We start from the raw sequence: 50,554 nt of genomic DNA on the forward strand, positions 1-50,554 counted from the left end.
CCGCTCATATCGAGCATGCCACCGACGTATTGATCGCATGCCACCACTTCGCGGATACGGCGTTGATCGAGCAGTTCGAGTTGCGTATGACCGAAACGCTCCCAAAGGCGCTTCTGCGATTCCAGATGGCCCATCTGCTTGGCCGTCAACGCGGCGAACACACCGCCGTCCTTCAGGTCGCACTGGATGTTGTACTTGGCCACCCGCTCGCGAATGATCCGGCCCCCTTCGAATGCCATGTGACCTAGCAATTGCGCTTGCTTGGGGCCAACGCTGCGTTCGATCACGTCGATATCACGGCTATAACTGTTAACGATCTGCCCGCCATTACGACCGGAGGCACCGAAACCGACCTTGGCTGCTTCCAGCACGGTGACGCGAAACCCGTTTTCCAGCAGGAACAGCGCCGAGGACAGTCCGGTATACCCGGCGCCGATCACACAGACGTCCGTCTCCACATCATCCTGCAAGGCAGGGCGGGGTGGTACGGCATTGGCCGACGCAGCGTAATAAGACTCTGGGTGAGGGGTGTTCGCCATCCTGCAGCCTCTGTTTAATATATTTTACGAGTGCGTCGATCCTACCCGAGTTGAAAAACCTCCGCCAGCCACCGGAAAATCTTCCTCGCAGGGCGGAAATTAAATATTTTGCATATTCATAGGCTTAGGTGAAAAAAAGGTGTTGACACCCCTCCGGAATTCCGTAGAATGCCGCCTCACAGCAGGCACGTAGCTCAGTTGGTTAGAGCACCACCTTGACATGGTGGGGGTCGTTGGTTCGAGTCCAATCGCGCCTACCAAACAAAATCCGCTCTGCTGGGCGGTCTGGAAGGGCTCACCGAAAGGTGGGCCCTTTTTTGTTGTCTGTCGTTTGGGCAAACTTTGTGAATACTTCGGGCAAGCGAAGATCGCTACCTTCACGAATTCAACTCAACAGCTCAATTGAATCTGGTCGGTTGCCACCCTCAGGCGGCTGTCCTGCTGCTTGTTGATGCGATGGTCGGCCATCACCGCTTGAGTCGGGCTGAGCCCCCTCACGACTTCAACCGTAAACTTCTCCAAGCCCAAGGCAGCGTCCTTCGTCGCTGCCTACCAGGGCTCTTTGCCTTCGCGCATACTTCACTCGATCAATGGTCAGCTGTGTTCTCGGCCGTTAGCGGTCACGCCACTCCGGTTTGTAGTTCTTGACTTGGTAAGGCGCTGGAGGGCGACTGCGATTTTCTTTTCAACAAGGTAATAGAATATCGATGCCATTAAAATGCTGAGTAGTGTAGTCAAGATGACGAATAGCCATGTCTTACCAAAGGATTCAGCCCCGATGAATTCCAGTATTTTAGTGCAGGATACTTGTGTCAGCCGGTGAGTCAGATATAGAGAGTAGGATATTTCACCAATCCAGATAATCCAGCGGGGTGGATTGAATTTCAGAGTTTTGCTGGCTATTGCCACGGTGAGAAACGCTACAGTAATAGGCAGCCCCCACCCAAGCATCCCATGAAAATCAGGAATGCCTGAATAAGCCCATGCCAAAGCAACGAGAACAGTTAAAGCTGAAAGAGCTTGAGCATATGTTTTGTTTTTTATTACGAACTCAGACAGATAAAGCTTTCCGGTGATAACGCCAGCGACAAATAATAATATAATTGGGTTTGCTATTCGGTTAAGGTATATAAGCGAGAGTTGATAGTCGTGCTTGGCACTGAGGCTGATCATGCCTGTTGCTGTTAGTAGTATGGCAACTATTGTAATGAAGATCCAACTGTAGAAAACCGGCCATCTGTAGTTTTTTGCAAGTAGCGATATTCCTAGAATGGCGTAGAAATACATTTCAAAATTTAATGTCCAGCCCAGTCCGTAAGCTAAACCAAAGTAGGGTGGTGTAGACGGGTTCACTGGCAGAAATGACAAGCTTTTTATAAGAGTAATCTGGCCTGTCGGGTCATTGAGAAACCCGCTGGGTCTAAGCAAGAAGACGGCGGCAATCGTCAGAATTGCATAAATTGGTCAAACCCTGAAAAAACGTTTAATCAAGAACGTAGAGGTCGTGATCAGTGATCCGTCATCACTGTCGAGTTGTGAGGGTCATGATGAAGCCGCTGATCAGAAAAATATATCAACGCCCATGGCGCCCGGCAGCAGTATTGATCTTGCGAGCGCGTCGTATTCTGTGCCCTGCAAAAAATAGTAAGAGTGAGCAAAAACAACCAAAAGTGCCGCTACCCCTCGTAATGACTGGAGCCAATCCAGGCGCTTGGTTTCTTTGAGTTTAGTCATCCGCAAGTCTGCTTGATCTCAGGGTGTCAGCTGGAATGCTGTTCGGATTTTGCGACCCGGCACTATACAGCTCTGAGGGATAAAATGATCGGCAGCGCAAGCTAAATTTGCACGCGGCGCAGCTACAGGATGGCGCTGATGCATTGCGGCGAGATTGAGTCAACTGGATGAAATGCAAGCACATGGTCGTACTGAGCAGGTTCTAGCTGGTCCACTACTTATGCTAGAGGCGGTCATCCGGACATGCTCCCTCATCAGGCATGGTTAACAACTGGCCCGCCCTGCGCGGGCTGTTTCAGCCTCGGGAAAACCACTCTTTCCATAACGTTTGCGCCGTGCGTCTGGGTGGGAGGCGTGTGCGGGATTCCTGTCTATACTGAATCGGTGCCTAATGTCAAGAGTAGGCAATGCTTCACAATTTGCAATGAGATTTTAGACTCGGTCAGGTTGTAAAAAAGGAGTTTACTTTGATCCATCGAAAACTATTAAAGCAAATTGCCCTTCGAGTACCTGTATTAGGTCGAGTCGTTGTGGAGCGCGACAGGTTGCGCACTGAAGTACTGTCTTTTTCCGAGGGGTGCAAAGGGCGAGACAACCAACCTGACGCGTTGAAGTCAGAGGCTGTTGATTACTGCCATTGTTGCAGAGAGAAAACGTATTTTAAAATTGAAGGGGATTGGTTGCGGGATCAGTATCTTTGCGTCAATTGCGGTTCGATTCCGCGTCAGCGTCATATGCAATACATCATGGATCAATATTTTCAGGGGTGGGAGCGAAAAAGTATTCATGAATCCTCACCTTCGAATACTCTGATTTCGCGTTACTGCGATGATTATTCAACTTCGCAATACTTCAATGGCGTGGCGCCGGGCAGCCTTGTTGAAGGTGTGCGCTGCGAAAATCTGGAAGCGCTGACATTCGAAGATAAATCTTTTGATTTGTTCATTACTCAAGATGTTTTTGAGCATATCTTCAATCCTGATCTGGCTGCCCGGGAAATCATGAGAGTTTTAAAGCCTGGTGGCGCTCACATCTTTACGGCACCCAAACACAAGAATCTTTCTGCCAGTTACCGAAGGGCCAGGCTGACTGGCTCAGAGATAGAGCATATCCATGAGCCGGCCTACCATGGAAACCCCATTGGGGATGGCAGAGTATTGGTAACTTGGGACTATGGAGATGATTTCGAGTGCCTGGTCAATCACTGGTCTGATGCCACCACGACGACTTATATCACCAGAGACAGAGCGCTGGGTCTGGATGGGGAGTACCTGGAAGTGTTTGTGACCAGAAAGCCCTTGAGCTGATACGCGATGCGTGGCAAGAGCAAGCCGAGTTCTGCGTTGGCGGTTTCAAGAGCCGGCTTTTCGTAACGCACCCGTCGCGAGACGGAAGCGAGTGGAAGCTGGCCATTTTGTGACGCCTCATAATGTGAAAGGGCGGTCTGCAAGGGTTCATCGAAAGGTGGGCCCTTTTTTGTTGGCTGCACTTTGCAAAACTTTTGCAAGCGCCTATTCGCCAAGAATGCTTTATCCGTCTGTCAGTGATTTGTCTTCCTTTTGCAGGCGTGACCGCGCCGTGCAATCGGCTATTAAATAATCCTTCAGTAGTGCCGATATGCCAGTATCTAAAATCTAACGGGATTGCAGCGCATGGAAATCAGCACTACACGCAGTGAATATCAAAAGCCGAAAAATCTGGCCGGACTGGGGCGGCGCTGGGGTGGGCAAATCATTGATTCTTTCTTTACCTTTTTCTTGTACTTCGCCGTAGGTCGGACCGCGGAGTTGATCGGCTTGCCATCGGACGTGGCCGCAATCCTGGCGTTGGTTGCTGGCTTGGGGTACTACCTGTTTTCCGATGCGCTGCCCAATGGTCAAAGCTTGGGCAAAAAGCTGCTGGGGATGTCGGTGATTGACGAGCGTAGCTACCTCAATTGCAATCTGTACCAATCGTTCATGCGCAATATCACCACTCCGTTTTTGAATGTCCTTGACTGGATCTTTATTTTCTTTGGTTCGCGCAAGCGTCTTGGTGACATGCTCGCTTCAACGATCGTGGTCCGATCCAGGTAATTCATGAGGCAGCCGAGGCGCTTTCGCAGGTTCGTCAGGGTAGGCCGACCATAAAAATATTGTGGATATATAAAGGGTTACGAGTTTTTTTAACTGACCGGTTATCCAAAAAGCCTTGTTACGAGTTGTGAACTTAAGTAACATCCGTCCCGCGTTCACCACCACGGTTTATGCATTTTTAAATCCCAAGCTTCCATCAGCTGCTTGGGATTTTTTTTGCCTGCGATTTGGCTTTGTTGCTTCATTTTCCTCTCGATGCCTGGTAATTGCCTGGCGATTCCTCGCAGGCAATTCCCTACGTTTTCGACTACTACTGACTGGCCGATTTTCAACTCTTTCTGATGGGGTGTATCGATGCTGGTTCACTGGTTTCTTGCGGCTATTCATCTACTGGCTTATGCCTTGGGCTTTTGGGCGATTCTGACGCGTGGAACGGCATTCAGTCGCCTCGCTGCTGGCGCAGGTGAGGCCAGGCGCGTTTTGCTTGCCGATAATATTTGGGGTGTCTCTGCGTTGATTCTGCTGGTGACAGGCGGAATGCGGGCTTTTGGCGGCTTTGAAAAAGGCACCGACTATTATCTTCATCAACCGCTGTTTCATCTGAAGATGACGCTGTTCGTGCTGATCCTGATTGTAGAGCTCGCCCCGATGATCACGTTGATAAAGTGGCGGATCGCGTCCGCACGCGGCGCAGCGATCGACACCGGGCGTGCACAGCTGTACGCGCGAATCAGTCATGTCGAGGCGTTTTTGCTGCTACTGATGATGGTGGCGGCCACAGGCATGGCGCGTGGCGTGACATTTGGTTAGAGGGCGAATTCTCTGCGCTCTATCGGAAACGTCCGACAGCCAGCCAGGGGGATGGCAGGTAGTATCCGGCAGCAAGAGGGGAGGTGTGAAGGGGAGGAGGTGTGTCAGGCGCCGTGCCCAGCGGAGTGGGGAGCGGATGGCAAAACGGCGCGTGAATCTCTAGCCAGTCATTCCACAAGGTAAACGGACTGGCTACTGACTGCGAGGCGGTTCAGGGAGTTTGTGGCTTGTCCGGGGCGGTCAGGCCAGCCTGAATGCGCTGGTAAATCTCTTCACGGTGCACTGCAACGTTTTTCGGAGCGTTGATGCCAATGCGGACCTGTTGGCCGCTTACGCCCAGAATGGTGATAGTGATGTCATCACCGATGTTTATGCTTTCACCGACTTTGCGGGTGAGTATCAGCATGGTCTTCTCCTTGATTGCTTTGTAGGGCACCTGATTCAGACAGTGCAGAGGTCGGTGGTACGTATAGATTAGTGCGAAGTCTCACGGTTTGGGTGCCTCTTTCTGACGCGCAGAAGCGGCATTAATTCCCAGGGCGTAACTATACAGAGGCTGCAACCATCAATCTCGTTGTTTTGTGCCCATTTTGCGGGCCTCGCGAAGTATTTATGAATGATAAGATCGCGGCTTTGAGAATTTCGAGGGAAGCGTTGTGCGCAAATTGGTTTGGGTAATCGCAGCACTGGTATTGACCGGGTGCGGTGAAGGCAAGAATGTAAACGCAGCAAAACCACAATCGGCTGTAGTGTCGGCGCCGGCGGCGGCCGCCCCCCAATGGGATCTCGAAGTGCGCGGCGAAACCCCGCAGGCTATCAGCGACCTGAGTGGCTGGTTGATCGAGCACGCTTTCGTACCTACGGTGATCAAGGACAGCAGTGGTAAAGCGCGAATTCTGATTGGTCCTTTCAACTCGCAAGCCGAAGCTGAAGCCCGAAAAGTACAAGTGGATGCCGCTCTGGTGAAAGCCAAGAAGCAGAATATTGAATCGGTGGTGATCGAGCACCCGCTCACGCCGTAAACGCCGCGTTTCAGCGGAGCAACCTAAAGGACCTCGGATGTGGCTCGTCTAATACGAGTCAGTCACGATTTTCCGAAGGAGCTCCGCATGGCCTCCGCCAATCCTTACCAGTTGTTCGACGTCATACTGCATCGCAAGACCTTACTTAGCCCGCACATGATGCGGATCACGCTGGCCAGTCCTGCTGTTAAAGAAATGGCTACCTGGGCGCCGGATCAAAGGGTGAAACTGTTTTTTCCTGCGGCTGATGGTTCTCCTGCCAGGCTTGCTCAGGGCGAGGGTTGGTACGCCCGCTTCAAGGCAATGATTGCCGATCGACGTCCGGCAATGCGCACCTACACCATTCGCCATTTGCGTGCCGAACAAGGCGAAGTGGATATTGATTTCGTCCTGCACGGTGAAACCGGGCCTGCTTCGCGTTGGGCGCTTCGGGCGCAGCCCGGTGATTCGATGCAGATTCTCGCCCCGGATCGCCGCTTTTCAGCACAGGACGCCGGAGGGTTCGAATGGAAGCCGCCGCAGACCCTTAAGCAGGTTCTGCTGGTCGCCGACGGCACGGCGCTACCGGCGGCCATGGGCATTCTCGATGAATTGGCCGCTATGGCCGAGCCACCCCTGACGCAGGCGTTTTTCGAAGTCGACAGTGTCGAGGATATGCTGGCAGTTCCCGATTGGGCCGGGCTGATGGTGCAGTGGCTGATCCGGGACCAGGCCAGCGCCGGTACGTTGATGGTGGCGGCGGTTCAGAAAGCCGTTGCACCCATTCATGCCTCATCCATCGGCCAGGCTGTCGAGTTGGCCGAGGTCGATATCGATAAAGAGATTCTTTGGGAAATAGCCGAGACAGCCAATGAGAGTTTCTATGGCTGGATCGCTGGAGAAAGCGCTGCGGTGATGAGTCTGCGCAGGTACCTGATCAAAGAATGCGGGATCGCACGCGAGTCGCTCAACCTGATGGGGTACTGGCGCTACAACAAGGCGGGCAGCTAGCCACAAAAAAGGCCTCGGACATGACGTTCGAGGCCTTTTCTTTTAAGTGGTCGATCAGCCGCAGGCTTTCATGTTCACCGGGCCGACAAATTCATTGCCGCGTCCCATCACGCACGCCACGCTTTGATTACGCTGACGCTCCCAGTCCTGCACCGGGTAAGTCTTGTTCCACGCCTCGTACAATTGCCGATCCTGTTTCGACAGGCGCAAGCCGTATTGCTTGCTCATGTAGAAGTAAGTGCGGGCGATCATGCCGCGAATCGACGGGCGAGGCATGACCTTCTTCGCCTTGAAGTCGACCTGGGTCAGACACGAACCGTACTGCCCGGATTGCACCGGCAGCCATCCGTAGCTGAAGTTGCTGCGGTCTCCATTGACCTCGCCAATACTCGGCACCAGGTTATGCAGATCGGCTTCGGCTTTCTGATAGCTTGGGTCGTAACGCGTGCAGTTCTTGCGTCCACCTTCCTGCCAGCACTGACGCTGATGGCCGAACTGCCAGGCAGGCACGATGTGTTCCCATTCAATGCGTGACGCACGCTTGGCATTCTTGCGCGGTACGTAACCGCAAGCCTTCAGGTCAACCTTGTTGCCGGTGTACTTGCATCCGCAATAAAACTCCGTGGACTGCGGTGCATATAGCTTCCAGGCGGCCTTCTTGGCTTCGGAAAATGTGCGGGGTGCGCCAGCCTGGGCACCCATGGCGATGAACAAAAGCAACAAAGCAAAACAGCGGACACTCATTGAATCAATCTTCCTTCGGTACAACCCAAAAAATCTGCACACCACCATCGTCGCGATAGGCGAGGGTGACGTTGTCGTTCTCGTCGATTTCCTCGAGCAGACGTTCCCACTCGTCCATCGGCTCGTCCGGCAGACGGAAGATCAGTGCCGCTTTGGCTTTTTGTGCAGTGGGGGAATTGATGATTTTCTGAACGCGCATGCCCATGCGTTCGTAAGCGTCAGGAGCATCAGGGGAGGTGGCCACGAGGTTATCCTTATTAAGCTGTACGTGCATACAGTATTTAACTGTAAGCATTTTCGCAACTGCTTAAAATTAAAGAAAATCCTCTGACAGCGCTTTTCCGATTTTGGTGTAGGCCGTGTCGAATTTTTTGTAGGAAAAATGCGAGAGCTTTGTGAGCGATGCACCACCCAACCGACAGGCGAGTGGCGCAGGGTGCCCAATCAAGAATTGATTGGGCGAAGGTCCATCAATATTCCCAGAACATCCGTTGCAGCTCTTTGCTGTCGTTGGTTTTGGTCAATGCGACCATCGCCAGGATGCGGGCTTTTTGCGGGTTCAGGTCGTGAGCCACAACCCAATCGTACTTGTCGTCCGGCTGTTCGGCGTTACGCAGAACGAAGCCGCCAGCGTTGACGTGGGACGAACGAATGATTTGCACGCCATCCTTGCGCAGCGCTTGCAGTGCTGGAACCACGCGGGAGGATACCGAGCCGTTACCAGTACCGGCATGGATGATGGCCTTGGCTCCGGACTGTGCGAGAGCCTTGTAGGCAGTATCGCTGACGTTGCCGTAGGAATAAGCGATTTCTACGTCAGGAAGGCTTTTGATGTTTTTGATGTCGAATTCCGAATCCATGGTGTGGCGCTTGGCTGGCAAGCGGAACCAGTAGGACTTGCCTTCAACCACCATGCCCAGTGGACCCCAGGCGCTTTTGAACGCTTCGGTCTTGATGTTGATCATCTTGCTGACGTCGCGACCGGATTGGATTTCATCATTCATGGTCACCAGTACGCCTTTGCCATGCGCTTCTTTGCTGCTGGCCACGGCCACGGCGTTGTACAGGTTGAGCATGCCGTCGGCGGACATGGCAGTGCCCGGACGCATCGAGCCGACGACGATGATTGGCTTGTCGGTTTTTTCCACCAGATTGAGGAAGTAAGCGGTTTCCTCCAGGGTGTCGGTGCCGTGGGTGATGACGATGCCGTCGACGTCTTTGCTATCGGCCAGTTCGGCTACACGACGACCCAATTGCAGCAGGTTTTCGTTGGTGATGCTTTCCGAGGCAATCTGCATGACTTGTTCGCCACGCACGTTCGCCAGTTTGCTCAGTTCGGGAATGCCGGCGATCAATTGTTCTACGCCGACCTTGGCTGCCTGATAGGTCGCGCTGTTGGCGGCGCTCGCGCCAGCACCGGCGATTGTGCCGCCCGTGGCAAGTACCACGACGTTCGCGAGTTTGGTCTGGGTTTCGACTTCCTTCGCTTGAAGGGCGGTGGGCAGGAGCAGGAGAAGGGCCAAAGCGCCCGGGACCAAAGTGTTGAAAGCAGATTTCATTATTTTTCTCTCTAGTAGTGAGACGGTGCTGATGCAGGTTCATCTAGATGCACCCCAAGCCGATCTGGATGCTCGGAGTGCGATGAAGGGAGCAGGATCTGTACCATCCGTACTTTGCGTCAGAGAAATGTTTAACTCGATGATTTACATCAAGATTTTATGAGTTGGCAAATTGCGGAGTGAATCGTTTATCCGGGTTTCCGAACAATGGACGCTTTCGCGTTCGGCTCTCCGAAAAGGACTACTGCTTTTGTCGAGTGATTCGAGTGGCCTGTTTCGGCTTTTGTGCTAAAGAAACCTTCACGGGGGCCGATGGTTGTTCAAGGAAACAGAATCTAGGGAGTTCACATGTCACTGACGGTCGGTTTATCAAATCCTGGCGCAGTCACCATCGGCGGCAAAACCGCAGCGACTATCAATGCATTGAGCGAGGCGGGAGCGGAGGCTTCCACCGAGGCGCTGGGCACTGAGAAAGAATCGAACAATCAGGTCAGGACCGGTGGTGCCGCTGCGCCAGAAGACAGCAAGGCTGAAAGCGGCGACAACCTGAGCGTCACGGTCAAGATGTTGCTCAAGCGCATGCAGGAACTGCAGAAGCAACTGCAGGAGCAGCAACAACAACTGGCGGCCGCACAAGCCAAGACCTATCCGACGCCTGAGGCCAAATCGCAAGCGGTGATGTCCATTCAGGGGCAAATCGCGCAAACCAGCGCTGCGATGGCAGAAGTGGCTGGTGCACTGGTCAAGGAAATGACGAAGAGTTCCACTAGCGGTAACCTGGTCAGCACCACGGCATAAGCAGCGAAAGGGCGAGTCCGACGATTCGCCCTACAACAAATGACGATTTCTGATTGTTGACAAATGTCGGCGGGATTCGCATAGTTCGGTCTACGCAAACGTTTGCGCGGCTCTCCCGGCACTGTATGGCCCGGAAGCAAGCGAGATAGCTTACGCCAGCGCAAGCGTTGCTCACAATAATCATAAGATCGGAGTGAACCCATGAAGCTGCCATTCGCTGGACGTCTTCTTGCTGTCGCTATGCTGGCTGCCACAGCCGCCGCACTACCTGTCTCCTCGGCATTCGCCGAATCCGCCGAAAAACCCAAAGTCGCGCTGGTCATGAAGTCTCTCGCCAACGAATTCTTCCTGACCATGGAAGACGGCGCCAAGGCCTACCAGAAAGAACACTCCGCCGATTTCGACCTGATCTCCAATGGCATCAAGGATGAAACCGATACTGCTGGCCAGACCCGTATCGTCGAGCAGATGATTCTGGCCAAGGTCAATGCACTGGTAATCGCGCCTTCCGATTCCAAGGCCATGGTGCCGGTGATCAAGAAAGCCGTCGATGCCGGCATCACCGTGATCAACATCGATAACCAGCTCGATCCGGCCATCGTCAAAAGCAAAAACATCAGCGTGCCCTTCGTAGGCCCGGACAACCGTAAAGGTGCGCGTCTGGTCGGTGAATACCTGGCCAAGCAGCTCAAGGCCGGTGACGAAGTCGGCATCATTGAAGGCGTGTCCACCACGACCAATGCCCAGCAACGTACCGCTGGCTTCAAAGATGCGATGGACGCTGCGCAGATCAAGATCGTTTCCCTGCAATCCGGCGACTGGGAAATCGACAAAGGCAACAAGGTTGCCGCTTCGATTCTCAGTGAGTATCCGGATGTCAAAGCGCTGCTGGCCGGCAACGACAGCATGGCCGTCGGTGCCGTTTCCGCAGTCCGTGCCGCTGGCAAGGCCGGTCAGGTTCAGGTCGTCGGTTACGACAACATCAATGCCATCAAGCCAATGTTGAAGGACGGTCGCGTGTTGGCCACGGCTGACCAGTTCGCTGCGAAGCAAGCGGTGTTCGGCATCGAAACCGCGCTGAAAATCATCAAGGGCGAAAAAGTCGACAGCGGCGCCAACGGCGTGATCGAAACACCGGTCGAGCTGGTCACCAAGTAAGTCTTCTGGCGACACAACGGCGCTCGTCCGTCCGGGCGAGCGCATGGAGAGTTTTTATGTCAGTTTCCGCCCCGAACGCTGTCCTCTCGGTCAGCGGTATCGGTAAGACCTATGCGCAACCGGTGCTCACTGGCATCGATCTGACGCTGATGCGCGGTGAAGTACTGGCGCTGACCGGCGAGAATGGTGCCGGCAAAAGTACCCTGTCGAAAATCATCGGCGGACTGGTCACCCCGACCACCGGCCAGATGCAATTCCAGGGCAAGGACTATCGACCGGGCAGTCGCACCCAGGCTGAAGACCTCGGCGTGCGTATGGTCATGCAAGAACTCAATCTGTTGCCGACCCTGTCGGTGGCGGAGAATCTGTTTCTCGACAACCTGCCTAGCAACGGTGGCTGGATCAGCCGCAAGCAGTTGCGCAAGGCTGCGATCGAAGCCATGGCGCAAGTCGGTCTCGACGCAATTGATCCGGATACGCTGGTCGGCGAGTTGGGTATCGGGCATCAGCAGATGGTCGAAATCGCCCGTAACCTGATTGGCGATTGTCATGTGCTGATTCTCGATGAGCCGACCGCGATGCTGACCGCGCGTGAAGTCGAAATGCTCTTTGAGCAGATTACCCGTTTGCAGGCGCGAGGCGTCTCGATCATCTACATTTCCCACCGCCTCGAAGAGTTGGCCCGCGTCGCACAGCGGATTGCCGTGCTGCGTGATGGCCATCTGGTGTGCGTCGAGCCGATGGCCAATTACAACAGCGAGCAGCTGGTGACGCTGATGGTTGGTCGTGAACTGGGCGAACATATCGACATGGGCCCGCGCAAGATCGGTGCCCCGGCGCTGACTGTCACGGGTTTGACTCGCTCCGACAAAGTGCGCGATGTCTCGTTCGAAGTGCGTGCCGGCGAGATCTTCGGGATTTCCGGGTTGATCGGGGCAGGGCGCACGGAGCTGTTGCGACTGATCTTCGGCGCAGACGTTGCCGACAGCGGCAGCATTGCACTTGGCTCGCCAGCCAAAGTCGTCAGTGTGCGCTCGCCAGTCGATGCCGTGCGCAACGGTATCGCGTTGATCACCGAGGACCGCAAGGGGGAAGGCCTGCTGCTCAGTCAGTCGATCAGCGCCAACATCGCCCTCGGCAACATGCCGGAGATTTCCAGTGGCGGTGTCGTCAACAACGGCGACGAGATCGCTCTGGCGCAGCGTCAGATCGACGCCATGCGCATCCGCAGTTCGAGTCCGACACAATTGGTTTCGGAGTTGTCCGGCGGCAACCAGCAGAAAGTCGTGATCGGCCGCTGGCTGGAGCGCGACTGTTCGGTGCTGCTGTTCGACGAGCCGACCCGTGGCATCGACGTCGGCGCCAAGTTCGATATTTATGCCTTGCTCGGCGAACTGACGCGCCAGGGCAAAGCGCTGGTGGTGGTGTCCAGTGACCTGCGTGAGCTGATGCTGATCTGCGACCGGATTGGCGTGTTGTCGGCAGGGCGCTTGATCGACACCTTCGAGCGCGACAGCTGGACTCAGGATGATTTGCTTGCCGCCGCGTTCGCCGGCTACCAAAAACGTGATGCGTTGCTCAACGAAGCGGCGCCTAGGGATCTCCCATGAAAACTGCATCTCCTGCCGGCAAACGTAGTGGCAACTTCTATGGTCTGGGCACTTATCTGGGCCTGGCCGGTGCGTTGCTGGCGATGATTGCGCTGTTCTCGGTCTTGAGCAGCCACTTTCTGTCGTATAACACCTTCAGTACGTTGGCCAACCAGATCCCTGATCTGATGGTGCTGGCGGTCGGCATGACCTTCGTGTTGATCATCGGCGGCATCGACCTGTCGGTGGGCTCGGTACTGGCACTGGCCGCTTCGACAGTCAGCGTCGCCATTCTCGGTTGGGGCTGGGGCGTGTTGCCGTCAGCGTTGCTCGGCATGGCCGTGGCGGCACTGGCCGGCACCGTTACCGGTTCGATCACCGTGGCCTGGCGGATTCCATCGTTCATCGTCTCTCTGGGTGTGCTGGAAATGGCTCGGGGTTTGGCATATCAGATGACCGGTTCGCGCACCGCATACATCGGAGACTCGTTCGCCTGGTTGTCGAATCCGGTCGCGTTCGGTATCTCGCCGTCGTTCATTATTGCGTTGCTGGTGATTATCATCGCCCAGGCTGTGTTGACCCGGACCGTGTTCGGTCGCTACCTGATCGGCATCGGCACCAACGAAGAGGCGGTGCGTCTGGCGGGGATCAATCCGAAACCCTACAAGATTCTGGTGTTCAGCCTGATGGGCCTGCTGGCCGGTATCGCCGCGCTGTTTCAGATTTCCCGTCTGGAAGCCGCTGACCCGAATGCCGGTTCCGGTCTGGAGTTGCAAGTAATCGCTGCGGTGGTGATCGGCGGCACCAGCCTTATGGGCGGACGCGGTTCGGTGATCAGCACGTTTTTTGGCGTATTGATTATCTCGGTACTGGCGGCGGGTCTGGCGCAGATCGGCGCGACCGAGCCGACCAAACGTATCATCACGGGCGCGGTCATCGTGATCGCGGTGGTGCTCGACACTTATCGCAGTCAGCGCGCCAGTCGCCGGGGCTAAGACATGGCAACGATCAAGGACGTGGCAGCCCTCGCGGGAATTTCCTACACGACGGTGTCGCATGTGGTGAACAACACCCGGCCGGTCAGTCAGGAAGTGCGGCTGAAAGTCGAGGCAGCGATCAAGAGCCTCGACTATGTGCCAAGTGCAGTGGCGCGCTCGCTGAAGGCCAAGACGACTGCGACCATCGGCTTGCTGGTGCCGAACAGTCTCAACCCGTACTTCGCGGAATTGGCGCGGGGCATCGAGGATTACTGCGAGCGTAACGGCTACTGCGTGATCCTCTGCAACTCCGACGATAACCCTGACAAGCAGCGCAGCTATTTACGCGTATTGCTGGAGAAGCGCATCGACGGTTTGATCGTCGCCTCCGCTGGCGGTGACAGCGGTCTGGCGCAAGGACTGGCTGGCGTAAAAACGCCGATGGTCATCGTCGACCGTAGTCTGGATGGTGTCGATGCCGACCTGGTGCGCATCGACCACGAATACGGCGCGTACCTCGCCACCCGACACTTGCTGGAATTGGGTCACCGCGACATCGCCACCATTGGCGGTCCGGCCAGTACCAGTGTTGCGCAGATGCGTCTGGCCGGATATTGCCGGGCGCTGAAAGAGGCGGGTGTTGAAGTCCGCCAGAAGCGCATGCTGGAAAGTGATTTCACCAGTACTGGCGGGTACAACGCGGCGGCGACGCTGCTTGAAAGCAATCCGCCGAGCGCGATTTTTGCCGGTAACGACATGATCGGCATCGGCGTGCTGCGCGCTGCAGCGGAGCGCAATGTTCGCGTGCCGAGCGAGCTGTCGGTGATCGGCTTCGACGATATCCAGATGAGTCGTTACGTGTATCCGGCACTCACTACGGTGGGGCAGTCGATCCTGCAACTGGGTGAGATGGCCGCCGAAGTGCTGTTGCGAAGGATTGCTACGCCGACTCTGGGTACCGATCAGCGGATCGTGACCCCGAGTATTGTCTTGCGCGAATCGACCGCACCGTTGTCCGGCGTGTTCACCGAATACCGCTGAAACCGAATTGACGAGTAATGATGTATGCCAGCAAATGTAGTGGTAATAGGCAGCCTGAACATGGATCTGGTGACTCGCGCGCCGCGACTTCCCGTCGGCGGTGAAACGCTGATCGGTCATTCCTTTGCCACGGTTTCCGGTGGCAAGGGCGCCAATCAGGCAGTGGCCGCAGCGCGTTTGGGCGCGCAGGTGGCGATGGTCGGTTGCGTTGGCAATGACGACTATGGCGTGCAGTTGCGTGACGCTCTGCTGGCTGAGCAGATCGATTGTCAGGCCGTGAGTACGGTCGAGGATTCCAGTGGTGTGGCGTTGATTGTGGTCGATGACAACAGTCAGAACGCAATTGTCATTGTCGCCGGTGCCAACGGTGCCATGACACCCGCAGTGATCGACCGGTTTGATGCAGTGTTGCAAGCCGCCGACGTGATCATCTGCCAGCTCGAAATTCCGGATGCCACGGTGGGACATGCGCTCAAGCGTGCGCGTGCGCTTGGCAAAATCGTCATCCTCAATCCGGCCCCGGCCAGTCGCCCACTGCCGGCAGACTGGTTTTCCGCAATCGATTACCTGATTCCCAACGAGAGCGAAGCGACCGTGTTGAGCGGATCGCCAGTGGACTCGCTGAAAAGCGCAGAAAGTGCCGCCAGCCTACTGATCGCCATGGGGGCGGGCAAAGTCATCATTACCCTCGGTGCACAAGGTTCGCTGTTCGCCAATGGCCAGAGCTTTGAGCATTTCCCGGCGCCGAAAGTGAAGGCTGTCGACACCACCGCCGCCGGAGACACTTTTGTCGGTGGCTTCGCGGCGGCGCTGGCCAATGGCAAATCCGAGGTCGAGGCGATTCGCTACGGACAGATTGCCGCCGCGCTGTCGGTAACTCGCGCCGGTGCGCAACCGTCCATTCCTACTCAATCCGACGTACAGGCCTTTAAACCCGCATGAAAAAGACTCCCCTGCTTAACGTCGCACTGTCGCGGCTGATCGCGTCTCTGGGCCATGGCGACATGGTGGTCATTGGTGATGCTGGGCTGCCAGTGCCGCCAGGTGTCGAGTTGATTGATCTGGCGCTGACCCACGGCGTCCCCGATTTCGTCAGCACCCTGAAAGTCGTGCTCAGCGAGATGCAGGTGGAAAGCCATGCGCTGGCCAAAGAAATCTTCGACAAGCAACCGACCGCACTGACTGCGCTGGACGGGTTGAATGAAGAGGGCGCTTTGGGGCGTCGCGATCTGCTCAGTCATGAGCAATTCAAGGTGCTCAGCCGGCAGGCACGGGCGATTGTTCGTACAGGCGAATGCCAGCCGTACTGCAACATCGTGCTGGTCGCTGGAGTCACCTTTTAACTTTTGATTTCACAAGCACAAGGAATGCGCCATGCAACGCTATGCTCAGAAACTGCATCAACTCATCCGGGGTTTACTGCTTTTGTCCGTAATCACTGCGACCGGCGCTCAGGCGGCGGAAAAAATCGACCTGATCATCGATACCGATCCAGGAGCCGACGATGTGGTCGCCTTGCTGTTCGCACTGGCCTCGCCGGACGAACTGAATATTCGCGCGCTGACCACCGTGGCTGGCAACGTGCGCCTCGACAAGACGTCGCGTAATGCACGGCTGGCTCGCGAGTGGGCAGGGCGCGAAGATGTGCCCGTTTACGCCGGCGCGCCGAAGCCGCTGATGCGTACGCCAATCTACGCCGAGAACATCCATGGCAAGGAAGGCCTGTCGGGTGTCACGGTGCACGAACCGAAAAAGGGACTGGCTGAAGGCAATGCGGTCAACTATCTGATCGATACGTTGAAAAAAGCCAAGCCGCACAGCATCACGATCGCCATGCTCGGCCCGCAGACCAACCTGGCGCTGGCGCTGATCCAGGAGCCTGAAATCGTTCAGGGCATCAAGGAAGTGGTGATCATGGGCGGGGCGCACTTCAATGGCGGCAACATCACTCCGGTGGCCGAATTCAACCTGTTTGCAGACCCGCAAGCGGCTGAGGTCGTGCTGAAAAGCGGCGTGAAACTGACTTACCTGCCGCTGGACGTGACGCACAAGATCCTCACCAGTGACGCACGCCTCAAGCAGATCGCTGCGCTGAACAACAATGCCAGCAAGATTGTCGGTGATATCCTCAATGAGTACATCAAAGGCGACATGGAGCACTACGGTATTCCGGGTGGTCCTGTGCATGACGCTACCGTAGTGGCTTATCTGCTCAAGCCGGAACTGTTCACCGGTCGCTCGGTGAATGTCGTGGTGGATAGTCGTGAGGGGCCGACGTTCGGTCAGACCATCGTCGATTGGTACGATGGCCTGAAAGCGCCAAAAAACGCCTTCTGGGTGGAAAATGGCGACGCGCAAGGCTTCTTTGACTTGCTGACCGAGCGCCTGAAGCGCCTGAAGTAAATCATTTGCCCGCAGGTGCCAGCCTGCGGGTTTTTACACCCTTTCAGTGTGTTCGTCGTGTTCGGTCGGGTAGCGCTCGAAAATCTGCTTGATGAATTGCTTGGCCGCTTCAGTGCCCAGCTCCTTTACCAATAGATCGATACCAATCAGCGCAAGCTCCTCGGTGGTTCCCGGGCTGTAAGAGCTGTGTCCGTCTGCCCATTTGGCATTAATGGCGGCGTCGATGCTGATGGTGGTCATGGGAGCGCTCGAAAAGTCGGAAAGTCTGAGTTTCGAGTTAACCATTTTGTCGGGCGTTTGGCACTGCGACTTAGGCATGAGCGGAGCGCTATGCGACACTTGGTCTTTTAAGGCTTTTCAAGGATCGTGCTGTGCAGATCGATTTGAACACCCCTGACGGCCTCACGCTCGACGCTGTGCGCCAGTTGCTTGCCTCGGCCAGTGATGACGAGCACACGCAGTTGCGCGTGACCAAGGGCGGTATTGCTTACATTTCCTCCGGCGTTACCGGTGGGCAGGAAATTGACGGCTTGCTGTTTCGCCTGGAAACCTGGGCCAAGGGGTCGGGCTACGTGGGCAATGTCGCGGCCAGTGACGAGGTGTGGGTGATGCAGATTTTCAATGCGCTGAAGGATAACTGGCCGAATCCACCGTTTGACTACATCGACGTCTACTGAGCGCCGTTAATATTCAGTCACGATTGATTGATGAAGTGACGCATGCCGCTCAGGCACACTCGGCGTTTTTCCAATCGTGGGGCAGGGTGATGGCCTTGGCCGTGAAACCAAACGCCGGAATGGCGGTCGCACGATCTCAGCTTAACCATTTTGAAAACAAGGAGGCTTCATGCCTTTGAAGTTCGCGACACTGGGTGCACTTATGGCCGCTGCCATGTTGGCAGGCTGCAGTACGACCTCCAGCGAGTCGGCAAAGGATCCTGTGGCACCAGAAGCCGGTAGCCGCTGTGAAGCCACGGCGGCGGAATTCGCCATTGGCAAGAAAGCTTCGCCCGCATTGCTGGAGCAGGCGCGTGCCAAAGCCGGCGCGCAAAATGCCCGTTTCCTCAAGCCCGATGACATGATCACTCTGGAATACCGCTCTGATCGCCTGAATCTGAACACTGACAACAATCTGGTGATCACTCGCGTCAACTGCGGCTGATCAGACAACCCTTTTGTTGCAGGCATAAAAAACCCCGTCACATGGACGGGGTTTTTTTAGTGCGCCGAGAAATTACTCTGGGCGAACCTGTGCAGCTTGCATACCCTTTTGGCCTTTCTCAGCCACGAAGGAAACGGTCTGGCCTTCTTTCAGGCTTTTGAAACCGTCGGATTCGATAGCTTTGAAGTGTACGAACAGGTCGTCACCGCCACCTTGAGGAGTGATGAAGCCGAAGCCTTTTTCATCGTTGAACCATTTAACGGTGCCGGTTTGGCGATTAGACATGGTGTATCTCCAAGAAACATATATTTTCAGTAGTACTGTGCTGCTCAGGCCAACTGGGCACACGGGGATATCATAGTCGAAATGTTCGCTTTGGTAGCCCCCCGGACGTGCTGTTTGCCAATCAGTCGTGTTTTCTTTACTGCCTGTTTCTGCTGAAAGCCCCGGTTTACAAGGCTTTGAGCGGAACGTAAAGACGATAAAAAAACCTGTAAAACCTGCATAAATCCTCCGAAAAGGCTCAAATTCAGCCCTTTTCAGAGGCGCTGAGCCGACTCAAAAGACCTTTTTGATCACTTTTTAGCCGGGGTATTTGCCTTGCATTTGGCAATTTGGCCCAACGCTTTCTGTTGCAATTCAGGGGAGGCCTTGTTGTCCATCAGTGCCTGAATGTCAGCGGCAGGATAGGACTTGATGGCATCAGCGCCACAAGCGCAGTGCGATTTGGCCGCCGCGGCACCAATTTGCGGAGTAGCCGCTTGGGTGCACTGCGCCATGTACTTCTCACGCTCGCCCTTCGGCCAGTCGGCGTGGGCGCTGAGCGGCAGCAGCATAACGATAGGGGCGACGACGGCGAACAGGGTATTCAGACGCATGCGAGGATGCTCCTTATGGGTCAATGTCTTGTTATCTGAGGGCTGAAGAGCCCATCAAGTTCAGCACTCTGGCATAAAAACAGACGATTTGCCTTGTGATCAAACAGAGGCGTAAGTGACCGCTCATCTGTGCTAGGATGCCGGGCTCAAGCGTTCTCAGGCTCCGGATGACGTTCAGTCCCGACAGCGGTCAACGTGCGAATATTTCGATTTGAATCCCAGTCACTCTGGTTCGGTTTTCCGGTTGGCCGCAAGGCTCCTGCCGCTGTAAGGCAGGCGTTCGTCATTGAATGGCCTGGATCGGATCTTGTACTGGCTCATCCCAACCCACGTGACCTTTGGTAGGGGTCACCACTAGGAGAGGAGGCGCCATGCCAACTATTACTCTTCCCGACGGCAGTCAACGTTCATTCGATCACCCGGTTTCCGTAGCCGAGGTCGCCGCATCTATTGGTGCCGGTCTGGCCAAAGCCACTCTGGCCGGCAAGGTCAATGGCCAACTGGTCGACGCCAGCGACATCATCAGCAGCGACGCGACCCTGCAAATCATCACGCCAAAGGATGAAGAGGGGCTGGAGATCATTCGCCACTCTTGCGCTCACCTGGTGGGTCATGCGGTCAAACAGCTGTACCCGACCGCGAAAATGGTGATCGGGCCGGTCATCGACGAAGGCTTCTATTACGACATCGCCTTCGAACGTCCTTTCACTCCGGACGACATGGCTGCCATTGAACAGCGCATGCAGCAGCTGATCGAGAAAGATTACGACGTCATCAAGAAAGTCACTCCGCGCGCCGAAGTGATCGAAGTGTTCAAGGCCCGTGGCGAAGACTACAAGCTGCGCTTGGTCGAGGACATGCCGAACGAACAGGCCATGGGTCTGTACTATCACGAAGAATACGTCGACATGTGCCGTGGCCCGCACGTGCCGAACACGCGCTTCCTGAAATCCTTCAAGCTGACCAAGCTGTCCGGTGCCTACTGGCGCGGTGACGCCAAGAACGAGCAATTGCAGCGCGTTTACGGCACTGCCTGGGCGGACAAGAAGCAGCTGGCGGCGTACATCCAGCGTATTGAAGAAGCTGAAAAGCGCGATCACCGCAAGATCGGCAAGCGTCTGGGCCTGTTCCACACCCAGGAAGAATCCCCGGGCATGGTGTTTTGGCACCCGAACGGCTGGACTCTGTACCAGGTACTCGAGCAGTACATGCGCAAGATCCAGCGCGACAACGGCTATCTTGAGATCAAGACCCCTCAAGTCGTTGACCGCAGCCTGTGGGAGAAATCCGGGCACTGGGCCAACTACGCCGACAACATGTTCACCACGCAGTCGGAAAACCGCGACTACGCCATCAAGCCGATGAACTGCCCTTGCCACGTGCAGGTGTTCAATCAGGGCCTGAAGAGCTACCGCGAGTTGCCGATGCGTCTGGCGGAATTTGGTGCCTGCCACCGTAACGAGCCGTCAGGTGCGCTGCACGGCATCATGCGCGTACGTGCGTTCACTCAGGACGACGCCCACATCTTCTGCACCGAAGAGCAGATGCAGGCCGAATCCGCTGCGTTCATCAAGCTGACCATGGACGTTTATCGTGACTTCGGCTTCACCGATGTCGAGATGAAGCTGTCCACTCGTCCGGAAAAACGCGTCGGTTCCGACGAGCTATGGGATCGCGCTGAGGCTGCACTGGCTGCAGCCCTCGATTCTGCGGGCCTGCCGTACGATCTGCAGCCGGGTGAGGGGGCGTTCTACGGTCCGAAGATCGAGTTCTCGCTGAAAGACTGCCTTGGTCGGGTCTGGCAATGTGGTACTCTGCAGCTCGATTTTAACCTGCCTGTCCGTTTGGGCGCTGAATACGTCTCTGAAGACAACAGCCGCAAACACCCGGTGATGTTGCACCGTGCGATCCTCGGTTCCTTCGAGCGATTCGTCGGGATTCTGATCGAGCACTACGAAGGTGCGTTCCCTGCATGGCTCGCGCCAACGCAGGCGGTGATCATGAATATCACTGATAAACAGGCAGATTTTGTTGCAGAAGTTGAAAAAACTCTCAACGAAAGCGGATTTCGTGCCAAGTCCGACTTGAGAAATGAAAAGATCGGCTTTAAAATCCGCGAGCATACTTTGCTCAAGGTTCCCTATCTCTTGGTAATCGGAGATAAGGAAGTCGAGATGCAGACTGTCGCTGTGCGTACTCGTGAAGGTGCTGACCTGGGCTCGATGCCCGTCGCCCAGTTCGCTGAGTTTCTCGCGCAAGCGGTTTCCCGGCGTGGTCGCCCAGATTCGGAGTAATTATTATTAAGCGTGAAATGAGACAAGATAAACGAGCTGCACCGAAAGCCCCGATCAACGAGAATATCTCGGCACGCGAGGTTCGGTTAATTGGGGCTGAAGGTGAACAGCTTGGGATTGTGTCAATTGAAGACGCGCTTCTTAAGGCTGAAGAGGCCAAACTGGATTTGGTGGAAATTTCCGCCGATGCAGTACCCCCTGTTTGCAAACTGATGGACTACGGCAAATCGATCTTCGAGAAGAAGAAACAGGTTGCCGCAGCCAAGAAAAACCAGAAGCAGATTCAGGTTAAAGAAATCAAGTTTCGTCCAGGGACGGAGGAAGGGGATTACCAGGTAAAACTGCGCAACCTGGTACGTTTCCTGAGTGATGGGGACAGGGCCAAGGTATCCTTGCGATTCCGCGGCCGTGAGATGGCCCACCAGGAGCTGGGGATGGAACTCCTCAAGCGGGTTGAAGCTGACCTGCTCGAGTACGGTTCGGTCGAACAGCATCCTAAGATGGAAGGACGCCAGCTGATCATGGTCATCGCCCCGAAAAAGAAGAAGTAATCAACAGGGCACGGCAGGCCTTCTGATTATGTTTATCAACTGAATGCGGAGTATCCGAACATGCCAAAAATGAAAACCAAAAGTGGTGCTGCTAAGCGGTTTCTGAAAACTGCTAACGGTATCAAGCACAAGCACGCTTTCAAGAGCCACATCCTGACTAAAATGTCGACCAAGCGTAAGCGTCAACTGCGCGGTAGCAGCTTGCTGCATCCGTCTGACGTGGCAAAAGTCGAGCGCATGCTGCGCCTTCGTTAATTTTAGTCAAGAATAGAGGAAGTAACTCATGGCTCGTGTAAAGCGTGGCGTCATTGCCCGTAAGCGTCACAAAAAAATTCTGAAACTTGCTAAAGGCTACTACGGCGCACGCTCCCGCGTATTCCGTGTTGCCAAGCAAGCGGTAATCAAGGCAGGCCAATACGCCTACCGTGACCGTCGTCAGAAAAAACGTCAGTTCCGCGCTCTGTGGATCGCTCGTATCAATGCTGGTGCTCGTGTTAACGGTCTGTCCTACAGCCGTTTCATCGCTGGCCTGAAAAAAGCGTCCATCGAGATCGACCGTAAGGTTCTGGCTGATCTGGCAGTGAACGAAAAAGCGGTGTTTGCTGCGATTGTCGAGAAAGCTAAAGCCACCTTGGCTTAAGTACCCCCGACAATCACCCGGTCTCACTTCCGTGGGGCCAGGTGGTAAACGTCTTAAATAGGGGAAGAGCCTTCAAGCTCTTCCCCTATTTTGTATCTGGAGTCTGTACATGGAAAACCTGGATGCGCTGGTCTCTCAAGCACTAGAGGCTGTGCAAAGCGCTGAAGATATCAATGCCCTGGAGCAAATCCGGGTTCAATACCTTGGCAAAAAGGGTGAATTGACTCAGGTGATGAAGACCCTGGGGAATTTGCCGGCAGAAGAGCGTCCGCAAGTCGGTGCGCTGATCAACGTTGCCAAGGAGCGTGTTACAGGCGTTCTCAATGCGCGCATGGCTCTGTTTGAAGAAGCCGAACTGGCTGCCAAACTGTCTGCCGAATCCATTGACGTGACATTGCCGGGCCGTGGCCAGACCTCCGGTGGTCTGCATCCGGTGACCCGGACTCTGGAACGTGTCGAGCAGTTCTTCACCCGCATCGGCTACGGCATTGCCGAAGGCCCTGAGGTCGAAGACGACTATCACAACTTTGAAGCGCTCAACATCCCAGGCCATCACCCGGCCCGGTCGATGCATGACACCTTCTATTTCAACGCCAACATGCTGCTGCGCACCCATACCTCGCCGGTACAGGTCCGCACCATGGAATCGAAACAGCCGCCGATCCGCATCGTCTGCCCAGGCCGTGTGTACCGCAGCGACTCCGATATCACCCACTCGCCGATGTTCCACCAGGTCGAAGGCCTGCTGGTTGATCGCGACATCAATTTTGCCGATCTCAAAGGCACCATCGAAGAATTCCTGCGTGTGTTCTTCGAGAAAGAGCTAGCCGTACGTTTCCGTCCTTCGTACTTCCCGTTCACCGAGCCATCCGCTGAAGTCGACATGGAATGCGTGATGTGCAGCGGTAAAGGCTGCCGCGTCTGCAAGCAGACTGGCTGGCTGGAAGTGATGGGCTGCGGCATGGTTCACCCGAACGTGCTGCGCATGTCCGGCATCGATCCGGAAGAGTTCTCCGGTTTTGCTTTCGGCATGGGCGTCGAGCGTCTGGCCATGCTCCGTTACGGCGTGAACGACTTGCGTCTGTTCTTCGACAACGACTTGCGGTTCCTCGCGCAATTTCGCTAGTCGTAACGAATTCTTAGGAGAGCAGGATGAAATTCAGTGAACAATGGCTGCGTGGCTGGGTTAGCCCGCAGGTAAATCGCGACGAGCTGGTTGCTCGTCTGTCGATGGCTGGCCTGGAGGTCGATAGCGTGACCCCGGCCGCCGGTGTATTCAGCGGCGTGGTAGTGGGCGAGGTGCTGAGCACCGAGCAGCACCCTGATGCCGACAAGTTGCGCGTTTGCCAGGTCAGCAATGGCGCGGAAACCTTGCAGGTCGTGTGCGGTGCACCAAACGTGCGTCCGGGCCTGAAGATTCCGTTCGCCATGATCGGTGCTGAACTGCCGGGCGATTTCAAAATCAAGAAAGCCAAACTGCGCGGCGTTGAGTCCAACGGCATGCTCTGCTCGCAATCCGAGCTGCAGGTCGGTGAAGGCAATGACGGTCTGATGGAACTGCCGGCCGATGCGCCGGTGGGTGAAGATTTCCGCGTGTATCTGGATCTGGAAGACGCCAGCATCGAGGTCGACCTTACCCCGAACCGCGGCGACTGCCTGTCCTTGGCCGGTCTGGCCCGTGAAGTCGGCGCGCTGTACGACGCGCCGGTCACTCGTCCGGTGGTCATGAGCATTCCTGCCGTGCACGACGAAGTGCGTTCGGTAGAAGTGCTGGCACCAGCGGCATGCCCGCGTTATCTGGGCCGCGTTATCCGTAACGTCGATCTGTCCAAGCCAACGCCGCTGTGGATGGTTGAGCGTCTGCGCCGCGCCGACGTGCGCAGCATCGACGCTGCCGTCGACATCACCAACTATGTGATGCTCGAACTGGGTCAGCCGCTGCATGCCTTCGATCTCGCAGAAATCAATGGCGGCATCCGTGTGCGCATGGCGGAAGAGGGCGAGAAGCTGGTACTGCTCGACGGTCAGGAAGTCAGCCTGCGTAGCGATACGCTGGTGATTGCCGACCACACTCGCGCGCTGGCGATTGCCGGTGTCATGGGTGGCGAGCACAGCGGTGTCTCCGCGACCACTCGCGACGTATTCCTGGAATCCGCATTCTTCGACCAGATCGCTGTCGCTGGCAAGGCTCGTTCCTACGGCCTGCACACCGATGCATCGCACCGCTACGAGCGTGGCGTTGACTGGCAACTGGCCCGTGAAGCCATGGAGCGCGCCACTGGCCTGCTGCTGGAAATCACTGGCGGTGAAGCCGGCCCGATCATCGAGACCGTCAGCGAGCAGCACCTGCCGTCGATCGCACCGATCACCCTGCGCTCCCAGCGCATCACTCAGATGCTCGGTATGGAAATGGATTCCGCGCAGGTCGAGCGTTTGCTCGGCGGCCTGGGTCTCGGTATTTCCGCCGACGGTGAAGGCCAGTGGCGCGTAGAAGTGCCAAGCCATCGCTTCGACATCAGCCTGGAAGTCGATCTGATCGAAGAACTGGCGCGTCTGTACGGCTACAACCGTCTGCCGGTTCGTTACCCGCAAGCGCGCCTGGCGCCACAAGCCAAAGCTGAAGCGCGTAGCGATCTGCCGGAGCTGCGTCGCCTGCTGGTAGCGCGCGGTTATCAGGAAGCAATCACTTACAGCTTCATCGATCCGCGTCAGTTCGAACTGTTCAACCCGGGCGTCGAGCCGCTGTTGCTGGCCAATCCTATTTCCAATGACATGGCTGCCATGCGTTCGTCGCTGTGGCCTGGCTTGGTCAAAGCGTTGCAGCACAACCTCAACCGCCAGCAAGATCGCGTGCGTCTGTTCGAAAGCGGTCTGCGCTTCGTCGGTCAGCTCGAAGGCCTGAAGCAAGAGCCGATGCTGTCTGGTGTGGTTTGCGGTAGTCGTCTGCCGGAAGGCTGGGCACAAGGTCGCGACACCGTCGATTTCTTCGACGTCAAGGCTGACGTGGAAGCGGTGCTGGGCTTTGCCGGTGCACTGGATTCGTTCACTTTCGCTCCGGGCAAACACCCGGCGCTGCACCCGGGTCAAACCGCGCGCATCGAGCGCGAAGGGCGTGAAGTCGGTTTCATCGGCGCCATCCACCCGGAATTGTCGAAAGCCTTGGGTCTGGATCGTCCAGTTTTCGTTTTCGAGCTGGTTCTGGCTGAAGTGGCACTCGGTAAAATGCCGAAATTCCACGAGTTGTCGCGCTTTCCTGAAGTGCGTCGTGACCTTGCACTGATTGCGCACAAAGACGTCGCGTCCGCAGCCGTACTGGACGTAATCCGTGAAAATGCAGGCGAATGGCTCACAGATCTCAGGCTGTTTGACGTGTATCAGGGTAAAGGCATTGATCCTGATAGAAAAAGCCTTGCAGTTGGCTTGACCTGGCAGCATCCATCGCGCACTCTTAATGACGATGAGGTGAATTCGACGACGCAAAATATCCTCACCTCGCTCGAACAAAGGTTGAACGCCACGTTAAGGAAGTGACGTATGGGGGCTTTGACGAAAGCTGAGATGGCGGAACGTCTGTATGAAGAGCTGGGCCTGAACAAGCGGGAAGCCAAGGAATTGGTCGAACTGTTTTTCGAGGAAATCAGGCACGCTCTTGAAGACAACGAGCAGGTCAAATTGTCCGGTTTCGGCAATTTCGACCTTCGGGACAAACGCCAGCGGCCTGGCCGCAACCCGAAAACGGGGGAAGAAATCCCGATCACGGCTCGCCGTGTGGTCACCTTTCGTCCAGGGCAGAAGTTGAAGGCCCGAGTTGAGGCTTATGCTGGAACCAAGTCATAACGACGAACTACCCGTCATCCCGGGCAAACGCTACTTCACCATCGGTGAAGTCAGCGAGCTGTGTGCCGTAAAGCCACACGTGCTGCGCTACTGGGAGCAGGAGTTTCCTCAGCTCAACCCCGTCAAACGCCGCGGAAACCGCCGGTATTATCAGCGCCAGGACGTGCTGATGATCCGGCAGATCCGCGCGCTCCTCTACGATCAGGGTTTCACCATCGGCGGTGCGCGCCTGCGCTTGTCCGGCGATGAAGCCAAAGACGACACGACTCAGTACAAGCAGATGATTCGGCAGATGATTGCCGAATTGGAAGATGTGCTGGTGGTTCTCAAGAAATAAAAAGCAGCGTTTGAATACTTCCAGTTTTCAAACGCTTGCGCTATATTCTTGAGCGTTCTTCGAGGTGAAGAACGGTTGCAAAATCAGTCGGGGCGTAGCGCAGTCCGGTAGCGCACTAGCATGGGGTGCTAGGGGTCGAGTGTTCGAATCACTCCGTCCCGACCATAATTTTCAATGACTTAGCCCAATCTGAAAAGGTTGGGCTTTTTCATGCGTAGGGACTTTTGCGGGGGTTCATCCCGTTTTTCTCCTCAAGATGGTCAGGGCCGGTCCTCGCGAATCGGTTGCCGACACTTTGTTTGCCGCTTCAATCAAATGCTCAAGCTCTGCGGTAGAATAGTGGCTCGTAATGCTGCCGTTCTTGTGCCCAAGTAATGCCTTTCGATCTTCCTCTGTCACGTTCGCTGCACGAAGCCTTCTGCCAAAGGTGTGCTTCAGATCGTGAACTCTGATCGACCGGAACCCAGGGTGTGCAGGCGACTTGTGTTCCTTCTCCCATTTCGCCGCCGCCCTAATCCTTGCGCTTTTCCATGCCGTGTCGTTCATGCGGTGCATTGCGGTTGGTCCGTACTCGTCCGGCTGTCCGTAAGGGAACACGTACTTTGTGTGAAGACCACGCTGGCCGTCGATAATCGACATCGCAACCCGATTCAGCACCACCAACCTCTCATCCCTGTTTTTAACTCCCGCCTTTTCGTGCCTCCCGCCAAATTCTGATGGGATCAGGAACACGCTCGCTCCCAATTCCGGTACCCGTATCTCCCAATCCCACTGAAGTTTGCAGACTTCCTGTTCCCGGCTTCCCGAGTTCACTTTGTAGAGTGCCATCCTCAGCAGGTGATCCGGGATCTCAGCGAACAACATCGACTGCTCTTCCCATGACAACGGGTAGGGCTTCCGGCTCGACCTCTTTTCCTCCAGCATTGAGATCATCGGCACGCTATCAAGCCACGGCCGTTTCTCTGCATCGCGCCACTTCCTGTGGCACAGGTTCAAGATCCGGACGACTCGCTGCAGAGCGATGTTCACCGTCCTGTTCGATACGCCTGGCTTTACTTTCCCATTCGCTGTTTTGGTTGGCTTCTGGCGATCTCGCTTGAAGGCGGCCAGAGTGCCGTCATCTATATGCGTGATTGGCAGGTCGCCAATGTACGGGTCGAGCTGTTCGATGTGTGACGCAGACAGGGCAATCGAGGCTTGATCCTTGAACTCCACCAGAAATCTGGTGGTAGCCTCCCGCCAGGTTCGCACCTCGCGCACTCCGTAAACCTTTTCCTGCCTCAGCTTTTCCAGGCGGTGGATCAGGTACTGCTCCGCTTCCTGCCTTTCGCTTGATCCAGTGCTTTCCTGAAGTCGCTGACCTCTGACGACTTTGTCGATGTGCCAAATTCCGTTCCTCTCGTAGAGGCCGGAGATTGTTTTTCGCGCCATTTACTTGCTCCTTGGCGCCCACTGCGGGGCTGATTGTTGTCCTGATTGGCCGCTTTTTCAATTGCCATTGACTCGATGTAGGCGTCAGCCCACTGGTCAAGCTCGATCCGGTCGAACCCGACGCCCTGTTTCCCGATCGGGAATTCGCGGACGTTCGGCCGGACTGTTTTGTTGAATTCGTCCCGGCACATGCCGAGATAGCCGTATGCCTCGCCGGCGCGAATGAAGCGCGGGAGGATGGGCGCGACCTGGGCCGCGCTGCGATTTGACATAGGGATGCTCCATGCCGCGCGTGGCGGCAGAAGGTGGTTATTCGGTGCGGAAGACTTCGGCGCGGACGGCGCGCCATTCCTGTTTTGTGGTGACCGGCTCTCGGCCAAACCATTGCTCTGCTTCTTTCGCCAGATCCTCGCGCGCCTGGCTCCATCCGCCACCGAGGCGAAGCGCCAGAACGCGCACCTGATCGCCGAGCGATTTGCACCGCCCGATCTTGGTTTCTGCGCAAATAAACATGCATGCACCTCGCCCGCCGTACACCGGCAGGCTGTTGAGTTGGGGGAGGGGTTACTGCTGGATGAGTTCGGCGGGGACGCTCACTGTGGCACCGCGCTTGGCGAAGACAACGGCGCGGAACACTGCGATGGTTCGGGTCTCGCCGGTGAACCGGTTGAACGGGTCGTTCGTCATGTCGGCCAGCCAAGGGTGCCGGTGGCCAATATCGACCCAGACGCCGTACTTCGTGATCAGTTGCTCGGCGTCGGGCAGGGCGAAGAGGTCCAGCTGTCCGGTGACTGGCTGCTGATCACCCTCGATCGCGTTGATTGCCCAGTCCAGCGCCGGTCCGGTCAGTTCCTCGGTGCGGACGCTGACCATGCGACTCATGGTTTCCAGCGCCTGCCTACACGAAACACCATCATCAGGTTGTGATGCAGGGGCACTTTGAGCACGTGGTCGAAAAACTCGCCTTTTCCAGAGATGAAACCGGTAGCGACCTTGCACTTCGCGATCCCAACCTCTCGCCAACATTCTTCGCCGCCGTTCTCGTCCCAGTAGGCCCGTTCGCGTTTCGGAATCTCATCGTAGGTTTTATAAAGGGCATCGGAATCGGGGATATCACAGATCCGGCGCCATGCTGGGTTGCGCTTGCACCAGTCGGCGGCATGCTGAGAGGCCTGCTCAGGAGAATAAAACTCTTTGGTGTTTTGTTCGTTCATCGCCACGGCCCCTTGCAGATGAGGTAGGCCATGTAGATCGGGGCGAAGATCATGGCGTCACCTTCAGGCCGGCGGCTTCGATTGTGGATTTCACGTCAGCCAGATACTTTGCAGCGTTGAAGCAGCCGCCATCCACATCGTCGAAATACTCTTGGTACTTTTCGTCGTACCGGTTCGGGAACTCAATCACCAGCGCCTCGCGAGAAGCCTGCCAAGCCACCCATGCGGTCTGTGTCCAAATCATCGAGTATCGGTCGTGGTGCTCGTCTTTCATAAGCCCGAGAAGCGAGCCGACTCCGCGCACCTCAGCCTCCTCGGCGGCCCACCCCTCAAACTCTTCACGCATTTGTTCGCTCATCCGATCACCGCCTTTATGGTCAGTACCAATGGAAGCCAGAAGAAGAGGGTGCAGCCGGCCATGCATTTGAGGATCATGCGGCGGCCCTCGCGGTGGTGACCTCATCGATGAGCGATTGCGGGAGCCGCGCTGCAAACTCACCCTCCGACCACGACAGCGGCTGAGACTGGCGGATCATCTCGTTCAGCAGTTCGAACGCCGCAAGCAGCTGACCATCGTTGATCTCGCCGTCCTCAGGCAGGTCGTCGCAGAAATGGTCTTCCGGGTCGATTTCGCGGGGATAGTTCGGCTCACAGATGCAGAGCTGCACGTCAGCCAGTTCGATATCGCTGTCGATCAGGTAGTCGCGCAGGTCATCCTCATCGAAGAAGTAGCGGTCGCCATCGAAGATAACCAGAGGCTCGCCGGCCCAGTCCTTGACGGGCATCGCCGCGAATTTTGCTTGGCGCCGGACATGTCGGCACTCATTGCAGGAACTGTTCACCTCGTAGATGGGGTGTTTGGGGTTCACCTCGCAACGACGATGGGTTGCGCCGCAGTAGCGGGCAAGGTTCTCGTCGTCTCCGAAAAATCGACCACCAGAGGAAACCCAGCCGGTTACCGTTTGCAGGCTGGCCGCTTCCGGAGCGTCGTACATGATGATTGGCTTTTGTGCAGACATGACTTCGTCCTTGCCGCTATAGCGGCTGACTTTGAAGGGGGAGTGAGTTAGGGCTTGGCGTGAATTTCGAGGAGATGCTCGACTTGGTTCGACATCTGGCCGCCGTCCTGCGCGGCTTCGACAAGTTCGAGCGCCCAGTCTTCCAACCAGATGCGCGGCACGCCGATAATCTGGGTGCCTGGCGCATCGGGGCAGTCCAGCGGCCACGCCGTGAGAACCTTGTCCCCGTTGTACGTCAGCAGTGCTTCACCGGTTTCTTTGTCGGTCCATTTCCCATCGGCGTCCAGCATGGCGAACGTCAGTGCGACATCGCGCTCGCCATCCCAGTTGTCGATGTGGCGTACGGCGTAGAGACCCGGCCTGTAGGTTGGTGGACTGTTGTCCTTGCCGATCGCCCTGGCCGCGATATCCCTGATCACCTCAACCGAGACGACCTGCATACTGCATTTGTTTTCTGCGAAGGCGTGGGCACGGTCGTAAACTCGCGTCAGCGCGACTCTTTGCTCGGAGAGCAGCTGATCCGCTGCGTTCAGGCGCTGTTGCAGGGCGTCACGCTCATCCTGCACGCGCTTGAAGTCCGGCCACATCACAAGCTCGTCGTCTTTCGGCTCCAACGCCGAGGAGCATCCGAACAGATAACCGTCTCCATTCACCCAATACCGGCTTACTTCGCTCATCCTGCAATCTCCATCGATACCAGATCATGGGCATTCACAACCCGCATGCCGAGGTGTTCGGCGATCATCACTTCAAGCCTGGCGCCCTGCGACAAATCCCAGCCCGGCAGCAGTGCAATCATTCCGCACAGGCCGAGCCTTGTCAGGTCATAGGCCATGTAGTCGGCCCAGACCGCACCCTCGACGGTGCCGTGGTCTGCCGGATTCTCGACTTCGTAGCCGGCTGTGCGCAGTCGTTCGGCCATGGCATTGAAGGCGGGGTAGTTGAAGTCCTCGATACCCGTCATCGGCCCGGCCAGGTACAAGCGGTTGGCGCGGTCGGCGGCGAGCGTCACTCCAGCCGATGCTCGCGCCGGCGACAGTTCGTGCCAGGTGTGCACCTCGAATTCGCCGGGGCGCAGGCCAAGGTGACTGCCATCAGGCATTACTGCTGCCACGGCGCCATGGCTGTTGGTCCACACATGGTAGATATCGTCCTGATTCGCCACCGGCACCGCACCTTTGATGTAAGCAAGCCCAATGCCGGGCATGGGGTCGGCGGTGACACTCTTCACCATCCGCACAGTGCACGGCACGCGATCGCCAAACGGGTAGCTTTTGCTGCGCTTGTGCAGGGCGGGACAGTCGATACGGTTTTCTGTGGGCATGGGGCGTCCTATGCCGGGGCATGCCCGGGCGGTGGAGAGTGGGTTATGCAGTTTGTTCGCGCTGTTCTACGGAAAATTCCGTTTCATCGTTGAGTTCGTTGGCTCCGATACCGCCGAAGGACTCAAGAAATGAAGCGTCTCACTGACTGGGTAAAACTGATCACCGCAATAATTCGGCTGATCGAAGCGATCATCCGTACGGGCTGGGTGTGATCTGCTTGAGGATACGCTGGCCGATCCATCGAACGACGGTGACCGCTTTACTGTTCCCGATCGCCTTATAGCGGGGACCGTCCGGGCATTCGCTGGCAGGCTTACCGCGCCACGGGATCAGCGTGTAGTCGTCAAGCATGCCCTGGAGGCGTTCGCACTCCCGGGGAATCAGGCGCCTAACCGAACGTGAACCCGAAACAACGTTCGGGCCCAGGGCTGAGTCAGTGTTGTCGACTTGCTTGCCGTAATTGCTTGTAAGCGTCTGGGCGACCTCTCGACATGCAACGATTGGCTGGCCGCGCCCGGTTCCGTCCTCGCTGCCGTCGAAGCCGTCGGCCTTCAGCGTGTGCGTGATATCGCCAGTTATGCACACTGCGACCTGGCCGCCTGCATTAGCATGGCTTCCGGAGTGATTCATTGCGCGCAGCGTAGGGGCGATCTCTCCGGCGTCCGCACCGTGATCTTTGCATGAGAAGGCGAGCACGGCGTTTTCCTGTCCGTTGTTCCGGCCGAGGGCGAACGCTGTTGAGTCGCTCACGCCCGGATCCTGCGTGCCATGCACTACCAGCAAACCAGATTCGGCATCTTGCTGTGTGGCGCTGCCGGCCGCCTTGCCGTTGGCATTGAGTGTGCCGGCCACGATAAATGCCTCGGAATCGGCGCGGTGGCTGCACTGTGCCTGTGCGCGCAGAGCTGGCGCAGTGAGCGGGATATCGTCGAGCGAGTAGCCTCCGGACTTACGTGCACCGCCGGCGAGGGTTGGCGCGACAAAGAACGTCTCGCTTTCCATGTCGAGCCGGGTGTCCTTCGCGGTGAGCGTTGCCGATCTTTCGACCGATCCGCCCAGGCTGTGCCCACCGAACGCCGGTACGCCGCAGAACACACCAACCGCTGGCCCTTCTTCGCCTTCGCAGTTCGGGCATCCGTATTGTCCTAATGACTCGTCGAAGGTATATCCACATCCGCACTGGAGCGCAGGGCCGAAAGGAGCTGATCCGGTAACGTCTTGCCCCTCGCCTCGGCGCGGCGCAGTATCCCGGCGCACGCCTTCTCGCTCAAAAAGTACCTCGGTGGGATCGAATCCGTCTCGAGCACTTGCGACAACGAACACACGGCGGCGTCGTTGGGCCAGGCCGAAATATTGGGCGTCCAGGATCCGCCACGCGATTGTTCTTTTGGGTCCATACACACAACCAGCGTCCGGCCATTTTTTCCCTGAAGGCTGCAGTTCGCAGTCTTCCCCAGCAAGCGCGCCAAGAAAGCATCCGAAGGCGTTGCCTTTGTCACTGAGGACACCGGGGACGTTTTCCCAGACGATGACGCAGGGCGGTTTTCGCTGGCCTGCTCGAACATAGTCAACTGCATCTGCAAGCTCCACGTATTTGATGGTGAGGGCGCCGCGCGGGTCGGTGAGTCCTTCGCGCATCCCGGCCACGCTGAAGGCTTGGCACGGTGTTCCGCCGACGAGGACGTCCGGTGCGACGATCTTGCCGGCCAGCACCTGAGCGCCGAGTTTGGTCATGTCGCCGAGGTTCGGCGTGTTCGGGTAGTGATGGGCAAGCACCGCGCTGGGGAAGGGTTCGATCTCGGCGAACCAGGTGGCGCGCATGCCGAGCGGCTTCCACGCAAGCGTTGCCGCCTCGATGCCAGAGCAGACCGAGCCGTATTCTATTTCCATAGGGGATCCTCGCCGGCTGGCGTGATTCGTAGAAGTGGGGTATTTGTGTTCGGCCCGGCATGGAGCCGGAACGAGGAGTTGAAGATGAGTGAAGTTGCTGGTCAGATAGCGAGACGCACAGGTTACGCAATTTTTTGGCCGCTTCTGATCGGTCTCCCTGTGGCACTTTTCGCAGGCGGGATAGATATCCCAACTTTCATTGCCGTGGCCACTCTTTGGTTGCTCGTTGCAATTTTCTTGATAATCGGCCCCGAAAGTATTTCCGAAATCTCTTTTTGGAAAGCCTCGATAAAGACCGATGCGAAGGCTGCCAAGCAGGCTCGGAATGAGGCAGAGGCCATTCGAGATGAGCTTCGCCAAGTGGCTCGATTAAATATCGAGAACGTTTTTCTTTTGAACAGTTTAATGGCGGGCGTCTACAGCTCGTACGGCAAATCAAAATTACCGATAGCCTTCGATCGTGTTGTCGAAAATCTTGAGGAAATGACTCCGCTTATTTCATCCGACCCGCTGGTGGTGGAAGCATGGCAGGAACAGATGAGAGAGATTATGAGAGCGGGATAGCCTGTGCGCGATCCTAACCGTCCGTATCGATGCGAAGCGCTTCACGAGCGAAAGCCAATTTCAACTTCCGCGACACGTTTTCGGGTATCTCGTATTTGTGTCGCGGAGGTGGCTCAAGTAGTGGAAGGGCGCCGCCGGGGCCAAGGCCGTGCAGGTGGTGAATCATCAGCGTGATTGCCTCGCCCTGTTCCTCGATGCCGCTCCATGCCATCAGCTCAGCAAGTGCTTGGCGCGTACCGGGCAGGCAGTGCAGCCTGATTTCCTCTTCGCCGCGCTCCTTCCTCTTCGCCGCGGCTTTCGCTGAGCGATCTGCATTGCTCTTGGCCATGGCCTACCTCTTCAATTCCGCTGGCCGGCAAGTCCAGCAGGTCTGTCGTTTGCGTTGTTGGGGTCTGGAACGTCTCACGCTGCGACCTTCACCTGATGCCAGGCGCCGGCGGCGTAGAACAGCTTCGCGGCATGGGCTTCATCCATCGATATCTCGTCGGGAATGGCGATCCAGCCCGACGCAAACAGATGGTTCGGGTTCGCGCTGTTGCGCAGCTCCAGGTAGTAATGCTCGATGGCGTCGGTCAGGCGCTCGACCTTGTAGATGCCCTCGGGCGAGATCTCCACCGACTTGATGTACTCGGCGCCGCGCTCGTCTCGACACATGGCGGCGATGTAGATCGTCCAGCGGTAGGAGAAGTCGAAGATCGCGTTGGCGATCGCCAGACTGCGGATCTGCCGGCAGCTCTTCCAGTTCGCCATGATCTGGCTGCCGCTGGGGTCGATGTTCACCACCGCGACGTGGCTGGTGCGCAGTAGCGCCCGGCAACTGCGTTCAGCCCGGGCGAAACCGTTGTTGGGTTTGCGTTTCGACTTCATATCGAATCCGCCATTTTGTGCAGAGCCCTTCGGTCATCGGCCGATATCGGCTTCGGGCGCCGCTTGAGGACCGTTTCAGGGTCTATTTTGTTAGAGCGCGGAGGTGGCAGCGGATTGCGCGGCGGGCTTTTCAGTTGGTCGATCCGCCCGCCGGCAGCCAGGTACTGCGCGATTCGGTCAGCGATCGACTCGGCATCCGGTCGGTGCTGCTCGACGAGGTTGAGGTGGTTGCTGATCATGCTGCGATCCCCAGTACCTGGTTCATGCGATCCTCGAGTATCTCGTAGAAGGTTTTCACCCGCTCCGAGAGCTTGCGGATCATTGCTTCGTCTCGGTAGGCGCGCTTTATAAACAGCGGCATGCCGGGCCAGTAGCAGACGAAATCGATCCACTCGCGTTCTGAGACCCAAAGTCCGCCTTGGCACTGTGCGACGTGTTCCTTCGGTATCTCTCCGGACAAAATCACTTCCACCTGAAACTTCGGCAGTTTGGTTTTGATTTCCGTCAGACCTTTAGGCCCGACAAGCGAGTCGGGCGAGTAGCCGGCTCCGTGATTTAGGATGATCGCCACCTGCTTGGTTTCGACTTCCTCACGCTGTTCATAGAGCTTCCGGGCGACACCTTCCAGTTCATGGCCTCGCTCGGTGTGTCGATTCCCTTGGAAAGGGTCGGCAGCCTCGCCGGTAATGCGCTCGCCGATTAGCGTGTTCATGTAGGTGAAGGCCCCGGTGCCGAAGCCGGCTTCACCTTTGCCGTTGACCAGCAGGCATTCCAGCTCAGAGCATGTGACGATGCCCAAGCGCAGAGCCAGCCATTCCTGCGAACCCTGCTCAACCTCAGTGATTATCTGCATCTGTATTCTCCTGAGCGGCGGCGTTTTGCGCTGCTGATTTGGTGAGCATTCCCAGCACCTGATCAAATACCGCTTTCTCAACGGAGGCCGGGGCGCCGTGGATCTTCTTGAAAGCCTCCTTGGCCTTGTCGCTGCACTTTTCCAGCAGTGTGGCCAGCTGTGTGGCTTGGGCCGAAGTCACACGGGGCGTGATTTGGGCTGCCGGCCCGTTGCCGTCGTCATCCTCGCCAGTTGTCGTAATGTTCAGCAGCAGCCCGGCGGTATAGCGTTTGCCGTAGCTGACGCTGGAAGCCACGGCCTGAACACCGTTCTTGTTGCCGGTGGCATCTACTGGCAAGACAATCGAGGTGGATTCGCGATGCCCAGCTCGATGACTGAGCACGCCTTCCACTTCGATGCCGCGCTCATTGCGAGGAGTGCGGAAGGTGATGGCGAACCCATGCTTTGCCATCACCGGCTTGATCATCTCGTTAACGTCCTCCCAAAGTGCGTACGTGCTTTGGATGCGTCCGTTTTTATCCTTGATCCCGCCGCGCTCACCAATTACCGGCATTTCTTCCTGCATTTGTGCAAGCGCTTCGTCGTAGATCTGTTTCGCGCTCTGCGCCTGCATTCGTTCATGCATTTCCATCAAGCGCTCAAGCTTGTTGATATCGCAGGCCGGATCGGCGGCTGCGCGGCTGATGACCGCCATGATGTTGTTGTCCGTCGAGATCGGCACGACGGCTTGCCGGCGCTGCTCCGGCATGATGATTTCGGTAGACATGGCGACCTCAGTAGTTGATTGAAATGGCGGGGATCTTGCGCTGGGCGATCAGCGTGATTGCCTGCTTGGCGCATTCCTCGGTCATGCCGCCGGCGATGAAGGCTTCCAGAGCGGCGCGGTTGATCTGCTTCTTGTGTTCCAGGTCGGCCTCGCGCGCTTCCTGTTGGCGGAGGATTTCGGCAGCCGCTGCATCTGCACGGCGGCGCTCATCGGAACGCGCTTGCTCTGCTGCCTGTTCGGCACGTTTCGCTGCGGCTTGGCGCTCTTGTTCTGCGCGTTGCTCGGCGGCGATGCGGTTCGCTTCTGCCCGCTCCGCTGCAAGCCGGGCTTGCTCGGCCTGCTGCTCAAGCTGGAGGCGCTGACGTTCGGCCTGAGCTGCTGCGTCACGGGCAGCTTGCTCGGCGGCACGCTGTGCGGCTGCAGCCTGATCAAGTAACTCTTGCTCGCGGCGGGCGGCGGCCTCTCGTTCGGCCTGTGCGCGCTGCTCAGCTTCGCGGCGGGTGCGTTCTTCAGCTTCCCGGGCGATCTGTGCGTCCCGATCGCGCTGAGCCTGTGCTTCGGCTTCGGCGCGCAAACGGACCAGTTCGGCCTGCTCAGCTTCGTACCGCGCTCGCTCGGCGTGCAGGGCGCGCAGCTTGATCAGCGTCTGGTCTTTCACCTGGGCGGCTTCGGCCAAAAACTCTTCCCAGCTATCGCCGATTTCGAGCAGTTCAAGGTCGGCGATGATATTGGCCAAGTGGGCGGACGTTGGCGCCGCTTCGAAGATGGCGAGATCCTTGATGCGCTGGATCGCGTCGACGTGAGCGTCTGTCCGGGCAATCTCGGCCTGCTCCCAGTCCGTCAGCGGCTGGCGAGTTGCGTCACGCAGCGCGTCCATCTTGTTCACGAATTCGCGCAGCTCAGCCTCGACGACCTTTGGCATTTCCTTCAGGCGTTTGAGGTAATCGCGGCCCGGCTTTTCCACTGCCGTTTTCGACTTGCTGACCTTGGCAGCGAGAGAGGCGATACGCTCGCGGCCCTTGCGAGTGGTTAGGTCTGGAACCTCGGCGGTGACCTCAGCGGCTACCGCATCGAAGAACTGGCCAAGGCCGCCGGCAACATAGATGGCCGGTGCGTTTTCTTCGCTGATGTCGTCGATCTTGACGACTTGCTGTTGTGCGGACACGGGGAATCCTTGCCGCGACGTGCGCAGCGATTGAAGTGGAAAGTCAGGAGGTGATGCGGTCGGCGAGGGCGCTGAGCAGCATCAGAAAGGTGTAAATCGCGAGGACTGGGAACGATCCGCGCCAGATCAGAACCCGGCGGGCCATCTGCCGGCTGGTCATCGGAACACGTTGTAGGTGGTGGAGCGCGGCACCTGGCAAGTACCCTGCCCATCGCGAGCCGCGCTGTAGGCAGCCAGAACCACTAACAGGCCAGCGGCAAGACACCAGAACATGATTTTCATGGCCGAGCCCTCACCGCGATGCGTCCGCCTTTCATGGTCACCGACAGGCGCTGCGGGAGGCTGTCGACCAGATCCTCGCGCTTGCGGCCGATCACTTCATTGAAGGGCAGGCCGAAGCCGAGGATCGCGATGCGGCGCTCGATATCCTCGAGCTGCTCATCAACCAGCGTCTTCACCGGAGGGGTAGTCATGCCGAAACTCCTTTCAGATGCGTGTTGCGCTCGACGAACTTGGCGTCCAGCGCATCCCGATAACGATTGGCGGTGCGGGTGTCGATGATCTCGGCGAACTCCGCCATTTCGATCATGCCCATGACGAAGGTGCGATCCGGCACCGGAGTGCAGGACTTGCGCATCTTCGCGATTTCAAGACCCAGCCGGGCCAGTGCTACCTGATTGCTCATAGCTCGTTGTCCTCGGCTTGGGCGATCAGAGCGTCATCGACAAGGGGTCGAAGTAGGCCCTCCGCGATTTCGCCAAGCTTGCCCAGTGGGTGATCGCTTGGGCCGAGTAGTTCGGTGACTGCGACCTTGTCAGCATGGCCGCGCTCGGCGCCGATCAGCAGATACCCCAGCGAAGCCGTAGTGACCTCGCAGTCTGCGAGCCGTCCGTTTGCATGCTCATCAACTGCCAGAGCGAGCTGGGCCAACGTGACGCCCTGAGCCGGCCGCATGCGGCGCTGGAATGAGACGTCGCAGCCGAACCGCACCAACTGCTCGGCAGCGTTGTACAGCCACTCAGCCCGAGCCACTTCCTGCGCGCTCTCGATCACCATCGGAGGCAACTGCGCGTCGTGCATTGCCTGACAAATCTTCAGTGCTGCGTTCATGGTTGCCTCCAGAGTGGCGGGTCAGTCGCAATAGGCTTGATCAGCCAGATACTCGGAATGCTCGTTTACAAGCCATTCCTCCATCGAAGCGATTTCGGATTCAGTCATGTGACTGGTGTCGTCCTTCGACTCCCAATTGATTTCGCAATGGCCGAAGTACTCATCGGGATCGGCGGCTTGGGAGCTGAAGTTTCCTTTTCGAGCCGAGAAATATGCGACGGTCAGCTTGATGGCGATGTCCTCGCCATCCTTGACCGTCCAATATTCGTAAGTGCGGGCCATGGGTGCCTCCGGGCTTGGTTATTCGGTTGGCGGGGCGGGAAGAGGCATCCAGTGGGTGGCATCCCAGTCGTACCAGAAGCCCCACTCACCACCGGGGCCGCCATCTTCAATCCATTCAGACAGGGCAATTTCACCGCCCTCGCAGACGATCAGATAATCGCCCTTGACCTGCTCCGGCAGCCTGTCGCTGCACTTGATCCAATCGCTCATGGCGACCTCCAGTGTTTGGGGTTAGGCGATAACGATCGACGCCAGATACGCCCGGCAATCCCGGACGCGATCGGTAGCTGTTTGAAGTTCAGCGCCGAGCGCCTTCAAGGCGCCCAAGTGGATCATCTCCCGGCCCCGGATCAGCGTTCCTTGGTAGGAGCGGCTATCGCAGGTCGATACCGCCACTGTCACGCCGTTGACGCTTACCGAGTAGCCAGACTGACCGGCATGGCCTCGAACAGTGGCGAGTCGCTCAGCTGCGATCTGGTGGGGTTTCTCGGCGAGCTCCAGAGCCTTAACAGCCGCTGTGATCGCCTCTGTGTATTTGCTCATCGCTTTCTCCATTCGCTGGTTGATCCAACAAAACTCGGATGCACTCATCCGCTCCGCTGGTTGCCGTTGGGCGCGGAGGGGAGTGCATTCGGGTGGTGTCGGGTAAGTGAAAAGGCCCAACTGGACGAGAGGGCCTTTTCGATGTTGCTTCCGATACAGCTTGAGGGTGGAGCTCAATGAGTTCCGGTTGTTTTGGGCGGGATCGAGCAGTGCCAGAACACTGCGACCCCGGCGATCGTTCGCCAGCGCTCACGGTGAAAGCGCAATGGATCGGTTGGCAGGCCGTCATCAGGTGGCGGTTCTGGCCGCGCATGGCTGAGCGCTGCGCCGATCAGGATGAGTAGGAGCATGGTGTTCTCCGGTTAGTTGGTGCCGGTTACGTCTCCGGCGCGGGCTTTACCGCCGTGGTGCTTGATGCTGGCTTGATTACGCGCAAGCTACCCCGCGTTGATGCAGGTGGGCGGTTATAGGCCGCAGTTTCGTCCGCATCGGGGTGTGATCTGGCCGGTCCGTCTCATCCTCGGCAGGGGCGACCCGCCGATTTGCAACCACGTCGCCGCGCTTAGATGCTTCGCTTCAGATCACACCCCGATGCGCTCTCATAGAGAGGATCGGGCAGTTAACGACAGGCTGTCGTGGCGCTGGTTGTTCAATACGGCTTTTCAACCTTGCCTTGGTCTTGCAGGCTTTTGATTTTGAAAAGGTCGTTCAGCATGTGGTCCATTTGATTGGCAAGCTGATTGCGCAAGCCGTCTTTCAGGGCGCCGGTTACGTTCGCCACGCTTTGCTGCATTTGCTTGCTGAAGTCTTCGGCGCAGATCTTGGTCATAAGCCACTGAGCCCGGGTGACTGAGTTGTAATCGCTAGATGCTGGCTTGCCATCCCCGGGGTTTACCTTGCCGTTCCAGTAGGCGGTTACCGTTTTTTCCAGTTCCTTGCGCAGCGTGGTAGATGGCCCCTCCTGATCGCCCCACTGATTCACGCGGCGATATTCACGCTCGAACGAGCCATTGATGGTTTCGTCGATCGCCATCTGAATCTGCGAGGTAACGCGCTCATCGAAGATTTTGTCGATGCGCTTTTTCACCTCTTTCGCCACCATCTCCGAGAGGTCTTCATCCTCTCGCAGCAACTGATCGGCGACGTTCGACACGATGGATTTCTTCAGTTCAGCTTCGTTGATGTTGAGCATTTTGTGACTCCCGTTGATTTCCAATGCCGCCTCATAGAAGCGGCATCAGTAAATCTGTGGTCTTTCTCCGCACCCGCTTACCAGGTCATTCACTCAGTTCGGTCAACACCTCGTCCGCCGTCGCAGTGGGCTGCGCGTGGGCAGGCTTTCGGGCCTGTCGGATCGCCGGTCGCCGGTAGAGGCAAGTGCGGTTTTGTTCATCGGTTTACTGACCTCCCACCGATGGAGCCGGGAGTGACCTAACCGGACTGGCCGGGTAGTCGTTCATGGCGCTGGTTGTTAAAGAGCGGCGCGGCTTTCGCTGCTGGGCCGGTGAAGCGCTGGCTTGGATGCAAATATAGGTACTCCCATATTTCATGTCAATGGGTATTCCCATATTTATGGGCGTAATTTTCTTTCGCCCATAAAAAAGCCCGCTGTTGGCGGGCTCGGAACTGCAAGTAGGTTTATGGGGTTCGGCTGAATCTGGTTGAGAAGTCGCTCTCAAGCTTCCGGCATGCCCCGCTTATAATTTGCCGTGCGCCCGCCGGGCCTTGGTAGGAGGCCTCGTTGTCGCGACACATCTCAATCGCCCTTTTGGCGTGATCTCTCGCCAGGTCTTCTTCCGATGGCTTGGAGAAAGCTCCGATTGCGAAGGCAGCAGCAACTCCCAAGATCAGAACGATAAAAGCCTTCTGAGCAAATCCCATACCCTCAGGCTTCACCGCTTCAACGTGAGCTTTTACAGAGATGTCGGCATGACAATGCTTGCAGCGAACTGCTTCTACTTTGATGGTCTCCGCACATAGCGGACAAATCTTCTCGTCGTGCTCCATTCAGTCGCCTCCCTTCATCCTGACGTGAAAAGACCCGGTTGCCCGGGTCTTGGTTTTCAGATTGAGAACGGATCTATTCCGTTATTAATTTATAAGTCGAATGCTCTTTTTGTGTTATTTCGTCGCGGGTTGTGTATTGCAAAGCTTTGAGTTCTACATTCATGCCAAGGGTGTATTGCTGGGCGTGATTATACTGTTGCTTGTTGTATTCAACTTTTATTTTTGAACCGTTGTCAGCTCTTAATATGATTGAGCCTGATTCATTAAGAACAGCAACCCTGCCAATAAGCTTAACGGTCTCTGGTTTTATTTTGCTAACTATAGATAGCCTTTGTCTTGCTAGTCTTACGCTGTCTAGTGTTCCGCCCCATTTATGTATGTCGGAGTTAGGGGAGGGCCACGTCAACTCGGCGCCTATATCTCGCTTTTCCAATTCCTTGAGCAAATCACAAAGCTCTCTTGTAGCCCTAACGCCTATAACGGATACGAGTTCCTTGACTTGATCCGGAGACGGGTCCAAAAGCAGTTTGAATATCATCTCAAGAGTGCTTTCTAAGATTACGTCCCCCATTGCATCAGGAGTTAGACTGCCAGCAAATAATAAGCGAGTAGATCCCGGTGCAAGGTTTGATAATCTTATATCTAGTTCATCTGATAAATTGTCGGGTATTCCTCTATGAGGATCCTGACCATATCTTAAGTGATAGGCTGCAAAGCCTATTGCACTATGGAACTTGTTAGAGACGAGCGTAAGCAGCCGCAAAGGTATGCTGCCGTCTAATCTCCATCCAGTAAGACGCAACTCTACAACTTCTTTTTTGAGGGACTCTTTAGCCACTCTCAATTCTTGCAGGAGTTCATCTCTTTGGCTTTCCCAAGACGATAAGGACAGCCTGTACGATTTATCGCCAGGGCTATTCTCAAGGCGAGCCTTATCGCGAGCGACAAAAGCCCTTACCTGAGCAAGCTGGCGTTCAAGCCAGTCAATTCTTTTCTCTTGCTCTGTCATGGAGTCAGCCTCAGTAGTGCCAGGCCCTTGGGAGTGATCTCATCACGCTGAGTTCCGAATTTTTGAAACCAAAAGGCCGTGCCTTCCTCGTCATCCCCGCTTACAGCGTGAACGTCGAGGTTGAAGCGAGCTTTTGCATATTCGGTGGTGAGGAGGTCGTTCACGGCGTTCCAGTTTGCATCTGACAGATCTCGGACCACGGCAGGGTCGTACAGCACGACCATATCGATGTCTTCTGGCTCGTGCTTGTTGCACATGAATGAGCCATCAATCCAGACGTCAGCTACAAGGCCGAGGTCGCGCAGAAGCTCAAGGTACGTTAGTAGGCATTCAAATAGAGCAGGCCTACGTCTTGAATCGGGGAATCCATCTACGACTAGCGACCTGAGGTCTGATAGCGAGATCTCATGGATGCCCCGACCCAGCAAGGGAGGGAAATCAACTTTGATTAGGTTCATCGGTCTGCAGCAGCAACTCCATGGCCTTTTTCAGTCTCAGCGCCTGAGCCTCGGAGATGCCAAGCATCTTGTCCGCGATCTCATCCACCGCCTGGCGGTGTGCAGGGGCTGCTTCTTCGTACTTTTGCTGCTGATATGCGCGCGCTGAGTCGCCACCCAATGGAGGCCTATCTGCCCCGGCACCGCCTTGGCTGCGAGAAAGATCGAGCATTTCGCCCGTACCGTCAGCAAGCCAGATAGCAGATACGCCGCAGGCAGCGGCAAGCTGCGCGGTGTAAGCGGTCCCCTTGGATTTCCCTCTCTCAAGGTCTGAGATCGAAGTCTGGTTGATCCCAACCTTCTCCGCGAGAGCGATCTGTCCAAGCTTTGCGTGGCGCCTTGCGGCTTTTAAACGGTCTTTGAATTCCATCCCGCGAGTATTACGGGTACGCCCATACCCTTGCAAATCGGTATTCCCATAACCTACTATATGGGTATTCCCGTATGGAGGGGCGTCATGAACGCAATTTATAAGGGCCTCGTTGACTACTTCGGCACTCAAGAGGCCACCGCCGAAAAACTTAAGGTGGATCAAAGCACCGTTTCCGGCTGGGTTCGGGGTAAGCACGGTATGTCTCCAGTTATTGCCAAGCGAGCGGAGGCGTTGACCGAAGGTGCTTTCAAAAAAGAGTCCCTGTGCCCGTCGTTTCCTTGGGCTGAGATGGCCGCCTAAGCGAAATCCCTGTCCGCCGATCCATTGAGCAAATGATCGCCCCTGTATCAGCAGGGCGCCACGTAAAGAATTTCGAGGTGTTACATGCAGGAATTGATGAAGGCGATCTACGACGTGGTTGACGACCATGGCACCAAGAAAATTGCCGAAGGCGCGGACTTCAAGTCACGGACGCTTCTTTCCCAGAAGGCAAACCCGGACTACGACACCCACCGCATGAACGTGGAAGAGCTGCATCGGATCATGAAGTTCACTCAGGACTTCCGTCCGCTCAAAGCATGGGCGGAGGCGTTCGGTTTCGACCTGGTTCCGAAGGAAAAGCCGGAAGGCATCAATCTCAACGCCGCACTTCTGCGACTGCATGCCGATCTTGCCGACGTTACCCGTCTTGCGTTCGACGCACAGGCTGATGGGCGAGTCTGCTCGGTCGAGAAAACGAGCCTGCTTAAGGAGGCTGAGGAGGTGATCGTCAGCTTGGAAGTGTTCAAGCAATCCGTGAAGGCGGCCTGAATTTCAGACACAAAAAAGCCGACGTACGAGGTCGGCTTTTTCAACAGCGGTAAAACAAGTGGAGCCGATTATGCACGCACAAACACAACGGGACAATACCGGACATGTCGCGACACGTTTTCAGGATTCGAAAAACGTGTCTCAAACAATGTCCTCGGTGGAAATCGCCGAGCTGACAGGAAAACTGCACAAAAACGTTCTGGCTGACATCCGTTCGATGTTCTCTGAACTGGAAATTGACTCGGCTGAGTTTTCAGCCCAGTACAAAGATGGCACGGGCCGCAGTCTTCCGTGCTTCAGCCTCGATCGGGAAATGACTGACACCCTGCTGACCGGTTACAGCGCCAAGATGCGTTTGGCAGTTGTCCGCCGGTGGCGCGAGCTTGAAGGGAAGATCGCCCAGCCGCGCGAACTGTCCCGCATGGACCTCATTCAGCTCGCTTTCGAGGCGGAACAGCAGCGTCTACAGCTGACCATCCAGGTCGAAGCGCAGGCCTCGAAGATCCATTCCATGGAAAACCTGTTCAAGGAAGGGATGACCCACACCCAATTCTGCAAGGGCCTCAATGGGGTCAACGTCATGCAGGTGGGCAAGTTTCTCGAAGGCCGCAACTGGCTCTACAACGAGAGCAAATCCGGCTTGCGCTTTCGTGTGGCGTCTTACGCCCGCGACAAGTACATGACCGAGCATCAGCACGAAGTCACTCCCCACGGCAAAGAGCCGTTCGTTTCCTTCACGCCAGTTCTGCTCAAGAAGGGCGCCGCGCGCCTGTACGACCTGTACCTGGCCGGCGAGCTGCCAATGAAGAAGACCTGGGACGGGCTTTTCACTCATGACAAAGCACTGAGGGCCGCGTAATGGCCGGGGACTGGATCAAAATGCGAATTGACCTTCAGACACATCCAAAAGTTTTCCGCATGGTGTCCGCATTGAAAGCGGACAGACTTCGGATCATTGGCGGACTGCACGTTGCGTGGAGCATCTTCGACACCCATTCCGACGACGGCGTACTGCACGGTTACAGTGTCGATGCGATGGATGCCGTGGTTGGCTGGCCCGGTTTCACTCAGGCCATGATCGAAGTGGAGTGGGCGTCCGTGCAGGACGATGGAAGCCTTGTAATGCCTCGCTTTGACGAGCACAACGGCGCCAGTGCAAAGCGCCGGGCCAACGACAGCGAGCGCAAGCGTAACGACCGCAAAAACAACTCTGTCCGCAATGTGTCCGCAAGCGATGCGGACAAAACGCGGACCAGAGAAGAGAAGAGAAGAGAAGAGAAGACAGAGCAAGATCAAAAGCATGGTGCTGGCGCACCCGCGAAGTCTGGCAAATTCGATCCCCTCACAGCCAAGCCCGAGAACGTGTCCGGAAAGGCGTGGGCCGACTGGTGCCAGCACCGCAAGGAAATCCGCAAGCCGCTGACCGCTAAGAGCTGTGAGCAGCAGGCCAAGGCGTTGCTGGGTCATGCCGCGCCGGATCAGGTTCTCGCCACGTCGATCTCCAACGGCTGGACCGGCATCTTCCCGGACAAGGTCGCCAGCAACGTGCACCCGTTCCCGCAATCCCGCCACACTGGCTTCGCCGAACGCGATTACACCTCCGGATTGAAGCAGCGGGAGGATGGCAGCTATGCGCTCTGAACCAGTTCAAGCCACTCCAGAACTGCCACCGGGCACTCGCATCCAGCCCGCTGAGTGCGAAACCCACGGCGCCTACGAACAGAAGGTCTATGCAGTGCTGGGCCGAGAGCTGAAAAGCAACTGCCCCGAATGCAGCCGTATCGCCCGCGAGAAATCTGAGGCTGCCGAGAAGGCCAACAAGGCGATGGAACTGCGCATGTCCCTCGCTCGCAAGCTGGGCGACGCACTGATCCCGAAACGCTTCACCACTCGCACCCTGGGCAACTACCAGGCCGAGAACGAAGGCCAGCGCAAAGCCCTCCGGTTCTGCCAGCACTACGTGCAGATCTTTGACGATATCCTGAAAACGGGTCGCTGCATGGTGCTGATCGGCAAGCCCGGCACTGGGAAAACCCACCTTGGGGCCGGCATGGCCAACGAGCTACTTCACAACACGTCGCGCACGGCCGTGTACCGCACTGTCGGCGCAATTCTTCAGGCGATCCGTTCCACGTACGACAAGCACAGCGAACGCAGCGAGGCCGAGATTCTCTCGAGCCTTATCGATCCCGATCTGCTGGTGCTGGACGAGGTAGGCGTGAGCAAGGAGCAGCCGAGCGACTTTGAGCTGACGACCCTGTTCGCAATCATCAACGGCCGGTACGAGCAGGAGCGCCCCACGGTGGTGATCTCCAACCTCGAAGCCAGCCAGTTGCCGGCCGCAATGGGCGATCGCTGCGTCGACCGTCTGCGCGAGGGCGGAATGATTGTGGTGCCGTTCGAGTGGGAATCTCAACGCGGCAAGGAGGGGTTCTGACATGAGTATCGACAAACAAAAACTCCAGAAGCTGCTGTGGAGTGAAGTCGCCTCCTGGAAGGCTGACTGCGGGGAGTTGAAGCAGAACGCTGAGGCACTCGGTGAATTCCTCGGTGAAAAAACCGTGGAGGAGGTGGCGCTGGAACTGCTGGCCGAGAACGAGCGACTTACTGCATTCGAAGAGGCGTATGCAACGGCCTGCAACGTCCGCAATCGGCTGATCGGAGAGAACGAGGCGCTGCGCAAAGATGCCGAGCGCTACCGCTGGCTTCAGCACGGGCACAGTGGCTACATCGAAGTCGTCGAATGGATAGGCCCGCACGCTACCGGTATGACCGGTGATGACTTGGATGTGCTCGTCGATACTGCAATGAGCAAGGCGGTGCAGCCATGAATCCACTGATCGTTCGACAGATGCAACCGTGTCCGGTGAGTTGCGTTTCAACGTGCCTTGCGATGCTTGCCGGTCGACCTGCTGCCGAGGTCATCGATGAGCTGCACAAGCCATACCGCGAGGGCGAGCTGACCATGCGCGAAATGCTCGAATACCTCGGGATCAAATACACGGCGTTTTTCAGTGTCGACAATCCGCCCCTGGCGGACGAGGGCGTTTATCTCTGCACGGCGCCGTCGCTCAATATCGAGGCTGGCAATCACCAGATCCTGATCGAGGTGACCGATGAGGGTTACTTCGTGATCGACCCGGTCCAGGGCCGCGAGGATCGCAAATATTACGTGCCGCGCGGCCAGGGCAGCGGTGATCCGCTCGCAATCGATCTCGGAGGGTTCGTCGTCGATGCGTTCGTCTCACGTTCCCACCTGGTGGAGAAATACACGAACGCTATGGTGACGGAGGTTGCGGCATGAACGAGTTCGCAATCCGCAGCCAGCGCGATATCAGCCGTCTAATGGGCGTCCTGCACGCAACCGACTTCACCAAACCCAAGATCGTGGTCATCAAGGACGAGAAGCGCCCTGACGTCTGCAACCGCAAGATGTGGGCAATGCTCAAGGACGTTTCCGACCAGGTGATCTGGCACGGCAAGAAGCTGACCAGTGAAGACTGGAAGTGCCTTTTCGGTGCCTCGTTGGAGAAGCAGCGTGCGGAGCCTGGCCTCGACGGTGGCTTCGTCGTGATGGCCGTATCGACCCGCAAGCAGTCGCAGAAGTGGTTCAGCGATCTGTTCGAGCTGATGCATGCCTTCGGCGCCGAGCATGACGTTCGCTGGACTGAGCAGGACAAGTGGGGAGGGCGCTACTGATGAACCACTACTTCAGGTCGGGCGACCTGGCGCTCACTCTCATTTCCAGCTTCGGTTTCGCCGCAATGACCACGGTGAAACTCGACATGTTCCTGCGCAAAGGGCAGACCGCTCAAGAACCTGATGGACGCCTGTTTACGCCAAAGTTTGATGGCTGGGTTGTCTATCGAGACGGCGAGGCCGGCGGTGGTTTCTTCCGTCCGGAGCACTTGCTGCCGCTGCGCGGCGACCTCACCCCAGAACAGCAGAAAGCCAAGGAGGCCGAGCCATGCGCGTAGCCCTCAAGGAGAAGAAGGCTCCAAAGCCGAAGAAGTGCAAGAACCCAGCGTGCGGCATCAGCTTTCCGCCGCAGCGCTTGGGCCAGGCGGTGTGCAGTCCGAAGTGTGCGCTCGCCATGGCGCCGGCAAACGCCGAGAAAGCCCGCAAGGCCATCGCCCAGCGTGACCGCCGCGAGATCCAGGTGCGCAAGGAGAAGCTGAAGTCGCGCGGCGACCACATGCGTGAGGCCCAGCAAGCGTTCAACGCCTACATCCGTGCGCGTGACCAGGCTGCCCGCCACCTATGCATCTCCAGCGGGAAGCCGTTGGACTGGAGCGGTAACGCTGTAGACGCAGGGCATTACCGAAGCGTCGGTTCCGCCCCGCACTTGCGATTCGATGAGCGCAATTGCCATGCACAGAGCAAGCAGGACAACCGATTCCTATCGGGTAACGCCGTGGATTATCGGATAGGCCTGATCGCGCGCATCGGACAAGAAGCGGTCGACGCATTGGAATCTGACCAGAGCGTGCGCAAGTACACCACCGACGATCTGAAGGCCATCAAGGCCGAATACCGGGCCAAGACCCGAGAAATGAAGAGGGCTGCAGCATGACGCAAGTTGCGCAAATAACCGGTGGCGCCAGCAGACCTTCGAAGGGCTGGCTCAAGCCGATGTTTCCCATCACCGGCAAAGCACATTACTTCAACCAAGAGAAGGCGTACGCAGCCGTCACCGCTCATGGTCGCGCTTATTTCTGGCGGTCGCTCTGCGGGATCGACACTGTGAGCACGGACAAGATGCCAATGTTCGAACCGGGTAACTGGGATCGCTGCAAAAAGTGCGGACATAAACTGGCTCGGAGGGCCGCAGCATGACCTATCGCAACGTGATTTCCGCCGTGGTCCGCGCGCTGGCCGCTGAGACAATTAGCTCTGCTGGAGGCTGCGATTTTGAGCCGAAGGTGCAGTGCGCCAAGCAGAAAGGGGAGATCGTCGGCAAAGAGGCGGCACTGCTCCAAGATTGCTGGGTGTTCGGCCGTCTGCACAAGTCACTTTCGCCGGCACACTGGCGTGCACTGGTAGCGAAGTATTCAACGCACGAAGAGCGAAAGCACAGCGCGATCCTTGAGCTGCTGAACACAGTGAGGTCGCCGGCGCCGCAACGGTTCAGGGAGTGTGCAGTGCTGACGTGGGCTATTCCGCAAGTTGGCGGTACGGATGGGAAACGCTCCTGCACGGTGTTGCCTGCGGCTTGGTATGACATCACTAACTGGGACAACGACGGCAAGCCTGAATCGACCCGGTACCGGTGGAGATCATCGATCCGGAAGGCGCTGGATGATCAGGTGAACGAAGCACTCACAGCGGCACAAGAGCTGCTTGACGCGGAGGGCTTGATCGAAAGTTGTGCGGCGTAGCAAAAAGCCATTGCAATGATTGAGAAAGTGAGAGAGTATTTATCCATCCTGTCGATCTTGCGCGTTAGGGATTGACACATAAAACCCAGCTAATGAGCTGGGTTTTTCGTATTCGATCTGCGGAGTTTTACATGGAAGTTTGGGAGTTAATCAGGCGTCTCTTGGCTGGCGCAACGGGCGGCAACCAGTCCCACATGCCAGGGCTGATCGGCACCACGTATTACTGGGACTTGAAAAGATCCGGTTGTAACTTGAACCAGAGCTTTAATGAGATTTCGGATGCTGCCGAGTTGTTCGCTGAAGAAATGCAGGAG

The 50,554-nt window shown here is 56.8% G+C and carries 74 protein-coding genes, 2 tRNA genes and 1 pseudogene (2 of these 77 only partly in view); 39 read left to right on the forward strand and 38 right to left on the reverse strand.

The window, feature by feature from the left end; genetic code table 11:
- Positions 1–539, reverse strand: partial view of an NAD(P)/FAD-dependent oxidoreductase gene (locus GTU76_RS14785; protein ID WP_180698916.1) — the start only. 745 nt of this gene lie to the left of the window's left edge; 539 of the gene's 1,284 nt are visible here — the first part of the coding sequence; its start codon is at positions 537–539; the stop codon falls past the left edge of the window.
- Between the two features lie 183 nt (positions 540–722).
- Here GTU76_RS14785 and GTU76_RS14790 point away from each other — a divergent pair.
- Positions 723–799, forward strand: a tRNA-Val gene (locus tag GTU76_RS14790).
- 334 nt (positions 800–1,133) lie between these two features.
- Here GTU76_RS14790 and GTU76_RS14795 read toward each other — a convergent pair.
- Both GTU76_RS14795 and GTU76_RS14800 read right to left on the reverse strand, forming a co-directional pair.
- Positions 1,134–2,000, reverse strand: coding sequence for an acyltransferase family protein (locus tag GTU76_RS14795; protein WP_343057527.1), 867 nt, complete (start codon positions 1,998–2,000; stop codon positions 1,134–1,136).
- A 99-nt stretch (positions 2,001–2,099) separates the two neighbouring features.
- Positions 2,100–2,273, reverse strand: coding sequence for a hypothetical protein (locus GTU76_RS14800; protein ID WP_016984549.1), 174 nt, complete (start codon positions 2,271–2,273; stop codon positions 2,100–2,102).
- A gap of 467 nt (positions 2,274–2,740) precedes the next feature.
- Between GTU76_RS14800 and GTU76_RS14805 the strand changes: the two genes are divergently transcribed.
- From GTU76_RS14805 to GTU76_RS14815, 3 genes are all read left to right on the forward strand, one after another.
- Positions 2,741–3,580, forward strand: coding sequence for a class I SAM-dependent methyltransferase (locus GTU76_RS14805; protein ID WP_180698918.1), 840 nt, complete (start codon positions 2,741–2,743; stop codon positions 3,578–3,580).
- Positions 3,581–3,925: 345 nt separating this feature from the next.
- Positions 3,926–4,348 carry an RDD family protein gene (locus GTU76_RS14810; RefSeq protein WP_175554814.1) on the forward strand — a complete coding sequence of 141 codons (423 nt, stop codon included), beginning with the start codon at positions 3,926–3,928 and terminating at the stop codon, positions 4,346–4,348.
- Between the two features lie 354 nt (positions 4,349–4,702).
- On the forward strand, positions 4,703–5,158 hold the full coding sequence (locus GTU76_RS14815) for a DUF2214 family protein (protein WP_180698919.1): 456 nt from the start codon (positions 4,703–4,705) through the stop codon (positions 5,156–5,158).
- Positions 5,159–5,369: 211 nt separating this feature from the next.
- Here GTU76_RS14815 and csrA read toward each other — a convergent pair whose 3' ends face one another.
- Entirely contained in the window at positions 5,370–5,564 is a 195-nt protein-coding gene (gene csrA / locus GTU76_RS14820) for a carbon storage regulator CsrA (protein WP_003179932.1), read from the reverse strand.
- A 250-nt stretch (positions 5,565–5,814) separates the two neighbouring features.
- Between csrA and GTU76_RS14825 the strand changes: the two genes are divergently transcribed.
- Positions 5,815–6,180 (forward strand): hypothetical protein, encoded by a 366-nt coding sequence (locus GTU76_RS14825; RefSeq protein WP_016984553.1) that lies wholly within the window; start codon positions 5,815–5,817, stop codon positions 6,178–6,180.
- Between the two features lie 87 nt (positions 6,181–6,267).
- Positions 6,268–7,170: a siderophore-interacting protein gene (locus GTU76_RS14830; protein WP_016984554.1), complete on the forward strand. Its 903-nt coding sequence runs from the start codon at positions 6,268–6,270 to the stop codon at positions 7,168–7,170.
- 54 nt (positions 7,171–7,224) lie between these two features.
- Here the strand turns inward: GTU76_RS14830 and GTU76_RS14835 are convergent, their stop codons facing one another.
- The 3 genes from GTU76_RS14835 to GTU76_RS14845 all read right to left on the reverse strand — a co-directional run bounded on the left by GTU76_RS14835 (position 7,225) and on the right by GTU76_RS14845 (position 9,473).
- Positions 7,225–7,914 (reverse strand): endonuclease, encoded by a 690-nt coding sequence (locus tag GTU76_RS14835; protein ID WP_175554811.1) that lies wholly within the window; start codon positions 7,912–7,914, stop codon positions 7,225–7,227.
- Between the two features lie 4 nt (positions 7,915–7,918).
- Positions 7,919–8,188, reverse strand: a complete 270-nt coding sequence (locus tag GTU76_RS14840; protein WP_166219800.1) for a DUF1654 domain-containing protein — start codon at positions 8,186–8,188, stop codon at positions 7,919–7,921.
- A gap of 196 nt (positions 8,189–8,384) precedes the next feature.
- Complete coding sequence (locus GTU76_RS14845) at positions 8,385–9,473, reverse strand: asparaginase (protein WP_034152752.1); 1,089 nt, start codon at positions 9,471–9,473, stop codon at positions 8,385–8,387.
- Between the two features lie 348 nt (positions 9,474–9,821).
- Here GTU76_RS14845 and GTU76_RS14850 point away from each other — a divergent pair, with 348 nt between their 5' ends.
- The 8 genes from GTU76_RS14850 (at position 9,822) to GTU76_RS14885 (ending at position 17,439) form a co-directional block, all read left to right on the forward strand.
- The gene (locus GTU76_RS14850) at positions 9,822–10,271 is read left to right on the forward strand and encodes a hypothetical protein (RefSeq protein ID WP_016984935.1); all 450 of its coding nucleotides are present in this window, start codon (positions 9,822–9,824) and stop codon (positions 10,269–10,271) included.
- A 201-nt stretch (positions 10,272–10,472) separates the two neighbouring features.
- Positions 10,473–11,429: a sugar ABC transporter substrate-binding protein gene (locus tag GTU76_RS14855; RefSeq protein WP_016984936.1), complete on the forward strand. Its 957-nt coding sequence runs from the start codon at positions 10,473–10,475 to the stop codon at positions 11,427–11,429.
- A gap of 56 nt (positions 11,430–11,485) precedes the next feature.
- Complete coding sequence (locus tag GTU76_RS14860; protein WP_180698920.1) at positions 11,486–13,039, forward strand: sugar ABC transporter ATP-binding protein; 1,554 nt, start codon at positions 11,486–11,488, stop codon at positions 13,037–13,039.
- Positions 13,036–14,013: an ABC transporter permease gene (locus GTU76_RS14865; protein ID WP_016984938.1), complete on the forward strand. Its 978-nt coding sequence runs from the start codon at positions 13,036–13,038 to the stop codon at positions 14,011–14,013. Before GTU76_RS14860 ends, GTU76_RS14865 begins: the two co-directional genes overlap by 4 nt.
- 3 nt (positions 14,014–14,016) lie before the next feature.
- A complete protein-coding gene (locus GTU76_RS14870) occupies positions 14,017–15,036 on the forward strand; it encodes a LacI family DNA-binding transcriptional regulator (protein WP_180698921.1) in 1,020 nt (339 codons plus the stop codon).
- 24 nt (positions 15,037–15,060) lie between these two features.
- Positions 15,061–15,978: a ribokinase gene (gene rbsK / locus GTU76_RS14875; RefSeq protein WP_180698922.1), complete on the forward strand. Its 918-nt coding sequence runs from the start codon at positions 15,061–15,063 to the stop codon at positions 15,976–15,978.
- On the forward strand, positions 15,975–16,379 hold the full coding sequence (gene rbsD, locus GTU76_RS14880) for a D-ribose pyranase (RefSeq protein ID WP_016984941.1): 405 nt from the start codon (positions 15,975–15,977) through the stop codon (positions 16,377–16,379). Before rbsK ends, rbsD begins: the two co-directional genes overlap by 4 nt.
- A 31-nt stretch (positions 16,380–16,410) precedes the next feature.
- Positions 16,411–17,439, forward strand: a complete 1,029-nt coding sequence (locus tag GTU76_RS14885; RefSeq protein WP_016984942.1) for a nucleoside hydrolase — start codon at positions 16,411–16,413, stop codon at positions 17,437–17,439.
- A gap of 33 nt (positions 17,440–17,472) precedes the next feature.
- Here GTU76_RS14885 and GTU76_RS14890 read toward each other — a convergent pair whose 3' ends face one another.
- Positions 17,473–17,679 (reverse strand): hypothetical protein, encoded by a 207-nt coding sequence (locus GTU76_RS14890; RefSeq protein WP_016984943.1) that lies wholly within the window; start codon positions 17,677–17,679, stop codon positions 17,473–17,475.
- 131 nt (positions 17,680–17,810) lie between these two features.
- Here GTU76_RS14890 and GTU76_RS14895 point away from each other — a divergent pair, with 131 nt between their 5' ends.
- Both GTU76_RS14895 and GTU76_RS14900 read left to right on the forward strand, forming a co-directional pair.
- Positions 17,811–18,116 (forward strand): hypothetical protein, encoded by a 306-nt coding sequence (locus GTU76_RS14895; RefSeq protein ID WP_175554807.1) that lies wholly within the window; start codon positions 17,811–17,813, stop codon positions 18,114–18,116.
- Between the two features lie 169 nt (positions 18,117–18,285).
- The gene (locus GTU76_RS14900) at positions 18,286–18,600 is read left to right on the forward strand and encodes an I78 family peptidase inhibitor (protein ID WP_016984945.1); all 315 of its coding nucleotides are present in this window, start codon (positions 18,286–18,288) and stop codon (positions 18,598–18,600) included.
- Positions 18,601–18,672: 72 nt separating this feature from the next.
- On the opposite strand, the gene GTU76_RS14905 is transcribed toward GTU76_RS14900, so the two are convergent.
- Entirely contained in the window at positions 18,673–18,885 is a 213-nt protein-coding gene (locus tag GTU76_RS14905; RefSeq protein WP_003179963.1) for a cold-shock protein, read from the reverse strand.
- 290 nt (positions 18,886–19,175) lie between these two features.
- The gene (locus tag GTU76_RS14910; protein ID WP_095111728.1) at positions 19,176–19,478 is read right to left on the reverse strand and encodes a hypothetical protein; all 303 of its coding nucleotides are present in this window, start codon (positions 19,476–19,478) and stop codon (positions 19,176–19,178) included.
- 371 nt (positions 19,479–19,849) lie between these two features.
- On the opposite strand from GTU76_RS14910, the gene thrS reads away from it, so the two are divergent.
- The 9 genes from thrS (at position 19,850) to GTU76_RS14955 (ending at position 27,302) form a co-directional block, all read left to right on the forward strand.
- Positions 19,850–21,772, forward strand: coding sequence for a threonine--tRNA ligase (thrS, locus tag GTU76_RS14915; RefSeq protein WP_007913488.1), 1,923 nt, complete (start codon positions 19,850–19,852; stop codon positions 21,770–21,772).
- A complete protein-coding gene (gene infC / locus GTU76_RS14920) occupies positions 21,772–22,323 on the forward strand; it encodes a translation initiation factor IF-3 (RefSeq protein ID WP_170947229.1) in 552 nt (183 codons plus the stop codon). The genes thrS and infC overlap by 1 nt, the downstream gene beginning before the upstream one ends.
- 60 nt (positions 22,324–22,383) lie before the next feature.
- Positions 22,384–22,578 (forward strand): 50S ribosomal protein L35, encoded by a 195-nt coding sequence (gene rpmI / locus GTU76_RS14925; protein ID WP_002553160.1) that lies wholly within the window; start codon positions 22,384–22,386, stop codon positions 22,576–22,578.
- Positions 22,579–22,606: 28 nt separating this feature from the next.
- The gene (gene rplT, locus GTU76_RS14930; RefSeq protein ID WP_007913489.1) at positions 22,607–22,963 is read left to right on the forward strand and encodes a 50S ribosomal protein L20; all 357 of its coding nucleotides are present in this window, start codon (positions 22,607–22,609) and stop codon (positions 22,961–22,963) included.
- A 109-nt stretch (positions 22,964–23,072) separates the two neighbouring features.
- The gene (pheS, locus tag GTU76_RS14935; protein WP_003226365.1) at positions 23,073–24,089 is read left to right on the forward strand and encodes a phenylalanine--tRNA ligase subunit alpha; all 1,017 of its coding nucleotides are present in this window, start codon (positions 23,073–23,075) and stop codon (positions 24,087–24,089) included.
- Positions 24,090–24,115: 26 nt separating this feature from the next.
- Entirely contained in the window at positions 24,116–26,494 is a 2,379-nt protein-coding gene (gene pheT, locus GTU76_RS14940) for a phenylalanine--tRNA ligase subunit beta (RefSeq protein WP_180698923.1), read from the forward strand.
- A 3-nt stretch (positions 26,495–26,497) separates the two neighbouring features.
- Positions 26,498–26,800 carry an integration host factor subunit alpha gene (gene ihfA, locus GTU76_RS14945; protein WP_002553164.1) on the forward strand — a complete coding sequence of 101 codons (303 nt, stop codon included), beginning with the start codon at positions 26,498–26,500 and terminating at the stop codon, positions 26,798–26,800.
- Positions 26,781–27,137 carry a MerR family transcriptional regulator gene (locus GTU76_RS14950; protein ID WP_003179985.1) on the forward strand — a complete coding sequence of 119 codons (357 nt, stop codon included), beginning with the start codon at positions 26,781–26,783 and terminating at the stop codon, positions 27,135–27,137. Before ihfA ends, GTU76_RS14950 begins: the two co-directional genes overlap by 20 nt.
- A gap of 88 nt (positions 27,138–27,225) precedes the next feature.
- Positions 27,226–27,302: transfer RNA gene (locus GTU76_RS14955), tRNA-Pro, on the forward strand.
- A 69-nt stretch (positions 27,303–27,371) separates the two neighbouring features.
- Here the strand turns inward: GTU76_RS14955 and GTU76_RS14960 are convergent.
- The 10 genes from GTU76_RS14960 to GTU76_RS15000 form a co-directional block, all read right to left on the reverse strand.
- Positions 27,372–28,553 carry a tyrosine-type recombinase/integrase gene (locus tag GTU76_RS14960; RefSeq protein ID WP_343057528.1) on the reverse strand — a complete coding sequence of 394 codons (1,182 nt, stop codon included), beginning with the start codon at positions 28,551–28,553 and terminating at the stop codon, positions 27,372–27,374.
- Positions 28,439–28,840 (reverse strand): hypothetical protein, encoded by a 402-nt coding sequence (locus GTU76_RS30410; protein ID WP_343057516.1) that lies wholly within the window; start codon positions 28,838–28,840, stop codon positions 28,439–28,441. Before GTU76_RS30410 ends, GTU76_RS14960 begins: the two co-directional genes overlap by 115 nt.
- Before the next feature lie 37 nt (positions 28,841–28,877).
- Positions 28,878–29,081 (reverse strand): hypothetical protein, encoded by a 204-nt coding sequence (locus GTU76_RS14965; protein WP_064116734.1) that lies wholly within the window; start codon positions 29,079–29,081, stop codon positions 28,878–28,880.
- 51 nt (positions 29,082–29,132) lie between these two features.
- On the reverse strand, positions 29,133–29,450 hold the full coding sequence (locus tag GTU76_RS14970; RefSeq protein WP_180698925.1) for a hypothetical protein: 318 nt from the start codon (positions 29,448–29,450) through the stop codon (positions 29,133–29,135).
- Positions 29,447–29,782 carry a hypothetical protein gene (locus GTU76_RS14975; protein ID WP_180698926.1) on the reverse strand — a complete coding sequence of 112 codons (336 nt, stop codon included), beginning with the start codon at positions 29,780–29,782 and terminating at the stop codon, positions 29,447–29,449. Before GTU76_RS14975 ends, GTU76_RS14970 begins: the two co-directional genes overlap by 4 nt.
- Positions 29,783–29,831: 49 nt before the next feature.
- Positions 29,832–30,140, reverse strand: coding sequence for a phiTE_015 family protein (locus tag GTU76_RS29885; RefSeq protein ID WP_219342153.1), 309 nt, complete (start codon positions 30,138–30,140; stop codon positions 29,832–29,834).
- Between the two features lie 73 nt (positions 30,141–30,213).
- Positions 30,214–30,801 carry a hypothetical protein gene (locus tag GTU76_RS14985; RefSeq protein ID WP_180698927.1) on the reverse strand — a complete coding sequence of 196 codons (588 nt, stop codon included), beginning with the start codon at positions 30,799–30,801 and terminating at the stop codon, positions 30,214–30,216.
- 47 nt (positions 30,802–30,848) lie between these two features.
- Positions 30,849–31,478, reverse strand: coding sequence for a hypothetical protein (locus GTU76_RS29890; protein ID WP_219342154.1), 630 nt, complete (start codon positions 31,476–31,478; stop codon positions 30,849–30,851).
- Positions 31,475–32,125, reverse strand: coding sequence for a DUF4406 domain-containing protein (locus GTU76_RS14995; RefSeq protein WP_246376042.1), 651 nt, complete (start codon positions 32,123–32,125; stop codon positions 31,475–31,477). The genes GTU76_RS29890 and GTU76_RS14995 overlap by 4 nt, the downstream gene beginning before the upstream one ends.
- A 190-nt stretch (positions 32,126–32,315) precedes the next feature.
- Positions 32,316–34,016 carry a DNA cytosine methyltransferase gene (locus GTU76_RS15000; protein ID WP_180698928.1) on the reverse strand — a complete coding sequence of 567 codons (1,701 nt, stop codon included), beginning with the start codon at positions 34,014–34,016 and terminating at the stop codon, positions 32,316–32,318.
- Positions 34,017–34,100: 84 nt separating this feature from the next.
- Between GTU76_RS15000 and GTU76_RS15005 the strand changes: the two genes are divergently transcribed.
- A complete protein-coding gene (locus GTU76_RS15005) occupies positions 34,101–34,580 on the forward strand; it encodes a hypothetical protein (protein ID WP_180698929.1) in 480 nt (159 codons plus the stop codon).
- A 13-nt stretch (positions 34,581–34,593) separates the two neighbouring features.
- Here GTU76_RS15005 and GTU76_RS15010 read toward each other — a convergent pair whose 3' ends face one another.
- From GTU76_RS15010 to GTU76_RS30020, 18 genes and pseudogenes are all read right to left on the reverse strand, one after another.
- Positions 34,594–34,908 carry a hypothetical protein gene (locus GTU76_RS15010; protein WP_180698930.1) on the reverse strand — a complete coding sequence of 105 codons (315 nt, stop codon included), beginning with the start codon at positions 34,906–34,908 and terminating at the stop codon, positions 34,594–34,596.
- 74 nt (positions 34,909–34,982) lie between these two features.
- Positions 34,983–35,447, reverse strand: coding sequence for a hypothetical protein (locus GTU76_RS15015; protein ID WP_180698931.1), 465 nt, complete (start codon positions 35,445–35,447; stop codon positions 34,983–34,985).
- Positions 35,444–35,686, reverse strand: coding sequence for a hypothetical protein (locus GTU76_RS15020; RefSeq protein WP_180698932.1), 243 nt, complete (start codon positions 35,684–35,686; stop codon positions 35,444–35,446). The genes GTU76_RS15015 and GTU76_RS15020 overlap by 4 nt, the downstream gene beginning before the upstream one ends.
- Complete coding sequence (locus GTU76_RS15025) at positions 35,683–36,300, reverse strand: lambda exonuclease family protein (protein WP_180698933.1); 618 nt, start codon at positions 36,298–36,300, stop codon at positions 35,683–35,685. The genes GTU76_RS15020 and GTU76_RS15025 overlap by 4 nt, the downstream gene beginning before the upstream one ends.
- Entirely contained in the window at positions 36,284–37,066 is a 783-nt protein-coding gene (locus tag GTU76_RS15030) for an ERF family protein (protein WP_180698934.1), read from the reverse strand. Before GTU76_RS15030 ends, GTU76_RS15025 begins: the two co-directional genes overlap by 17 nt.
- A 7-nt stretch (positions 37,067–37,073) precedes the next feature.
- The gene (locus GTU76_RS15035; protein ID WP_180698935.1) at positions 37,074–38,231 is read right to left on the reverse strand and encodes a coiled-coil domain-containing protein; all 1,158 of its coding nucleotides are present in this window, start codon (positions 38,229–38,231) and stop codon (positions 37,074–37,076) included.
- A 278-nt stretch (positions 38,232–38,509) separates the two neighbouring features.
- Complete coding sequence (locus tag GTU76_RS15040; protein ID WP_180698936.1) at positions 38,510–38,704, reverse strand: hypothetical protein; 195 nt, start codon at positions 38,702–38,704, stop codon at positions 38,510–38,512.
- Positions 38,701–38,916: a hypothetical protein gene (locus GTU76_RS15045; protein WP_024013561.1), complete on the reverse strand. Its 216-nt coding sequence runs from the start codon at positions 38,914–38,916 to the stop codon at positions 38,701–38,703. Before GTU76_RS15045 ends, GTU76_RS15040 begins: the two co-directional genes overlap by 4 nt.
- Positions 38,913–39,341, reverse strand: coding sequence for a hypothetical protein (locus tag GTU76_RS15050; RefSeq protein WP_180698937.1), 429 nt, complete (start codon positions 39,339–39,341; stop codon positions 38,913–38,915). The genes GTU76_RS15045 and GTU76_RS15050 overlap by 4 nt, the downstream gene beginning before the upstream one ends.
- Positions 39,342–39,362: 21 nt before the next feature.
- The gene (locus GTU76_RS15055; protein WP_180698938.1) at positions 39,363–39,623 is read right to left on the reverse strand and encodes a hypothetical protein; all 261 of its coding nucleotides are present in this window, start codon (positions 39,621–39,623) and stop codon (positions 39,363–39,365) included.
- A gap of 18 nt (positions 39,624–39,641) precedes the next feature.
- Positions 39,642–39,833, reverse strand: a complete 192-nt coding sequence (locus GTU76_RS15060) for a DUF551 domain-containing protein (RefSeq protein ID WP_180698939.1) — start codon at positions 39,831–39,833, stop codon at positions 39,642–39,644.
- 21 nt (positions 39,834–39,854) lie between these two features.
- Positions 39,855–40,166, reverse strand: a complete 312-nt coding sequence (locus GTU76_RS15065) for a hypothetical protein (RefSeq protein WP_180698940.1) — start codon at positions 40,164–40,166, stop codon at positions 39,855–39,857.
- A gap of 173 nt (positions 40,167–40,339) precedes the next feature.
- Positions 40,340–40,516, reverse strand: a complete 177-nt coding sequence (locus GTU76_RS15070; RefSeq protein ID WP_180698941.1) for a hypothetical protein — start codon at positions 40,514–40,516, stop codon at positions 40,340–40,342.
- 299 nt (positions 40,517–40,815) lie between these two features.
- Positions 40,816–41,358 carry a hypothetical protein gene (locus GTU76_RS15075; RefSeq protein ID WP_180698942.1) on the reverse strand — a complete coding sequence of 181 codons (543 nt, stop codon included), beginning with the start codon at positions 41,356–41,358 and terminating at the stop codon, positions 40,816–40,818.
- 446 nt (positions 41,359–41,804) lie between these two features.
- Positions 41,805–42,173 carry a hypothetical protein gene (locus GTU76_RS15080; RefSeq protein ID WP_180698943.1) on the reverse strand — a complete coding sequence of 123 codons (369 nt, stop codon included), beginning with the start codon at positions 42,171–42,173 and terminating at the stop codon, positions 41,805–41,807.
- Between the two features lie 73 nt (positions 42,174–42,246).
- On the reverse strand, positions 42,247–43,182 hold the full coding sequence (locus tag GTU76_RS15085; RefSeq protein ID WP_180698944.1) for a hypothetical protein: 936 nt from the start codon (positions 43,180–43,182) through the stop codon (positions 42,247–42,249).
- Positions 43,179–43,640 carry a DUF6932 family protein gene (locus tag GTU76_RS29895; protein WP_219342155.1) on the reverse strand — a complete coding sequence of 154 codons (462 nt, stop codon included), beginning with the start codon at positions 43,638–43,640 and terminating at the stop codon, positions 43,179–43,181. Before GTU76_RS29895 ends, GTU76_RS15085 begins: the two co-directional genes overlap by 4 nt.
- Positions 43,641–43,794: 154 nt before the next feature.
- Positions 43,795–44,049 (reverse strand): annotated as a pseudogene (locus GTU76_RS30020) (helix-turn-helix domain-containing protein); the annotation flags it as partial.
- A gap of 87 nt (positions 44,050–44,136) precedes the next feature.
- On the opposite strand from GTU76_RS30020, the gene GTU76_RS15100 reads away from it, so the two are divergent.
- The 13 genes from GTU76_RS15100 to GTU76_RS15165 all read left to right on the forward strand — a co-directional run.
- Entirely contained in the window at positions 44,137–44,352 is a 216-nt protein-coding gene (locus GTU76_RS15100) for a helix-turn-helix domain-containing protein (RefSeq protein WP_025804620.1), read from the forward strand.
- Between the two features lie 84 nt (positions 44,353–44,436).
- Positions 44,437–44,862, forward strand: a complete 426-nt coding sequence (locus GTU76_RS15105) for a phage regulatory CII family protein (protein WP_034152712.1) — start codon at positions 44,437–44,439, stop codon at positions 44,860–44,862.
- Positions 44,863–44,932: 70 nt separating this feature from the next.
- On the forward strand, positions 44,933–45,721 hold the full coding sequence (locus GTU76_RS15110) for a Rha family transcriptional regulator (protein WP_180698947.1): 789 nt from the start codon (positions 44,933–44,935) through the stop codon (positions 45,719–45,721).
- Positions 45,721–46,503 carry a hypothetical protein gene (locus GTU76_RS30025; RefSeq protein ID WP_246376043.1) on the forward strand — a complete coding sequence of 261 codons (783 nt, stop codon included), beginning with the start codon at positions 45,721–45,723 and terminating at the stop codon, positions 46,501–46,503. Before GTU76_RS15110 ends, GTU76_RS30025 begins: the two co-directional genes overlap by 1 nt.
- Positions 46,493–47,299 (forward strand): ATP-binding protein, encoded by an 807-nt coding sequence (locus tag GTU76_RS15125; RefSeq protein ID WP_180698948.1) that lies wholly within the window; start codon positions 46,493–46,495, stop codon positions 47,297–47,299. The genes GTU76_RS30025 and GTU76_RS15125 overlap by 11 nt, the downstream gene beginning before the upstream one ends.
- Position 47,300: 1 nt before the next feature.
- Positions 47,301–47,693, forward strand: coding sequence for a hypothetical protein (locus tag GTU76_RS15130; RefSeq protein WP_180698949.1), 393 nt, complete (start codon positions 47,301–47,303; stop codon positions 47,691–47,693).
- Entirely contained in the window at positions 47,690–48,166 is a 477-nt protein-coding gene (locus GTU76_RS15135; RefSeq protein ID WP_180698950.1) for a hypothetical protein, read from the forward strand. Before GTU76_RS15130 ends, GTU76_RS15135 begins: the two co-directional genes overlap by 4 nt.
- Positions 48,163–48,561, forward strand: coding sequence for a recombination protein NinB (locus GTU76_RS15140; protein ID WP_180698951.1), 399 nt, complete (start codon positions 48,163–48,165; stop codon positions 48,559–48,561). Before GTU76_RS15135 ends, GTU76_RS15140 begins: the two co-directional genes overlap by 4 nt.
- Positions 48,561–48,839, forward strand: coding sequence for a hypothetical protein (locus GTU76_RS15145; RefSeq protein WP_180698896.1), 279 nt, complete (start codon positions 48,561–48,563; stop codon positions 48,837–48,839). Before GTU76_RS15140 ends, GTU76_RS15145 begins: the two co-directional genes overlap by 1 nt.
- Positions 48,830–49,435 carry a recombination protein NinG gene (locus GTU76_RS15150; RefSeq protein ID WP_180698952.1) on the forward strand — a complete coding sequence of 202 codons (606 nt, stop codon included), beginning with the start codon at positions 48,830–48,832 and terminating at the stop codon, positions 49,433–49,435. The genes GTU76_RS15145 and GTU76_RS15150 overlap by 10 nt, the downstream gene beginning before the upstream one ends.
- Positions 49,432–49,698: a hypothetical protein gene (locus GTU76_RS15155; RefSeq protein ID WP_095118661.1), complete on the forward strand. Its 267-nt coding sequence runs from the start codon at positions 49,432–49,434 to the stop codon at positions 49,696–49,698. The genes GTU76_RS15150 and GTU76_RS15155 overlap by 4 nt, the downstream gene beginning before the upstream one ends.
- Positions 49,695–50,240 carry a hypothetical protein gene (locus GTU76_RS15160; protein WP_180698953.1) on the forward strand — a complete coding sequence of 182 codons (546 nt, stop codon included), beginning with the start codon at positions 49,695–49,697 and terminating at the stop codon, positions 50,238–50,240. The genes GTU76_RS15155 and GTU76_RS15160 overlap by 4 nt, the downstream gene beginning before the upstream one ends.
- A gap of 131 nt (positions 50,241–50,371) precedes the next feature.
- Positions 50,372–50,554 carry the start of a hypothetical protein gene (locus GTU76_RS15165; protein ID WP_180698954.1) on the forward strand. The gene runs 189 nt beyond the window's last position, so only the first 183 of its 372 coding nucleotides appear in the window; it begins with the start codon at positions 50,372–50,374; its stop codon lies off the right edge, out of view.

Source organism: Pseudomonas crudilactis (assembly GCF_013433315.1).
GTDB lineage: Bacteria > Pseudomonadota > Gammaproteobacteria > Pseudomonadales > Pseudomonadaceae > Aquipseudomonas > Aquipseudomonas crudilactis.

What these genes read in the sequence shown, in the direction of transcription:
- GTU76_RS14800 (WP_016984549.1), bottom strand. Translation starts at nt 2,273, where the DNA reads ATGACTAAACTCAAAGAAACCAAGCGCCTGGATTGGCTCCAGTCATTA.
- GTU76_RS14810 (WP_175554814.1), top strand. Translation starts at nt 3,926, where the DNA reads ATGGAAATCAGCACTACACGCAGTGAATATCAAAAGCCGAAAAATCTG.
- GTU76_RS14815 (WP_180698919.1), top strand. Translation starts at nt 4,703, where the DNA reads ATGCTGGTTCACTGGTTTCTTGCGGCTATTCATCTACTGGCTTATGCC.
- csrA (WP_003179932.1), bottom strand. Translation starts at nt 5,564, where the DNA reads ATGCTGATACTCACCCGCAAAGTCGGTGAAAGCATAAACATCGGTGAT.
- GTU76_RS14830 (WP_016984554.1), top strand. Translation starts at nt 6,268, where the DNA reads ATGGCCTCCGCCAATCCTTACCAGTTGTTCGACGTCATACTGCATCGC.
- GTU76_RS14835 (WP_175554811.1), bottom strand. Translation starts at nt 7,914, where the DNA reads ATGAGTGTCCGCTGTTTTGCTTTGTTGCTTTTGTTCATCGCCATGGGT.
- GTU76_RS14840 (WP_166219800.1), bottom strand. Translation starts at nt 8,188, where the DNA reads ATGCACGTACAGCTTAATAAGGATAACCTCGTGGCCACCTCCCCTGAT.
- GTU76_RS14845 (WP_034152752.1), bottom strand. Translation starts at nt 9,473, where the DNA reads ATGAAATCTGCTTTCAACACTTTGGTCCCGGGCGCTTTGGCCCTTCTC.
- GTU76_RS14850 (WP_016984935.1), top strand. Translation starts at nt 9,822, where the DNA reads ATGTCACTGACGGTCGGTTTATCAAATCCTGGCGCAGTCACCATCGGC.
- GTU76_RS14855 (WP_016984936.1), top strand. Translation starts at nt 10,473, where the DNA reads ATGAAGCTGCCATTCGCTGGACGTCTTCTTGCTGTCGCTATGCTGGCT.
- GTU76_RS14860 (WP_180698920.1), top strand. Translation starts at nt 11,486, where the DNA reads ATGTCAGTTTCCGCCCCGAACGCTGTCCTCTCGGTCAGCGGTATCGGT.
- GTU76_RS14865 (WP_016984938.1), top strand. Translation starts at nt 13,036, where the DNA reads ATGAAAACTGCATCTCCTGCCGGCAAACGTAGTGGCAACTTCTATGGT.
- GTU76_RS14870 (WP_180698921.1), top strand. Translation starts at nt 14,017, where the DNA reads ATGGCAACGATCAAGGACGTGGCAGCCCTCGCGGGAATTTCCTACACG.
- rbsK (WP_180698922.1), top strand. Translation starts at nt 15,061, where the DNA reads ATGCCAGCAAATGTAGTGGTAATAGGCAGCCTGAACATGGATCTGGTG.
- rbsD (WP_016984941.1), top strand. Translation starts at nt 15,975, where the DNA reads ATGAAAAAGACTCCCCTGCTTAACGTCGCACTGTCGCGGCTGATCGCG.
- GTU76_RS14885 (WP_016984942.1), top strand. Translation starts at nt 16,411, where the DNA reads ATGCAACGCTATGCTCAGAAACTGCATCAACTCATCCGGGGTTTACTG.
- GTU76_RS14890 (WP_016984943.1), bottom strand. Translation starts at nt 17,679, where the DNA reads ATGACCACCATCAGCATCGACGCCGCCATTAATGCCAAATGGGCAGAC.
- GTU76_RS14900 (WP_016984945.1), top strand. Translation starts at nt 18,286, where the DNA reads ATGCCTTTGAAGTTCGCGACACTGGGTGCACTTATGGCCGCTGCCATG.
- GTU76_RS14905 (WP_003179963.1), bottom strand. Translation starts at nt 18,885, where the DNA reads ATGTCTAATCGCCAAACCGGCACCGTTAAATGGTTCAACGATGAAAAA.
- GTU76_RS14910 (WP_095111728.1), bottom strand. Translation starts at nt 19,478, where the DNA reads ATGCGTCTGAATACCCTGTTCGCCGTCGTCGCCCCTATCGTTATGCTG.
- thrS (WP_007913488.1), top strand. Translation starts at nt 19,850, where the DNA reads ATGCCAACTATTACTCTTCCCGACGGCAGTCAACGTTCATTCGATCAC.
- rpmI (WP_002553160.1), top strand. Translation starts at nt 22,384, where the DNA reads ATGCCAAAAATGAAAACCAAAAGTGGTGCTGCTAAGCGGTTTCTGAAA.
- rplT (WP_007913489.1), top strand. Translation starts at nt 22,607, where the DNA reads ATGGCTCGTGTAAAGCGTGGCGTCATTGCCCGTAAGCGTCACAAAAAA.
- pheS (WP_003226365.1), top strand. Translation starts at nt 23,073, where the DNA reads ATGGAAAACCTGGATGCGCTGGTCTCTCAAGCACTAGAGGCTGTGCAA.
- pheT (WP_180698923.1), top strand. Translation starts at nt 24,116, where the DNA reads ATGAAATTCAGTGAACAATGGCTGCGTGGCTGGGTTAGCCCGCAGGTA.
- ihfA (WP_002553164.1), top strand. Translation starts at nt 26,498, where the DNA reads ATGGGGGCTTTGACGAAAGCTGAGATGGCGGAACGTCTGTATGAAGAG.
- GTU76_RS14950 (WP_003179985.1), top strand. Translation starts at nt 26,781, where the DNA reads ATGCTGGAACCAAGTCATAACGACGAACTACCCGTCATCCCGGGCAAA.
- GTU76_RS30410 (WP_343057516.1), bottom strand. Translation starts at nt 28,840, where the DNA reads ATGTCAAATCGCAGCGCGGCCCAGGTCGCGCCCATCCTCCCGCGCTTC.
- GTU76_RS14965 (WP_064116734.1), bottom strand. Translation starts at nt 29,081, where the DNA reads ATGTTTATTTGCGCAGAAACCAAGATCGGGCGGTGCAAATCGCTCGGC.
- GTU76_RS14970 (WP_180698925.1), bottom strand. Translation starts at nt 29,450, where the DNA reads ATGAGTCGCATGGTCAGCGTCCGCACCGAGGAACTGACCGGACCGGCG.
- GTU76_RS14975 (WP_180698926.1), bottom strand. Translation starts at nt 29,782, where the DNA reads ATGAACGAACAAAACACCAAAGAGTTTTATTCTCCTGAGCAGGCCTCT.
- GTU76_RS29885 (WP_219342153.1), bottom strand. Translation starts at nt 30,140, where the DNA reads ATGAGCGAACAAATGCGTGAAGAGTTTGAGGGGTGGGCCGCCGAGGAG.
- GTU76_RS14985 (WP_180698927.1), bottom strand. Translation starts at nt 30,801, where the DNA reads ATGTCTGCACAAAAGCCAATCATCATGTACGACGCTCCGGAAGCGGCC.
- GTU76_RS29890 (WP_219342154.1), bottom strand. Translation starts at nt 31,478, where the DNA reads ATGAGCGAAGTAAGCCGGTATTGGGTGAATGGAGACGGTTATCTGTTC.
- GTU76_RS14995 (WP_246376042.1), bottom strand. Translation starts at nt 32,125, where the DNA reads ATGCCCACAGAAAACCGTATCGACTGTCCCGCCCTGCACAAGCGCAGC.
- GTU76_RS15000 (WP_180698928.1), bottom strand. Translation starts at nt 34,016, where the DNA reads ATGGAAATAGAATACGGCTCGGTCTGCTCTGGCATCGAGGCGGCAACG.
- GTU76_RS15005 (WP_180698929.1), top strand. Translation starts at nt 34,101, where the DNA reads ATGAGTGAAGTTGCTGGTCAGATAGCGAGACGCACAGGTTACGCAATT.
- GTU76_RS15010 (WP_180698930.1), bottom strand. Translation starts at nt 34,908, where the DNA reads ATGGCCAAGAGCAATGCAGATCGCTCAGCGAAAGCCGCGGCGAAGAGG.
- GTU76_RS15015 (WP_180698931.1), bottom strand. Translation starts at nt 35,447, where the DNA reads ATGAAGTCGAAACGCAAACCCAACAACGGTTTCGCCCGGGCTGAACGC.
- GTU76_RS15020 (WP_180698932.1), bottom strand. Translation starts at nt 35,686, where the DNA reads ATGATCAGCAACCACCTCAACCTCGTCGAGCAGCACCGACCGGATGCC.
- GTU76_RS15025 (WP_180698933.1), bottom strand. Translation starts at nt 36,300, where the DNA reads ATGCAGATAATCACTGAGGTTGAGCAGGGTTCGCAGGAATGGCTGGCT.
- GTU76_RS15030 (WP_180698934.1), bottom strand. Translation starts at nt 37,066, where the DNA reads ATGTCTACCGAAATCATCATGCCGGAGCAGCGCCGGCAAGCCGTCGTG.
- GTU76_RS15040 (WP_180698936.1), bottom strand. Translation starts at nt 38,704, where the DNA reads ATGACTACCCCTCCGGTGAAGACGCTGGTTGATGAGCAGCTCGAGGAT.
- GTU76_RS15045 (WP_024013561.1), bottom strand. Translation starts at nt 38,916, where the DNA reads ATGAGCAATCAGGTAGCACTGGCCCGGCTGGGTCTTGAAATCGCGAAG.
- GTU76_RS15050 (WP_180698937.1), bottom strand. Translation starts at nt 39,341, where the DNA reads ATGAACGCAGCACTGAAGATTTGTCAGGCAATGCACGACGCGCAGTTG.
- GTU76_RS15055 (WP_180698938.1), bottom strand. Translation starts at nt 39,623, where the DNA reads ATGGCCCGCACTTACGAATATTGGACGGTCAAGGATGGCGAGGACATC.
- GTU76_RS15060 (WP_180698939.1), bottom strand. Translation starts at nt 39,833, where the DNA reads ATGAGCGATTGGATCAAGTGCAGCGACAGGCTGCCGGAGCAGGTCAAG.
- GTU76_RS15065 (WP_180698940.1), bottom strand. Translation starts at nt 40,166, where the DNA reads ATGAGCAAATACACAGAGGCGATCACAGCGGCTGTTAAGGCTCTGGAG.
- GTU76_RS15070 (WP_180698941.1), bottom strand. Translation starts at nt 40,516, where the DNA reads ATGCTCCTACTCATCCTGATCGGCGCAGCGCTCAGCCATGCGCGGCCA.
- GTU76_RS15075 (WP_180698942.1), bottom strand. Translation starts at nt 41,358, where the DNA reads ATGCTCAACATCAACGAAGCTGAACTGAAGAAATCCATCGTGTCGAAC.
- GTU76_RS15080 (WP_180698943.1), bottom strand. Translation starts at nt 42,173, where the DNA reads ATGGAGCACGACGAGAAGATTTGTCCGCTATGTGCGGAGACCATCAAA.
- GTU76_RS15085 (WP_180698944.1), bottom strand. Translation starts at nt 43,182, where the DNA reads ATGACAGAGCAAGAGAAAAGAATTGACTGGCTTGAACGCCAGCTTGCT.
- GTU76_RS29895 (WP_219342155.1), bottom strand. Translation starts at nt 43,640, where the DNA reads ATGAACCTAATCAAAGTTGATTTCCCTCCCTTGCTGGGTCGGGGCATC.
- GTU76_RS15100 (WP_025804620.1), top strand. Translation starts at nt 44,137, where the DNA reads ATGAACGCAATTTATAAGGGCCTCGTTGACTACTTCGGCACTCAAGAG.
- GTU76_RS15105 (WP_034152712.1), top strand. Translation starts at nt 44,437, where the DNA reads ATGCAGGAATTGATGAAGGCGATCTACGACGTGGTTGACGACCATGGC.
- GTU76_RS15110 (WP_180698947.1), top strand. Translation starts at nt 44,933, where the DNA reads ATGCACGCACAAACACAACGGGACAATACCGGACATGTCGCGACACGT.
- GTU76_RS30025 (WP_246376043.1), top strand. Translation starts at nt 45,721, where the DNA reads ATGGCCGGGGACTGGATCAAAATGCGAATTGACCTTCAGACACATCCA.
- GTU76_RS15125 (WP_180698948.1), top strand. Translation starts at nt 46,493, where the DNA reads ATGCGCTCTGAACCAGTTCAAGCCACTCCAGAACTGCCACCGGGCACT.
- GTU76_RS15130 (WP_180698949.1), top strand. Translation starts at nt 47,301, where the DNA reads ATGAGTATCGACAAACAAAAACTCCAGAAGCTGCTGTGGAGTGAAGTC.
- GTU76_RS15135 (WP_180698950.1), top strand. Translation starts at nt 47,690, where the DNA reads ATGAATCCACTGATCGTTCGACAGATGCAACCGTGTCCGGTGAGTTGC.
- GTU76_RS15140 (WP_180698951.1), top strand. Translation starts at nt 48,163, where the DNA reads ATGAACGAGTTCGCAATCCGCAGCCAGCGCGATATCAGCCGTCTAATG.
- GTU76_RS15145 (WP_180698896.1), top strand. Translation starts at nt 48,561, where the DNA reads ATGAACCACTACTTCAGGTCGGGCGACCTGGCGCTCACTCTCATTTCC.
- GTU76_RS15150 (WP_180698952.1), top strand. Translation starts at nt 48,830, where the DNA reads ATGCGCGTAGCCCTCAAGGAGAAGAAGGCTCCAAAGCCGAAGAAGTGC.
- GTU76_RS15155 (WP_095118661.1), top strand. Translation starts at nt 49,432, where the DNA reads ATGACGCAAGTTGCGCAAATAACCGGTGGCGCCAGCAGACCTTCGAAG.
- GTU76_RS15160 (WP_180698953.1), top strand. Translation starts at nt 49,695, where the DNA reads ATGACCTATCGCAACGTGATTTCCGCCGTGGTCCGCGCGCTGGCCGCT.